The organism is Acinetobacter sp. YH12096 (assembly GCF_013419215.1).
GTDB classification, from domain to species: domain Bacteria; phylum Pseudomonadota; class Gammaproteobacteria; order Pseudomonadales; family Moraxellaceae; genus Acinetobacter; species Acinetobacter amyesii.
Map to the genome: position 1 here is coordinate 1 of NZ_VPAM01000019.1, position 57,671 is coordinate 57,671.

A 57,671-nucleotide genomic window follows, 5' to 3' on the forward strand; every position below is an offset into this window, starting at 1 on the left:
CCATACTGGCAGGGCTTTCAATACTATTGAACACTCTTCAGTTGTTGTCAGAGTATTCGTCTGATGAGCTGAATGCGATTGCTCAGATCGCATTCAATTTATAAAAAATGTGTAGATACCTATGCCCATAGGGGGAGGGAACATTCATTGTGACATCACTTAATTTAAATTATCTAATTTAAAAAATATAACAGCTAAATTTTACCCAAAATTCAATCAATAATGGAAATCCCCTCTCCTCCTAGGAGAGGGTTAGGGAGAGGTGCTTTTATAAAACCCCATTCTCCAACAACACTTCCAACCCTTTCACCTTTTCCATATATTTCAGCCGTTCCTTTTCCCACTTCACTTGTTCTTTCAGCACTGAGACATCGCCATCAATCACCTTATACACATCTTTCACCTGCATATTTTTCGGCTTTGGATTTTCACTCCAGTGGAAACTATCTGTGATGTCATCAATCTGACTGGCTAGCCGTTGGCTTTGAGCTTCTAAAGCCATTTTATAAAACTTTAAATGTTCATCAGTTAAGGCTTTAGGGCTTTTACCTTTATTGGTTTCAAGCTGTAATTGCAGTTTCAGTAAATAAAACAAATCCTGTGCTTCATGGGCTTGGTTCACCACTTGCAGCAGCTCAGTTTTTTCTGCTTTTTTCGATTCATCAGGCTCACGGTCAGGGTGAATCATGGCAGTGATTTTTAAATACACAGTTTTCAGTGATTGGTTCACTAACTTTTCAGCTTGCTCACGTTTTTGCGCTAAGCGTCTGCGCTGATGCTCTTCTTTCTCACGTTGATATTGATCGCTATCCCACGCTTCATAAGACTCATTTTGTTCTGTCGTTTCTTGTTCTATATCAACATAACCTTCTACTTTGCTCTGTTCAGTTTGGGCCAACTTGGCTTTTTTATTCAGCTTTTGATTATGTGCATGGTGCTGCTGATAAAAAGCATCTACTTCAGTGACTTTTTCAAGTTCGGCTGTATTTAAGTAATTGGATTTTTTCAACTGCTTTGCCAATTTGGTTAGTTTGGCATCAAGCTGTGCTAAATCGGCTTTGGCAAAGTCTTCTTGCTGTATGTGCTGCCAAAGTTGTGCAAGCTGGCGGTAGTACACCGCATGCAAATCACGATAAATCGGCACAAGTTTTAACTGAATATAACTCTGAATCTCACTTTTGGCATTTTGCCAAAGATCTAAATCCAGCTTTTGCTGTTCGATTTGCTCAATCAGTTTATTCAGCTTTTTATGCTGTGGGGATAAAGCTTCAACTCTCGGGAGTAAACTGACTTTTAACTCAAAAGACATAAGCAAATTTAACGCAAAAAGAAAATTATAGCCGATCTAAGCACTAAACTTATGAGCATGTTGTATAAATCAACAATGGACTTTTATCCATTAACGCTCAAACCGTTGTAAATATTGACTCAACTCTTCTCGAACAACCACCTCATGCCCTGCCAGTTCACTTAAAAATTCGCGGAGTTTTTCAGCTCGGGTGCTGTGTTCGTCATGCGGTAAAAGTGAATGTGTGGTGATTGCCCCCGAATTGATCATCGGGTTTTTCGGGGTATTGCTTTGTGGATCGAGCGCAATTTGATTAAACGCCTCTCCCGATGGCTCGACACCGACCTTTTGTAAAACGCTATCCAAGCCAAGATGACGAATCGCTAAGGCATAAGCAAAGGGTTTAGACATCGACTGTATGGTGAACTCGACTTCGTCATCACCTGTGGAATAAATCGTGCCATCTACGGTAGACAGTGCCAAAGCCAGTCTATTCGGATTGGCATGGGCTAACTCAGGAATATAATCTGCTAAATCTCCGTGCTGATTGGCATCGCAGGCATTAAAGACATGCTGTAAATAATCTGGAACAGGCGTTTTCATAAGGTCTATTTTTTGTTGTGTGCTTTTTTATTTATAACAAATTGAGCTGCATCTGTATAAGTCCTTATGGTGAAGACGCATTCTGAGCTAAAACTTGTATGTGCTGTAGGTTTAAATGGTGCATCATTTCTCGAATAAAAACGAAATAACTGAGTTGAATGATTGCCTGCTCACCAAATAGATTTTGATAATATTCGGTATGTTCAATCATTTCATTAAAGCCATGTTCTAGGCTTTGTCGGTCAATGTGGGTCGCATGTTCAAAAAAGCTCTGCGCCAATAGATGCAGCATCGCATCATTCGACTGAGCATAGCGCTGCGTCTGATAATCGAGCTGTAATCGTTCTAAAATTTCTTCAATTTCATAGATCAAATATTCAATCGCTAAAGCATCGAAGCGCTGATGTCGGACACATTTTTGCACCAAAGCGACTAAGCCATGATCAAAATGAATATTCTGTTGCTCGGTCTGAAAGTCGAGCTGCGCTAATCCGAGCTGAAATTGTAATTGCTGCATAACTATCGTTTAAATTATTTAATCTTCTGCCAATTTTAACTCACGAAAGCTGCGTACTTGGTTACGACCTTGTTGCTTTGCCATATACAGCGCTTGATCGGCCATACGCGTGACCATAGCAGACGGTGTCCCCTCGATCGCAGTTGCTACACCAAAACTTGCACTAATCTTCAACATATGTTGGTTGGCTATCATGGTTTCAGCGTCAGAAATGGCCAATCGACAACGTTCAGCGACCTCTATCGCCTGCTCTAAACTCTGATTTTTTAGAATTAAAATGAATTCTTCACCGCCATAACGCCCAACCACATCTTGTACACGAGTATTGTCATTTAAAATTTGAGCAACACGTTGTAAAACGGCATCTCCTGCATCATGTCCATATTGGTCATTGATCAATTTAAAATGGTCGAGATCAAGCAAAACCACTGCAAATTCAGGCCGTGTCTGTTTGCTGAGCGTATCAAGTTCATGACTGACATAACGACGGTTAAACACATTGGTCAGGCCATCAACACGGCTGAGGACTTCCATCTTTTGTTCACGGTGTCGCCACTGTAAAAGCAAAATCTGAAAAAATACTGCACTGACGATCAATATGGGCAAATACAACTCCGCCATACTCATGAGCCAAAAGGCGTTGTCGTAAAACTCACTCTGTTTTAAAGCTGGGCTGAAAATCGGTGCATATTCTAGATGGTCAATCGAAGTTTGATAGCAAATGTAGCCAATAAACAGTGTGATCGGAAATGTAATACTGAGCATAATCGCAGGACGATAAAAAACCAAACCGACCATCAGCAGATTGACCGTCCCCGCCATAGTGGCAGGACTATAGATCCCGATCATATAGCCACCATAGATCATGCCGATCCCAAACAGGACGGGCGCAAAATAGCTAAAAAACAGTCTAAAATTTAAATATTTTTTGAAATAAAGACTGAGTACTGCCAATACGCCATAACTGAGTAGGACTATACAAGCGACGATGATCCTGAACTTGAGTTCACTCGGATTAAACCAAATCCGATTGGTCGAATAATAAAAATTCATGATGCACCACTTCAACACGCTAACTTGACTCAGCATGCCAAAGATGAGAAGTAAACGCCCTTTATCGTAGTCAGACCAATTGATGATGAGATAGTCTGACTCAAACAAAAGATGCTTCAATTTACGCCATTGTACGCCCCATTTCGTACAGACAGCATTGCCCCAATTTTTCCCCATTAATCTACTTTTTTATTTTATTATTTCGCTAGTTATACAAGGTTTTAGCTTCAAAAAGAAAGTCTATTTTCACAGTTAAGCATGCAATCTTTGAAGCCTTTAAACTTCACTTGCACCACTATTCAAATTACTTTTCCGCTATTTTTTTAGCTCAATTGGTCACTTTTATATTTTTGGAATAGCACGGTTTTTATTCTAAACGCTCGGTGAATAAGATCCCATTCAGATGATCGACCTCATGTTGTACGATCCGTGCGGGAAAGCCATTCAAGGTTTTCTCTTTGACTTCACCTTGAAGGGTCAAATATCGCACGTGAATTTGCTCGGCTCTCGGGACTTGTCCTCGTGCATTCGGCACACTTAAGCAGCCTTCTTCACCCAAAACCGTGGTCGTAGATCGAGATGTAATCACTGGATTGACCATCACGATCGCCTCCATTTCAGGCGCATCGGGATAGCGTAAATTTGCACGTGAAGCCACGATAATTACCCGCTTAGAAACATAAATTTGCGGTGCGGCAATGCCTACGCCTTGACGCTCAAGCATAGTGGCATGAAGTGTTTCACTTAGTGCAGTTAACCATGCAGAACCTATTTCAGATGCTTGCACCTCTGCGGCAGTGAGCGTCAAAATTGCTTCACCACGTTGTGCAACAGCAGCAATATGACTCATGTATTTATCCTTTTTTAAGTCTAGCAAGCTTAAATTATTTAACTGATGTTACGCACGTAAAAGTAATTACGCATTTTTAAAATGATATTTAAGTTTATTCGACGAAGTCTTACATCTAGGATTTAAATAAAGGGGTTAGCCTTCGGCTGGAGGTACTCTTACGAAACAATGTTTCTCATTAGGCAAAATGAGAAGCAAAGCTTCGCAAGGAAACCATCTTGCGGTGCAATGCACCTCACCGACAAAACTCGTTCACTAGTATCAAATTATTCAAAGTATCGCAAAAACATTTTTGATTAGAAGGAGTCCTGTCTCAAACACTTGCGGATGACGTTACCGCTTATCATTCTTTCATTTGAATCAAATTACGCTTCTGATGTTACTGCGTAACATCAGTTATTTAAAAAAAAACAACCATGCAATATGCATTATTATCGGTTCTGAGTATAAAACAACGGCATGCTATGGCTTTGAATCTTTTATGGTTTATATAGAGCACAAAGTAAAATAGCAGATCACACCGCCCTATACTATTGATATTTATCATTTATATTCCAAGATTTAACGCCATCCATCACCAATCATTCTTTAAGTTAATGCGACTTTATCTATATTATTTTGTTCTTAATTCACGATATTTTCATAACTATAAGTTTTTAATAAGGCAACAAAGTTTGATTATTCAATAAAAATTTGAATCACTAAAATCCTCAAATGCTATTTGCTGCTGGAAAATATTTGCATGGAAGCTCAGCCACGCCTGACTCGTCAAGATAAACGTACCCTCGGACTGTCATCCCTCGGTGGCGCACTCGAGTTTTATGACTTTGTCATTTATGTGTTTTACGCCAAAATTATTTCGGAACTGTTTTTCCCCACTGGACTCAGTCCATTTTGGGCGATGCTGAATACTTACGGTATTTTTGCAGCCGGATATTTTTTCCGCCCGTTGGGTGGTGTGGTGATGGCGCATTTTGGCGATTTGATTGGTCGTAAGCGTTTATTTAGTTTGTCTATTTTACTCATGGCTCTACCTACACTGATGATCGGTGTGATGCCGACTTTTGAAAGTATTGGTTATGCAGCACCACTTTTGCTCCTACTGATGCGTGTGATTCAAGGCATCGCGATTGGTGGTGAAATCCCTGCGGCATGGACTTTTGTTTCAGAGCATGTGCCTGAGCAAAAAATTGGGATCGCCAATGGCTTACTCACTGCTGGCTTATCTTTAGGTATCCTATTGGGCGCACTGATGTCATTGTTTATTTCATTACAATTTACAGAGTCAGAAATCCATGATTGGGCATGGCGGATTCCATTCATTCTAGGCGGAATCTTTGGTTTTGTTGCGCTCTATCTCCGCAGTTATTTAAAAGAAACGCCTGTATTTAAAGCCATGCAAGAAAAGAAACAATTGGCTAAAGAGCTTCCTGTGAAACAAGTGCTGCAACAGCACAAAACAGGCGTTGTGATTGGTATGCTGTTTACATGGTTCTTAACTGGCTGCGTTGTTGTATTGATTTTAGCGATGCCAAATCTACTCACGGGCGCCTTTGGTTTTGAACGGGCCGATGCCTTTAAAATGCAAAGTGCCGCTATTGTGATGCAAATGGTCGGTTGTATCTTGGCAGGTCTTTTGGCAGATCGCTTCGGTGCGGGTAAAGTGATGCTATTCGGTTCCCTCCTTGTTGCGATAATTGCGGGCGTGTTCTATAACAGCCTGGGCCATGTGGCAGCATCGACCGTGTTTGCGCTCTATATGCTGCTCGGTTTGGCATCAGGCACGGTTGGTATGGTGTCTTATAGTATGGTGAAAATGTTCCCTGCACAGATTCGTTTCTCGGGCATTTCATTTTCATACAATTTGGCCTATGCCATCGCGGGTGGTATCACCTTGCCATTGGTTCAATGGTTGAGTTTATACAGCAACATTGGCGCCATGTATTATATTTGGACCGTCTGTTTGGTGACCTTCTTTACTGCGATGCTTTATCGTCAACGTTTTGAAAAAACTTCGCACTAAAAATAAAAAAGCGGTCAATGACCGCTTTTTTTAACTTGCTTTCAAATCAATTCAGGCTTTTAAATTTTTACGCAATTCATCTTCTACAATTTCAATCTCAAGCTGACTAAAACGACGAATTTCACCTTCTGCATGTTTTTCAAGTAATCCACCAATCAGTGGAACTTTGACTTTCACCGTCCAGTCCAAATTGAAACTCACTTGTGTTGCATCACCACTGACACTTCGTTTACAACTGGCTTCGAGCGGTAGGTTCGGATCTAGTTTGACGTCAGAGGTTAATGCCGCCAAATTACTAATATCCGTACGTTTCAGACGAAACGCATCTTTTAAAAACTTCTTGGCAATATCTGGAATATTTACATCCAGGTTATACGCACGTTTTAAGGTATACATATCACCTGTTTTTTTTGATTCTAAAATTTCTAGATTTTCACCCGGTATGCGTTTGCACACCGCTTCATGCAAGCTGATATCTGCGGCTAGTCGTTTAAAATCTTCAAGTGAAACGCCATGAATTGTGGCATTGACGGTAAATTGATGTGCCATTCTCGTAATCCTTCAGGTCAATATTGGTTTTATTGTTTTATTTCGCCCAGTCTACAGTTGCTAAAACTGTGCTTTGGATTAAATCGGAAAGCGCTGTGGCTGTCATTGACCTGAAACCAAACTGAAAAAACAGAATTGCCATACTGCAACTCATTGGACTCTGCCTTAAAGGACTTTTTGATAGATTTGCCCATGCTGATCTTTGAACTCGAGCTGAAATTCCCAGCCCGCATCAATTTTTAAATACATCTCCGCGTAGGACAACTTTGCGTACCAATGACCAAAGTCGAGGCTAAAAATATCAAAGCTGGCTTGTTCAGGAAGCTGTTGCATTGGTTTTGCATGTATTAAAGCGCTAGGTTCAAAAGACTTGCAGTGCGAGCCATAATGATGAAACAGTTCAAAACATAGCTGATTAAAAATTTCAAATGTTGAATCTTTGGGATCAAGTTGCGTCATTGCTTTAATAGCTTCCCATATCTTTTCATTTCTTCTTGCGCTTATTTTTATATTTCTATAACAAATCTTTGTGGTACTGCTTTTATAAATCTCAGTTTAATTTAAGTTGTTAATTTAACAGCATGCTATGCACTACACCATCCCGATCACGGTGTACCAATTTGATTACTTGTGAATAATCGATCAAGATGCTTTGGTGTTTATAACTGATTTGGATGCCGTATTCATCTGCACCATCATCCAAACCGCTGATGCTACATTGCGTGCCTTGTGGAAATGCATTGAGCCATTCAGCGTTATACACATCTGCTATTTGTTCAAACTGAAAAAAGCTCGCTTTTTGCTGCAATAGAAACCCAGCTTGTCGATCAAAACGCAGTTGCTGCTCAAGTTGAAAGTCGATAATCATGACTCTGCACGCTCTTTACTTATTCATCGGGTTCGGAATCGGCTATTAAAAGTAGCTTTGCCATCACCCAATGATCCTTATAAAGCTTTCATCGCCTGTTGCTGCTGTTTATTTTTGACTTGTGTCCATTGCCACCAACCAAATGCCGCCAAGCCCACAAAACCAGCATACAACGCCGCAGTGAGATACAGGTCTTTGTATATAAACATACCCACATAGATAATATCGACAAATACCCAAAGCACCCAAGTAGCAATATGTTTCCGGCTGGTCCAATACGTTGCGAGTAAGCTAAACGCGGCCAATTGTGCATCCAAAATCGGTACGGCTGCATCGGTAAAATAGTGCAAACTTAAACCAAAAATCAAACCGCCCACCGCTGCTAAGAGCATTTGAAAGATCACGAGTTTGGTCGCAATCGGTTCAATACGGATGTCATGATCTTGTTGTTTGCCCTTCAACCAGTGATAAAAACCGTAGAAGTTCACCACCACAAAGAAAAACTGCAAAATGGTTTCGCCATAAAGTTTGTAGGTATAAAACAAGTAGGCATACAGCAAAAAAGCTGCAAAGTTAAACCACCAACACCACATATTTCGCTTAATGGTTAAACTCACCCCGATTAAGCTAATAATAACTGCAAATATTTCTAAGTTCGACATGGTTGATTGGGCCTTAAAAAAGCTGCAGCTATTATGGAAAAAATCAGCCCAAAGGCAAGCTATATCACACACTATTTCATATCAACTCTGTAAATTTTAAATCAAACCACTCATCCACCAGACGATGATTTTGATGTTTTGAACGCATCAGTTTTGACAGTTTTCTAACAATCTTTTAAAAACTTAGCTATGCATAAAGAATAATTAGAAGGAATTATCCAAATGTCAGAACAACAAGGTCGTGTAAGTCGAGAAATTCGTGGTCATCTTTATTTAATCGGTTTGGACCGTGCAGATAAACGAAATGCGTTTGACAGTCATTTAATTCATGACCTTTCACTGGCGCTCACTGAATATGAAGATGATCCAAATTTACGCTGTGCGGTGATTTTTGCTCATGGCGATCATTTTACTGCGGGTCTAGATCTGGTCGAACTACAACCCAAACTTGGCAGCGGGCTGTTTAATTTTCCTGATCAGCAAATTAATCCGTGGGGAACCAACTCACGACAACGAAAAAAACCAGTTGTGGTCGCGGTACAAGGGTTCTGTTTTACAGCGGGTATTGAACTCATGCTGAATGCCGATATCGTGATCGCACAGCGTCACACGGAGTTTGCTCAAATGGAAGTGCAACGTGGCATTCTTCCTTTTGGTGGTGCAACAGTTCGTTTTGTGCAAGCAGCGGGTTGGAATAAAGCCATGCGCTATTTACTCACAGGTGAACGTTTCAATGCGCAAACGGCATATGACATGAACTTGGTGACTGAAATCACTGACCAAGCACCCTTATCTCGTGCCATTGAACTTGCGGAACAAATTGCGCAGGCTGCACCACTGGCGGTTCAGGCAACACTCGCTGCAGCACAGCAAGGTGTGCATTTGGGAGCCGATGCTGCCTTTGCTCAATTAGATCAGCACTTACAGCCATTACTAAAAACACAAGATGTACAAGAAGGCGTGATGGCCATGCTACAACGTCGCGCAGCCAATTTTCAGGGCAAGTAAGCCTTTATTTAAACTGAGTAAACCCTTTCCGTCCTGCCCATCCAGAGAAAAATTATGTCAACGGATTTAGAACCAGCAGCGCAAGAAATACATAGTACACCCGTGAGTTTCCCTGCAACCGATGGCTATACGCTTTCAGGCGTTGAATATCGGCCTAATTCTGCCGCTAAAGCCAATATTATTATTTCAAGTGCAACAGGCGTCCCTCAACAATTTTACCGTCGGTTTGCCGAGTATGCCGCAGGACTCGGTTATCAAGTACTGACTTTTGATTATCGTGGTATTGGACGTTCTGCACCGTCAAAACTTAAAGGCTTTAAGATATCCTACCTCGACTGGGGACGTTATGACCTTTCTGGTGCCATAGCTTATATGCAACAACACGGCCTGCAAACTTTTCTAGTGGGACACTCCTATGGCGGTCAAGCACTAGGCCTCACCTCAAATCATGATCAGATTCGTGCCATGTATTGTTTTGGCACGGGCGCAGGCTGGCATGGCTATATGCCATTTAAGGAAAAAATGAAGGTTCATGTGATGTGGAATATCGTTTTTCCGCCGATGGTTGCCGTCAAAGGGTATTTGCCTTGGAGCAAACTCAATATGGGCGCTGACCTCCCTGTCGATGTCTATAAGCAATGGCGTCGTTGGTGTAAAAACCCAACCTATTTCTTTGCCGACCCTGAGCTGAGTGAGCTATCTCAACAATATGCTGCAGTTCAAACGCCGATTTATGCGGTCGCTGCACTCGATGATGACTGGGCATTACCCAATTCACGACATGCTTTTATGCAACATTATGCGCAAGCGTCAATGCAATATATCAATATTGAAGCGCAAGATTATGGTCTAAAACATATTGGTCATATGGGATATTTCCGCAAAGGTGCTGAACCCTTATGGCAGGAAGTCATTGGAAGGTTTGACGAACTATTAGTCACCTAGACCGATTTACTTCATACACATCACATTGATTTATTCGGATAGAGAGATACATGCGTCCACGGAAAAACACCTCAGAACACCTATTGCTACAGTCAGCACACGCCTTTAAACGCTATGGCTATATGGGCTGCAGCATGGGGAAATTGGCTGAAGCCTGTGGACTTTCAAAAGCTGCTTTTTATTACGACTATCCGAATAAAGACGCTTTGCTGATGGAAATTTTAAACCTGACACACGTGAAGTTAAAGCACAGTATTTTTCAGCAATTACAGCAATCCACTGCATCACCTCAACAGACTTACCCGCACATCCATCAACTGGCCATCCAGTTTTTTAGCCAAGGTGGATTAGGTTGTTTAGTCGGGATATTAAGTATGGAACGTCAACATTTGCCTACCGAGATTTTTGCGAAATTACAGTCCATCTTTCACGAGTGGCAACTCGCCTTTGAAGTGTTTTTTCAGCGATGCATGAGCATCGAACATGCCGCGCAACTTGCCAAAATCAGCTTGGCGGATTATGAAGGCGCAATTTTAATGGCCCGAATAACCGATGATTTGAGTTATCTCGATTTAGTCCAAGATCGCATTTTGCTTCAACTTGCGGAGTCTTGATAGCGATATTCAATTTTATGTTCTTCGCCAAAACGGTCGACATGTGTATAAAACTCACCGTATCGGCCTAAATAATACTCGAGCGATTGATTGTAAAAACTCCAATAAATCGACCATTCATTCAGATCTAATTGGCGAATTTGAGTTTTACAATTGACTGGCATGCGACGTAAAAAAACTTCTTGTAACTGTTCGGCTGCCTGTAGCGAATCTAATTTGTATTGTTGTTGAAAGAAAATTTCCGCAATATCATCAAAAAGTTGCTGTTCATATTCATCTACTTCAATGACATGATCGACGTCACGAATAGCATCATCATTCGATGCTAAAGAGATACTTTTCGATTTTTTTGGTGCTTGGTAACGCGTATATTTTTGACGATATTTTTCTGTTTTTATTATTTTTTTGACCACGATTCCTGCTGCAGACAACGCAATCAGAATACACATCACAATGAGAAAATTAACCATAATAACAACCTACTGCCGATGACGCGCATGCACATCTTGAATCATCGAATATTTTTATGGACTAATATAACGCACAATAACGTTTAAAATTCATACAAAACTATTTTAAAGCTGAAATCTTGCCTATTTTCTTTGCTAATTTATTTCAAACTATTACACCTGCTGAAATCATTGAGTATGTATACATTTCTAAAAGATCTATTATTACTTTAAAAACAGTATAGTTAGATGCATTTATGTGGTTATTTATCCGTATTTAACGATTAACTTATAAATATACATTTGTAAATTTTGCAACAATTTTGAAATAAAAACCCAACCCAACGGCGCAATGGCTGCAAAAAAACATAAAACGCAACAATAAGCCTCTTTAAGCACAGGGCGATATCTTCTGAAATGGCAGGCTGTTGGAGTTTTTTATAAAAAGAAAAAATTATGATACGCGAAGCACAAATCCAGGACATACCCGAAATTATTCACGTGATTCACAACAGCATTCGTTCATGTATCCAGGACCATCAACGTAATGAAAGTGTGATTCAAACTTGGCTTGAGGAGGCAAATCAATCGAATATTTTAATGTGGATGCTTTATAACGATAGCTGGGTCTACGTTAGTGACAATCGAGTCGTCGGCTTTATTTTAGTCAGTGATCAGGGACAAATTTTACTGAATTATATCTGCCCTGAACGTCAGTACCAAGGCATTGGTAAGGCATTATTGTTGAACATGATGCACTGCGTCAGGAAAAAGAATATTACCGAAATCAGTCTAGAAAGTACCCATACGGCACTCGCCTTTTACCAAAAATATGGCTTTGTCGCACATCAGGATTTTGAGCCTACCGATATTCCGCTCAAACTGGTCAAACAATTGTGTTAATGGCAGATGTAAAATCAAACAGGATAAAATCAAAGTAGATGAATCGATATATGCATTTGCAATGGACATTAGCTATAGAACTTTACGCACCTGCAATACCGCTTAAGGTTTGAGTTGATCGCGTCCTGCCTGTTTGGCCATATATAAATAATGGTCTGCATGCTTCATTAAGGCTTCGATACTGTCGAAGTCATTTTGCTTATCCATCCATGCCATACCCAAACTCAGTGTGACGTAATTTTTATCATCACCCCGATTAACATGTTCAAGCTGTTCATTACGCATGGCTTCGAGTACCAATTGTAATTGCTCTTGGGCAATCGCATACGGAACATCATGCATCAATATGGCAAACTCCTCTCCCCCGTAGCGAGCCACATAGGCTGAACTTGGCAGAGTGTTTTGCATGGTTTTCACGATCTGCTGTAACACCTCATCGCCTTTGAGATGTCCATAGTGGTCATTATAATTTTTAAAATAATCGACATCTAACATGGCAAAGACCAATGTTCGATGGCTATGAAAACGGACCTCCGAATATAAGCGTTGAATTTCAGCATTCAGTGCACGGCGGTTGAATGCCCCCGTTAAGGCATCAATACGAATTTGTAGCTCTAATTTTTTATTCAGCTCATGGAGCTGTAAGGTGCGCTCTTTGACTTTCTGATCGAGTGAACTGTTTAGCTCAAGCAAACTATTATTCAACTGTTCCGTATGCATCGACTGCTGTGCATAATGGTGCGATTGCTGAAACATGATCAACAAGGCATACAAACTGGTTGAAATGAACGATAAATTGACTGAATCAATCAAATTCATCATCAGCAAAAAGTCGTTTAAAAAGGTAATGCACAGGAAAATAACCGCGATTAAATTTAATTTTGAATACGGTTCTTTCTTTTTCAGTGTTACGTAAAAACCATAAGCAAAATTACTTAGAACAACGATCACATAGGCAAAACTGTAAGTTGCCAAAGGTTGAAAAATTTCAGGCGTCGAAACAAAAGTCACTGAAATATTCAACGACAACAGCAAAATCGCGATCTGATAATTTAAGGTAAATAAATAGCGACGACTGAGCAAGTGGATATAACTTAAAAAGAAAATCGATGCCAAATAGGTAAATAAGTATTCTAATCGCGTGCCCCACAACCAATTGATATCGGTAAAAGTGGTATAGGCATAAGGTGCTGAAAATAAATTATGGAGTGCTAAAAAGACAATAAATAAGCCAAACACCAAGTTACTTCGGCTATTGCGACCGCGTAAACCTCGGAAAACAGAAAATAGGATCGTAAATAGTCCCACACCCAAGACGGCGCCCGACACCATCCCAATACTCATCATTTGTTGTTGGAATTGGCGGTTTACTGTCTTGGCGATACCAATACGCATTGGGTTTTCAAACCCGCCATGCATACTGTTAAAACTTGAAGCCTGAATGGTTAAAGTGAAATATTCATCTTGTGCCACAAAATAGGCAATTCGCGGTGCATTCTCCGTTTTTTGTTCTGCTTCAGTACGCCCCACCTCGCCCAAACGAACGATCACATCACCATTTAAAAATACCCGATACGCACCGTACTGATTTGGAATCAATACCGCGATACGTCGACCAATAAATTGTTTAGGGATTTGGAAATGTCCAGTAAATGTCCCAAAACCTTTACTGTCCCCTGTGATGTCTTTAAATGATGCAGGCAGATAGACCGTTTGACCGACTAGAACCGAACTCGGAGACGTTAAAAATTGATTTGGATAAAACAACCATTTGCCTTGTAAGAGGCTACTGGTGTCTTCCGTGAAGTAGATTTGGTTAACTTCGTTTTGATGTTTTAAATAAAACGATTTAGGAGCAGTTTCATACTGTGCTTGAGCAGTCGATACAGTGAGTGCCAATGTAAAAATAATAAAGGTAAGAACCCAGAACAATCTGGTGCAAGGCAACTGTAAAGACAACGGCTTTGATTCCTGCGTTTATACTCGAGCAATTATTCTAATCTACGGTAAAAGACAAAAATAACAACTACTATTTTATCCAATTGATCAATAACGTCCATGTCATTGATCTAAAACAGTCGCTGTATTAATCGCGCGTTTTTACATCATACAATTCAATCTCAAAAATAAGATTTGAATTGGCAGGAATTACATTACCCATTTTACGCTCACCATAAGCCAAATGTGATGGCACGATTAACTTACGTTTACCACCGACTTTCATCCCCATGATGCCCTGATCCCAACCTTTAATCACACGGCCTGTACCAATTACCGTTTCAAAATAATTACCACGATCCAGTGATGAATCGAATTTAGTGCCGTCTTCTAACCAGCCTGTATAGTGTGTTGTAATCAAAGCGCCTTTAACCGCTTCTTTACCTTCGCCTACCACTAAGTCAATAATTTCTAATTCTTTGCTCATGCTCTCAACCTCAAATGCCGCAATCAAAATAAAGCCCTATTATAAACAAAATCGTTCGTAACATGATGCCCTTGAACACTTTGAACTTTCATTGAATGAAGGAGTTTATACGGTAAGAACAACGCTATTTACATAGCTAATAAAGAGGATTCATCCATGGGCGTTACATAAGTTAGGGGCTAGAAATTTCCCGAATTAGATTTTTATTCTGGTTTTAGGTCAACTGATTTTTAAAACAACTATTGAATTAACAGAATCGTATTAGCTGAAAATAGTTATAGCGACAAGGATGCAAGCCTGAACTCACATCCATCTTGATGAGTTAAATCACATCATACGCTTATTGCAATTGTGTCCATTCAATCACAGCTTGAGCTTTATCACCAATCAAAGTCCATTCGCCGTCCATTACGTTTAATTGTAAAGACATGGTCCGTTCGCATAACTCTTGAATGGCAGCCGCACTCGCTTCAGATAATTGCCAAATTTCAACATTCTTCAGTGTTTTCAATTTGCTGTTGCGTTTATACCATTCGTCTACTGAAGAACCATAAGTAATCACAGCGACTTGTGGGCAACGAGCACTGGCTTTTTTGACTTTGTCTTCGTCAGGACAGCCAACTTCAATCCATTTCACCAATTGGCCTGTTAAATCTTTTTCCCACAGCGCTGGTTCGTCTGTTTCGAAAAGATCTTTGGTAAATTCTAAGGCTTCATCTGCATAGCGTGCATATGCCAAGACACGTACCATCAAACGTTCAATCGTTTCAGAAGGATGCAAAGCCATTGTCAATTGATAATCACCATATTGGTGTACATCCATATTGGCAATGTTCAAATCTGCTTTATAAATTGTAGCTTTTAGCGCCATGGTAAAGTCCTCAAATTTGGCGCTTAGCATATAAGATTTAGCAAGCTTTTGCTGCGTTGATTTACTTATTTCTCCGCTTTATCGGCATCGATACGACACTGCATTAAGCGATCTTCAAATTCGAGCCATTCACGTTCAGTTTGGTAAATAATTTCGACACGATTATCGATACTTTCCTCGCTCGACTGATAATTAAACTGATCAGGATTAAAGTTAAAGGTTTTCCAACCTTGGTCTGTCTGAAAAATACCTTTGATCCGTAGCCAATCTTGCTGCTCACAGAGTAAATCTAACAGCTCAAAAAAGTCGAAAATCCATCGTTTTGGGAGTTTCCAACCTGCGACACTATAGCCCTGAGCGGATTCAACATAATGATAAGGCAACTGTTTAATTTCTGTGGGTACATCGACCAACGTTTGCTTTTGCATCGCCAATAAAGGCTGAATTTTACGCGGACTTCCCACATAGGCGAGATCAATATTTGCCAGTTTTAATTCACCTTTGACGACATTGATCCATTGCTGCTGATACGGTAAATACGCTTGTTTGAGTCGTTCCAAACCAGCTTGATCGGCATCACTCATACAATCGACATGAGACACCACAACGATTTGTGCCACTTTGAGTTGATCGGCATACAGGTTTTGCGAAGTCCAATCTTGATCATGTAAGCGTGAGCCATCGACCACGGTCACCAATGCTCGCATGGCTAAATGCGGATGCCAATGTGGCTCAGTCAATTGCTCCAAAAGTTGTCCCGGATGCCCCAAACCTGTCGGCTCAATAAACAGTCGGTCGGGTTTCACCTCTGACAATAACCGTGACAACGCAATTTGCATCGGCAGTTGGCTGCTACAACATAGACATCCACCCAATAATTCCTTCACCGCAAAGCCCTGATCTTGCGGCAACATCTGTTGATCGACCCCAATTTGCCCAAACTCATTCATCAGTACGGCCCAAGTTTCGCCCGCTGGCTTTTGCTTTAATAACTGCTGTAAAACTGTGGTTTTACCCGCACCTAAAAAGCCAGAAATAATATGAACCGGAATCGCACCGTGGGTAGAAACTAATTTCAAAAGTGAGTCACTCAAATAAATAGCCAATGATTGATGGCCTTTACCATAATGATTTCAAAAAAATGCTGCAAGCCTAGTCTTCATTTCTCCGTCTTCATTTTCCTAAAGCATAGATCAGCCTAGTATCCGAGGCATTGAATGATGATCTGGCTGTTAAACAGCCTATTTATTCCATTTGCATGAATGCATGACATATCTGGTCACATTTTATTGGCAAAGTTAACTCTTATATTTAAAAAAATAGCCATATCGAAAAGAATCCTTACATTTGGATTTTAGTGAAAATTCTGGATTCAGCTTAATTACGACTTCGATGTAATCATCATGTAAACAATGAATGAATCATGAAGTCGATTTGGTCATTTTTTCTTGCAAAGTTAAATGAAGATTCCGATATTTTTTTACATTTAAAACACAGGATGGACGGTTATGTATTCATCCAGTTAACCAGTCTGTTTCACTTTGTTGCTCGCATTGATCACTCGGTTTTCTCAATTTAGCATGAGTTCTCTCCTGATGGACGTGATGATCTTTTCAGGACTTACTAAAATATATAAGGATGCTCAAAATGAAATTAACTCAAATTTTACTTGCTTCTACTCTAGCTGCTGCAGCTGCAACAAGTTTTGCTGCCAGCAAAGATAAACAAGAAGCACCTGAACAAGAAAAAGTAGTGGTTAGCACTCAAGAACAGCCAGCGACTGAAACAACTGCTGCTGAAGGTACTGCTGCTCAACCTGCTTCAGAAGCAAATGCTGAAGGTTCTGCACCAGCTCAACCTGCTCAGTAATAGACGGATAGCGTACTCCACACGCTAAATTCATTTAGTCTGCTGCTCAACATTTATCCCTCATTAATAGAATGTTGTGCTAAATGAATTAAAGTCACCGGATCATTGAAAAATGGTTCGGCTTTTTTATGCTCAAAGCCACTGATTAATAGATTTTAATGATCGATAAATCATTCAAAATGATTGATGATTTTCATATAAATAAATATATATCATTCACTTAAAATAAAACCCTGCAAAAAACACGACAATTCGATTCATCGTTTCGACTTATGCCTAGCTTGTTGAAAGCCTCGGTTTAGAACTTAATAGTGGCATATGTGAAGTGATTGGATGTTTACGCATGAGCAATAAAGCAAATTACACAACGGAAGTTGCCATTCTGGGCGCAGGTCCTGTCGGCTTAACCATTGCAAACTACTTAAGTAAGCAAGGTGTCAAAGTCACTGTGATTGAACAACTGGACAGCCTGATTGACTACCCACGTGCGATTGGTATTGATGATGAATCATTACGTACCATCCAATCATTAGGTTTAGTGGACCAAGTGTTACCGCATACGACACCGAACCACGCGATGCGTTTCTTAACCCCTAAAGGCCGTTGTTTCGCAGACATTCAACCGCTCACTCGTGAATTTGGTTTCTCACGTCGTAATGCCTTTATTCAACCGCAAGTCGATAATGTACTACTACAAGGTTTAAAACAGTACGAAACCACAAATGTTTTATTCTCTCGTCAATTGTCTGATTTTAGCCAGGATGCCAATGGTGTAACGCTAAATATTCAAAATAAAGACGGTGAAGCTGAAAAAATTCAAGCGCAGTATTTGATTGCTTGTGATGGTGGTAACTCAGTGGTACGTCGTACCCTCAACATCGGCTTCGATGGTAAAACTGCACCGAACCAATGGATCGTGATCGACATCAATAATGACCCACTTGCAACGCCACACATTTACCTATGCTGTGACCCTGTGCGTCCTTATGTATCTGCTGCTCTTCCACACGGTATTCGTCGTTTCGAATTTATGGTGATGCCTGGTGAAACTCAAGAAGAATTAAGCAAACCTGAAAACATTGCAAAACTTTTGTCGAAAGTACTTCCAACGACCGATGGTATTGAAGTGATTCGTCAGCGTGTTTATACCCACAATGCCCGTATTGCAGATAAATTCCGTGTAGACCGTATTTTACTTGCAGGTGATGCTGCGCACATCATGCCAGTATGGCAAGGTCAAGGCTATAACAGTGGTATGCGTGATGCGTTCAACCTTGCGTGGAAAGTTGCAATGGTTGTACAAGGCAAAGCTGGCCCAGCGCTTTTAGATACATACCAAGTTGAACGTAAAGATCATGCCAAAGCGATGATTGATCTTTCTGTAATGGCGGGTCATGTCCTTGCGCCACCAAAAAAATGGCAAGGTTTCGTGCGTGATGGTATCGCCTATGCACTCAATTACATCAAACCGATCAAACAATATCTATTGGAAATGCGCTTCAAGCCAATGCCGAAGTACAACGATGGTGCATTGATCAATAACGGTGTTAAAGATTCACCTGTGGGTAAAATGTTCATTCAACCACATGTTCAACTTGAATCTGGTGAAAAAGTCCTACTTGATGAAGTCATCGGTAACGACTTTGCAATCATTGCTTGGGGCGTCGATCCAAAATGGGGTCTGTCAGATGCGACCATGAAAAAATGGCAAAAATTGGGCGTTAAATTTATCCAAGTATTGCCTGCTGTTCAACTTAGCAATGAAAATCGCACCAAGTACGACAATGTGATCACGATTGGTGATATTGGTACCGATATTCGTGGTTGGTTTGGTAAAACCACTGAATCTATTACGATTCTTCGCCCAGACCGTTTTGTTGCAGCGATTGCAATTCCACAAACTTTAGACAGCGTGAGCCAACAATTGTTTGCAAAATTGCATGCTTAATAATCCAAATAGATCTGCAAGAATTAAAAATCACCATGCATAAAGCATGGTGATTTTTTTCTATAATCACTATAAACATCGCATGCTATAATCGTTCAATACATAATTATAAGCTTCGCAAAATGCAAAAAAGATTTCAGAAATTATTCATTTATAGTTTGTTGGGCTTTATTTTTATCTGTTCACTCATTTTCGTAGAGATACATCATTTTCATGCCAATAGTTGGTTAGCTATTTTCGTTTTTTGCCTCTGTTTTCTTATTTCTTTGAATTGCTATTTATTACGCTTAGAAAAAGATGTGAACAAAAACGAAGAATCTAATTTTTTGTCCTTCCATTTATACATTTCATTTTTTTATGCAGTCATTGCCAGCTTTTTTCTCACCACAGTGATTCTTGCTTTATTTGCATTACAAACTCAATATTTTGGTCAAGATAAAAATATCATTCTAAAAGGCCAAGTCTATTCACCCACATTTACACTAGAAAAGAAGCCCTGCCGAACTCGCCTTAAATTTCCCGAAAGTGGTTGGTCTACCTTCGCCTATCTCTGTCTAGATACCAAGAAACACAACTTTTATGGTTATTACAAACTCCATTTGAAAACCAGTTTCGCAGGGGCTGCGGTTCAAGATTATGATTGGATTGATGATCAATTAACATATCAGCAGCATCGTGCCTTAGATATGGACCCACATCAAAAAAGACTGCTTGAAATATATGCCAAACTTGAAAGAGATTTAGGCCCACCTCTATCTGATGATGAAGCCCATGATTTTTTAAATAGAACCAACAATGATTGAGTCTATTTAATTTAGCTCAACATTTGCCATACATTATCTAGGCAACAATTAAAATCGCTTTAGTATCTTATGATTGATATTTAAAACTCTTTCTTTGTAGTTCTCAAAGAAAGAGCTATATGATTAGACATATAGCAACGCCACGTTCAGCCAATAATCAAATAAGCATCCAAGTTAAATCGACTGAAACCAATGCACATCTTTTACCGATTCACGTTGCTGAATCTGCTGAATAAAAGGTTTAAATTCATCTAAATATGGCAATATTTTGAATGAAATTGCATACACCATCCAATAAGCTAAATACAAATCTGCTGCGCTAATTTTATCCCCCAACAGATATGGCTGGGCCTGCGCAAGCCCTGTTTTAATAAAATCTAAAAGTATTTTTTCATTACCAAAACTCAAACTGCCACGTTTTTCATCCATCAACTCTGTGCTAATGCCGACATTTTTCATGTCCATATATTCAGTCAGCGGACCATGACAAAAAAACATCCATTTCAAATATTCACCACGTTTTGGATTATCCAAGGCGGGTGCTAAACCTTTGTCACTGAATTTATCGGCTAAATAACTAAAGATGGCTGCAGTTTCACTGATCACGGCAGTACCATCGACCAAGCAAGGAACTTTGCCCATGGGGTTAATCTTGAGATATGCCGCTTGATGCATCTCTTCATATGGCACTTCAATAATGTCAACTTCTGACTCGATGTCTAATTCTTTTAATAAAGGCAGAATGGTATTACTGCGTGAGCGTGGATTGCTGTAGAGTTTCATTGCTGGGTTCATTGTAGATATCCTTATTTTCATCCTTGTTGTTCTGTCTATTACTATACGCGGCTTTATGTAGAATTATGTTGCGTTCATCCGTGCTTTAAACACTTTCCGATACAATACGCCCGACTAATAATTACGCTAAATTTGAATTTATATTTAAAGCAAAAAGTATTTACTCCGACTTTCTGATAATCAAACAATTGAGCTCTACATCGATGAAAAATAAATATTTAATTGCCATGTTTACGGTGATTTTAATTTCAGGCTGTTCCAAGAAAACCGAAGAAATGGCAACTGAAGCCAGCGCAGATGCACAACCTGCTCAAGTCAGTACACAGCAAGATCAAGCAGCGGAAAGCACTTCCAATGAGCCGTCTACCACGCCTGCAACAACACAAAAACCTGAAACTATTTTAAATGAGCAGGTCAACCCAGCCGAAGCCTCACGTAAAATGGTACGAGAAGCCAATGTCAGTTTTGAGTCGAAAGATGTCGTTAAAACGGCCTTAGAAATTGAAAAACTGACGCTAAGTTTAGGCGGCTTTATTGAACAGAAAAATATCGACTTTATGGTGCAAGAGAGTCAATCCTACCCGATTGCTGACGGCAAAATTAAAATCTTCGAAAAAGTAAATCCGCAAGCGGAAATGATCATTCGTGTGCCAAGTGAAAAAGCTGCACATTTCGTCAATCAACTGTTGCCGCTTATGCATTTTTTGAACCGTCAGCAATATTCGGCAAAACGCTATGAGCTAAAACTACTCGAAGAAAAAATGTCACAAACACAGGTCGTGCCCGTCCATGTTGCAACTGCGCAAGTCAATGAAATCTCACGACTGACCCGCTTAGAAGTTCAAGATCGTGTCCGCTATAGCACGATTGTGATTGGATTTATTCAACCTGCCACTGTCCGTGAACATATCGATATTAACCTTGATGCTGTAGCGCAATTAAATGGCGATAGTTTCTGGCAAAGAGCATGGTACGGTATACAAAAAGGGTGGCAATTTGTGTTGAGCCTGTTGGTTGTTCTCATTACGATTTGGCCACTCTATCTGATTATACTCATCGGTTTGATTGCCTACCGCGTGATGAAACCCTATTTACAAAAATGGTTTAAATAAATCAGAGTGACAAAGGCTATGTATCATTGAGTCTTTGATTAAAAATACGATAAATAAAAAAATCCCGAAGCGCTTAATTCAGGATTTTTTTATTTAAATCTTAGGGCAATATGTAAAAGCTTAGAAAAAGCCCATATAGAACTGCTCTTTTAAGACTTTTAAAATCAATTCGATTGCATCATTTTTACGATCTTTTCGATAGCTCGCATACAAACCAATGGTCGGCAAAGGTTCAACCGTACTTTTAACCAATATTTTATCACCGAGCAATGGAATGACATAAGACGGTACCAAACTCCACCCCACTCCCATACCGACCAAATTGACATTTAACAAAATATTGGTCGAATGCTGTACCAAGTTCACATTCAGTTTATTTTGCTTAAAGAAATCTTGAATAATTCGGTATAGCTCAGGTGATGAGTGTTCATCGCTAATAATAAAATCCTGATTATTCATGTTTTTAATGCTGATATGCCGCTGTTCTGCAACAGGCGAATTTTTCGGTACAATCAACGCCAAAGGCTCAGTAAAAATCTGAACAGATTCTATATCAGGGCTTTCTTCGACATAACGAGTAAAGGCAATATCAATCTCCCCTTTACGTACTGCACTGATCTGATCGACATCCATTAAGCTATGAAAATGAATTTTTAACTCAGGAAACTGAGCACGAATATTTGGCATGATATATGGAAAGACTTTCATTTCAGCCACAGGAACAAAGCCGATATTCAGTTGTTCTTTACTGAGCTTCGCAATTTGACGCGCATCAATCATAGCTTTTTCTGCATGTTCTAAACTCAAACGCGCTTCTTTTAAAAAGGCCTGACCTTCTGCAGTCAACTCAACTTTTCGGTTGGTTCGCATCAATAATTGCACCCCAACTTCCTGTTCTAAGTCTTTAATTTGCTGACTTAAAGAAGGTTGCACAGTACACATTCGCTGCGCAGCCTTGGTAAAATTTAGCTCTTCGGCAACCGCAACAAAATATCGTAGATGTCGTAATTCCATTATTCAGCTCCTAAAGCACTGCGTTTAAATTGGTTTGCCACGAATAAACGATACATCCACAAAGTGAACAGCACCATCACCGCACAAAATAAATAGGTTGCCTGAAATCCAAAGTATGCAATCAGCACACCCATAATGACCGAACCGACAGCAAGGCCAATATCAAACAAGGCAAAAAAGGTGGATATCGCATGTCCCATTCGGGCTTTTTCTACCGTTTGAATCGCGACCGTTTGCAGGCATGGGAAAACTGAACCGTAGCCGATGCCCATAAAAACGGCCGATATCCAAAGCACCCATTGATTCGTGAGAAAACTCACAATCACCAAACCAATGGCAAAGCAAATAAAGGATGGATAGATGACTGCACTCGGGCCTTTGCGATCATAGACTTTGCCAACCCAAGGACGGACGACCAACATCGACACAGCAAAGACAATAAAAAAGATACTGGTATAAGCGAGTAAATGCTTCAACTCTGCATAAGCGGTGATAAAGCTCATCACACTTGAATATGCAAACGCAGTGAGTAGCGCCACAAAACTGATGGCAAGTACCCGTGTTTCGATCACATCACGCCATTGGATGGCAGCGGATTTGCTCGCTTGATCACTTGATTTAAGCTGTACGTGTTCTTGTATTTGAACTAACCACGTAAAAACATAGCCCACTGCAACCAAGAAGGCTAATACTGCAAATAAGGTACTAAAACTGCTGAATTGAATCATGCTCAGCGCTAAAAATGGCCCGATCACCACGCCTAAGTTGGTCGACATGACAAAGTAACCCATGCCTTCGCCTTTTCGGTGATCTGGGATGTAATCATTTACGATGGGAACATTGACCGTGGTTAATATACTGAACCAAAAACCATGTAAAAAACGAATGACCAACAACGACCACATGCTGTCAATCCACAAATAACTCAGCGCAAAAACAACAAAAATAAAGCCTGAAATACGTAGAGAATTGGCTTTACCAAAACGCTCAATGATCATGCCGGAAAAGGGGCGAATCGCAATGGATGACACCAAAAACAGCGTCAAAGCCATACCCGCTTGCTGAATCGAACCACCCAATTCTTTCATAATATAAATGGGTAATATGGTCAGCAGCGCAAAGTAATAGCTAAATAAAAACAAGTTATTACACAGACAAAAAACAAAAGACTTGTTCCATAACGATGCCTGATGTTGAGTAGTCATGAGGTCATTGCCTCGCTGCTACGCGTGGCTTGGTGCTCCGTAAAAATCGGGTTTAGCGCCAACTGCACCAGTCGCTTGATATAGTCTTCATCTGGCTGGGTATTAAAGAAAATGATCTGATAATGAATCGGGCCATACAACATATCCAACATGAGTTCGAAAGGATAATCCGCGCGAATTTCGCCTCGTTGAATGGCCAATTGGATCAGCTCACGTGTCGCTTCTCGTCGAGGTAACAAATACTGTTTAAAAAACTCACCTGCTGCTTCACGATGCTCTGCCAAAACCACGAGCAATGCTCGACCCACGTGCTGATTTAAAGCCCGTGATAATTTGAGCAATTGTTGATTGAGATTGAACTCTAAACTTTGTGATAAATCGAGTTCAAACACCGAGGCGGTGTGCGCTTTAAAAGCATCGAAAACCAGATCGGACTTATGCTTCCACCAACGGTAAATCGTCGATTTTCCAACGCCTGCGCGAGCGGCAATATCTTCAATGGTCATGCTTCGATAATCACTTTCCGCCAAAGCATCTGTGACCGCTTGTAAGATACATTGCTTACGCCGAGAAGTTTTTTCAGTTTCACTCATAATTTAAAAACGAAACGCTACGTATCGTTTTATATTAAACAGTATTGGACTGAATGACTATCATTAACTGAGCTGTGAAGAATAAACTTTAGTCGCACACTCGGAATTCAAATCCCAACTGCACTCTCCAGACGAATTTCAGAATAAAAAAAAGATCGCTTAAGCGATCTTTTCAAATATTCAGCCACCAAAGCGATTAGCTTTGTGTCGACTTTTTATAAATACTGCAAGAAGGATGATGATTTTCCTGTAAACGCGCCACTTTACGATGTTCCGCAGCTTCGAAGCGACAACGTTTCCAGTCATTATCTAGATTTAATGCCGGAATTTGTTTTGGTTTACCTTGATCATCAACAGCGACCATTGTGAAATAGCAACTATTGGTATGACGCACTGTACGTTTTTGAATGTTCTGCGCTTCAACACGAATACCAATTTCCATAGAAGTACGACCTACATGGTTCACACTTGCAAGGAAAGTCACTAACTCACCCACGTGAATTGGTTCTTTAAAATTTACTTTATCGACTGATAGTGTCACCACGTAGCTACCAGAATAGCGACTTGCACAAGCATACGCGACTTGGTCTAACAATTTTAGAATCGTTCCACCATGCACATTACCCGAAAAATTCGCCATGTCAGGAGTCATTAAAACTGACATCGATAATTCTGACTGGTCGTCTAGTGCATTCGCAATTTGATCTAATGGGGACATCTTGTTTCTCTAGACTCGTGATATAACAATGATTAATGTGATTATTATATAGATTTTAATCAAAATTAAATGTTCAAATCGGCAAAAAAACCATCATTATTATTTATAGTGATCATACCATCATTCAGTAAAATATATATTGATAACGATATACACCCGATAAACAAGTAGTTATCGCGCTATCTATCAATTTTTTAATCCAAGCTATGCTGTGTTTTATATTTAAAACATATTCATTAAAACGCGTTGCTCCATCGATTCAACATAGCACGGCATTAAACTTAATCTTCTAAGACTTTTAACATCTCGAAAGATACGTTGTCATAGCTAGTTTTTTGTCCACCATCATTGGTACTTTCTAGCGTGTAGGAATTATCTACATGCACATGAGTGACAATAAACACGCTCTCTTCCATCATCGCAAGCTTTACTTTTTGTCCTACATCAAGCGTTTTCATCTACAGCCACCTTTAAAATATTTATTGGTTTTAAGTATTAATAACCTGATGATATTCTAAACACTTAAACAGTATTGGTAAACGTAAGCACATGAATAAAAACGCTAATATAGGTATATACTCTTAAAATCTACGTAAAACCAATTAATATGATTTTCTTAATTAATTTCAAATAATTAACTGTATATTTTCTTATTATTACGATTTTTATATTTGGCAAATCTTTTGATTAAGACCTAAAACCAATCAACATCCAATATATTAATGATTACTAGATACTATTGAGCATGGGAAGAGCTGAGAGCAAAAATTAAAATGCTTAGCTGAAATAAAAATGCACCCTGCTAGGTGAACAGGATGCATGTCAATTTACGGATCGTACCAACCTAGTCTTTGGCTGCTAAATAAGGAATATGATGTCCCTTGCTATATTGATGTTCAGCATAAACCCGAGAAATCTCTCCAAGTTTTTCTAAGGTTGCCTCTTCACCTGCAAGCATCGTCGCTTCACGACCTTTTACATCAAATATATGTGCTTTTTCACGTAAATCAGGTTGAATCACAATGTCTGCTCGCTTGAGTTCTTCTTGAGCTAAACGATTTTGCATAATATTGATATTTTGGTTAAACAAGCCCCAAACATTCGACGTTTCGGTATGAATCGGTCGTGCCAAAATATCCACCGCAATAATAATATCCGCCCCTAAATCGCGTGCAACGTCCACAGGAACAGGGCTGACCAAGCCACCATCGACATATTCTGTGTCTTCAATAATCGTTGGAATAAACATGCTCGGAATCGACACCGAAGCACGAACAGCCTGCCCCGTATTGCCATAGTTGAACACGACTTTTTTGCCATCCTTTAACTCGGTTGCCACAACATACATTGGGGTTTTTAGCAACTCTAAAGGCACGTCATCAACTTGCTCATTGATATAATCTTCAACTTTTTTACCGTCAAAAAAGCCTTTTTTGTCCAAACGTATTTCTCGAACATCATTGGCTTTCATATTCAAAGCGATATCTCTTAACTCATTGGCACTTTTACCTGATGCATAGATTGAACCCACAATACTGCCCGCACTGGTTCCGACAATAAAATCAGGGTGTATTCCCTGCTGTTCAAGTATCTGAATGGCGCCAATGTGCGCATAACCACGTGCCCCACCACTCCCTAAAACCAAAGCAACAATCGGACGCTTTTCCTGCTTTTTCACTTTTTTAAAGTCAATGCGGTTATTCGCCACTTGAGCAGGTGCTGCGGTATAAGTCCGAATTTGTGAGGTTGTTTCAGCGCTGACCGTTTTTGAGCCCACACTTTGACAACCTACAAGGCTGATTGCGAATGCAGTCATCAAAACAGTTATGCTTTTCATTGAGAGATATTCCAAATGCAACTCGAGATTTGAAGAGAAAAAGTAGTCTAATCAGTCCACATTCACGTCACTGTTATTATTCGTTAATGCCTCTGACCGATGCACATTATATTGACATACAACCTAGAAAGTCATTGGCTGTCAAAATTTCAGTGTCTAGCAGAATTTCCACCTCAAGATCCAAAACATTGTCTAGCAAAAAAAGCCCCGACAACGGAGCTTTTTAAAGTTAATTTTTGACTTTACCAAATATCGGAATTAACACGATCCTTATATTTTGGATGTTCATCCATTTTAAACACGGGCTCTTTTACACCACGTTTTAACTGTGAGGTGTAGTCTTTCATCAACATCAATAAAAATGGAGTCAGCAATAAAATTGCAAAGAGGTTAATACTCGCCATCACGCCCATGAAGAGATCCGCTAAGTTCCAAATCAGAGGCACACTCATGATTGAACCAAAGTACACCATCATCAGGACGAATACACGGAATACAAACATGACCTTAGGATTGTTATTGATAAACTGCACATTACCTTCAGCATAAGCATAGTTACCGATTACTGAAGAATAAGCGAATAAGAACAAGATAATAGCAAGGAAGTCATCTCCCCATGCGCCAATCTGGCTTTCAAGCGCCATTTGCGTCAAAGCAACGCCTTCAAAGCCTGCATTTTCATACAAGCCAGATGCCAAAATAATGATCGCCGTACAGGTACACACGACAAATGTATCGACAAAGACACCGAGCATCTGAACTAGGCCTTGATTGACAGGGTGTTTAACATCTGATGCTGCCGCAGCATTGGGTGCAGAGCCCATACCCGCTTCATTCGAGAATAAACCACGTTTAATCCCCTGCATCATTGCCATAGAAACCATGGCACCGAAAAAACCACCTGCCGCAGCATCAAATTCAAAGGCTTTACTGAAAATTAACTGGAAAATATCTGGGAGCATCGCAAAGTTAGCAAATGCAACATAGAAAGCAACTGCGAGATAAAGCAACGCCATAAAGGGTACAAATCTTTCTGCAACTTTGGCGATTCGTTTAATCCCGCCAAAAATAATCAGCGCAGTAATGAACACCAAGAACAAGCCCACCCAAGAGATTTCGAAACCGAAACCACCTAAGTCTAAAATGATATTGGCTTTATCCCAGCCCCACGCATGTGAGGTCGCACCTGTAATCGCATTGGCTTGCACCGCATTAAAGACAAAACCGTAAGTTGAAATCAGCGCGATGGCAAAAACCACACCCAACCACTTTTGCTTCAAGCCTTGCGTGATGTAGTACGCTGGACCACCACGAAATTGCTGATTTTGCGTATCACGCACTTTGAAGAGCTGTGCAAGTGAAGATTCCACAAATGCTGAACTCATCCCTAAAAATGCCGTCATCCACATCCAAAACACCGCACCCGGCCCACCAATCGCAATTGCAATTGCAACACCGGCCACATTACCCACACCGACACGACTTGCTAGACCAGTTACAAAAGCTTGGAATGGTGTAATCCCATGTTCATCATCACCTTCTTTACGGCTAGATTTCATCACTTGAATACTATGAAAAAATAGACGAATCTGAACTGCGCCAGTGATTAAGGTATAGAAAATACCAACAGCCACTAAAAATACGACTAAGAAATCCCAAAGTGGATCATTAAAAACTTTGACCCAGCCCATGAGAGTTGCATTTAATTGTTCATCCATAATCAATACCTAAAATGCGAATACAAAAACAAAGGCTCTAAATTAGAGCCTTTGTAGAATTAAGCGAAAAATTTGAGAATTAATTGAATAACCGTCGCATTAATTAAGTCAACAAAGAATGCACCACATAGCGGCACAATTAAGAATGCCTTATGTGAAGGGCCATACATATTGGTAATGGCTTGCATATTTGCCACAGCCGTCGGGGTTGCACCCATACCAAAACCACAGTGACCTGCTGATAAAACAGCAGCATCGTAGTTTTTACCCATGACACGGAAAGTCACAAAAGCAGCATACAAAGCCATCGTCAGCGTTTGTGCACCCAAAATGACTACAAGTGGGCCAGCGAGATCGGACAATTGCCATAACTTTAATGACAACAATGCCATCGCCAAATACAAAGATAGAGATGCATTACCAAATACATCGATAGCGCGGTCAAAAATTTGTACACGGAAAATACCCTCCAGTACATTTCGCAAAATTACACCACCAGCCAGTGCCCAAACAAATGTCGGTAATTCAAATACAGTACCTTTACTAAAATCGGTCATGAAGTCCGCAAATGCTAAACACCCTGCAAATAAACCTAATGTGGTAATCGCATTATCTGCTGTAATGAGACGAACTCGATGCGGATATTCAAACGGCACATATTCTGTTGAATTAATATCTGCTAGAGGAGTGTTATCACTTTTTTCAATTTGTTCATGAGTACGAGGCGTTGCAAGTTGATAGCGGTTAATTAATAGCTTAGCCAGTGGACCACCGATAATACCGCCAATAATCAAACCAAATGTCGCACTTGCCATACCTAAGGCTAATGCACCTTGAATGCCATGTTGAACTTCTAAAATTTCACCCCATGCGCCTGCAGTACCATGACCACCGGTAAGGGTAATAGAACCTGCAATCAAACCAATAAGAGGGTCAATACCTAGCACCGTCGCAAGACTGATACCTACGAGGTTCTGCACCATGATGAATGAAGCAACAGCGACGATAAAGATGACCAAGCCGATTCCGCCCTCTTTTAATTTGGCAAAGTTTGCACTTAAGCCAATAGAAGCGAAGAAAATCAGCATGAAACTCGTTTGTAATTCACTACTCGTTGTAATGCTATAGCCCCAAAGACTGTGTACCACCAAAGAAATAATCGCGGCAACTAAACCACCGGCAACAGGCTCTGGAATGTTGTATCGACCTAAAAATCCAATACGATTAACAAGAAATCGTCCCAACAAAAGCACAATTACCGCTGCGATTAAGGTATAAAATGCGTTAAAGCTAAATTCCATAATAATTTGTCCAAAATGGTTAGAATATTTATTAGTCCAATTAATAGAAATTAGTAGCGTTTATTAATTAAAATACAATTCCAATTTGTAAATTTAACCAATAAATCAGGCTACCAGCTATTCATTGCCAATCATAAATATTCATCATCTGATTCAAATATGTACGCCTGAGTTAAAAGAAGTGAAAACTCAATTCGACAAAACAAATCCATAAAAGCAGTTCATGCTTACTAAACCAACACTTACTACAATATTCACATCATAGATGAAATACATAAAATCAAATGCTGATTAGAAAAGTCGCACATTATGCGTGGAGAACAGAGAAATTTCATTAATTTTAATTACAAAAAGTTTTATTTGCTATAATTTAAAGTTATATCTATTTGTTTTTACTAAAATGTATTCGCATTTTTTATCTATATAAAATATTAAAGATTTGAACATAATGCATTATAGGACGTGGTTCAACGCCTGCCTTAACCAGTACGACATCATGACTCAGGCGATTTAGTGAATCCATCTACTTAGTACTGTGAGTTCATTTGCGTTGAAACATCCACCTTTTAAACAAAAAAAGCCTGAACTGAGTCAGACTTTTTTGATCGATTCTTTTCGATGATTTAGCTTAGAAGCTATATTTAGCCATTAAGCCAACGCGGTTATCTTTATATGTTTTCCCTGTAAACGCTTCACGTTTACCATTCACATATTCAACACCTAAATCAATTGGTTTCACTGGTGTATAAATCACATTTAACCAAGCTTGCTGTACTTCTTTGTTTGCAGAGTTATTTCCAACATCTTTAAATGCTTTTGCATAATCTGTATCTTCATCAGCAAATAATGCACCATAAGCTAAAGTTGAACGCAACTTTTCATTAAACTTATAGGTTGCACCGATTTGTACTGCGGTAAATTTATTCTGCTCAATATCCCCATTAGCATCAACAACATATGCGGTATTTGAGCCATATAAATAGTTGCTGTTCCCTTCTACATAAGATACATCACCATTAATTTTTAGCTGTTTCGTCACATCAAACGTTGTACCAGCTGCCAAACCCCACCCTAATTCATCATCATTACCGCCTTGAACTTTATGATGTTCCACAAGCGCACGTGCAGATGCATTCCCCTTACCATCCGCATAACCTTGAGTCAGTTTAGCTGTTAAAGCTGGAAGACTATATTTTACTAAAGAGTCAGTAACAGAATCATCCGTAATCCCTTTAGATGCTTTACTGTCGCCTTCTTCTGCAGCAACAAATAATTGTGTTTGCGGTGCAAGTTTTACGTTGTAACGCACTTGTGGCAAACGAGTTGTACCACCACCCACGTTAGTAGCAAAATCAATCATTTCTGGTGCATGGCTAGACAAGAAGTTTGATGTGGTCTGACCAAATAACCAGTTGTTAAAGGTTAAATAACCATGACGTAGACGAATAGTTTCGCCACTTCCATTGAAATCGACCTCGATTTTACCGCCCACTTTATCATCACCACCGACCGGTGCTGTAAAATCTAAACCAAAACGTGTGGTTTTTGCTGTCGCACGTAATTTATCTTTTGTATTTCCATCTGTAGACGCAATTTTGTTGAAGTCATCATCAGCACCTTCAATGATGTAGTTCGCATCACCACGAACAAAACCGTAAAGGCTTACATCTGCACCTGTTTTAGATTTTAAGCTTGCAGCTGGAGTAGCTGGTTGCGGTGGTGGTGCAACAGGACGCGCTTTAACTTGCTGAATCTCTGTTTGTTGCTGTTGTTGAACTTGCTGCTGCGCTTTAATCAAACTTTTCAGTTCTGCAACTTCTGCACGTAATTGTTCAATTTCAGAAGTATTGCTGCCTGCATGAGTCATTGAGACCGTTGCCAAACTCATGGCAACAACAAGGGTTTTCATTGGGTGGAATACAGTTTGAGTTTTCATCCTAAGCTCTCTATTGTCCTGTCATTGTTGTATGCCCTAACTCTGGGCGCTTTGTTATTCGCCTATTTGAGCGGACAAATTTCAAGCTGCCTATCTGTGCTTTAGTCGCATTAAAGCCCCAACTTGCAGCTCCCAAGAACGAAATACTTGAAAGCAAAAAGCAAAAACGCTGAATCCATCACTGAAAATAGACTGAAATATTTAGTTAAAATTCAGACTTAGCCGATTCAGATGGCAAAAAAGCCCAACACTCATACCTTAAAGGTAAAAATTCATACCTTATAGGTATGTCATAAAAACGATAAAATCCGACATATTGCCGATAGAGACATTCAATATGGATTTATCTAGCATAAAGCACTGTGTTTAATGCAAATAATACTTATTTATCAGTTGCTCTATTTCATTAGAGTTAGACAACAGTGATCCACAGTTTCACTGCTTATTTCCAAGTTAGTGATTGTTTATATAAGTTCCAAGGAAATAGATACTGACCTCACAATGGGAAAATAGCGCCCCTATTCATAGTTATAGATTTTGAACATTTATCATGAGTGACGCGCATGTTTCATAAAAAATACCCGCAAATTGATGACTGACGTTTAAGTCAAACCAGCTAAACGTCTTCACCCTCATTCAGTTCACCCCATGGATGAAGCTTTTAAACTACGCATGGTGAACATTGCAATAACCACAAACAGCAACATAATCAGGGCCATATTGATGAGCGCTGACCATACTAAAAAGTTCAAAAACACTCCAGCCATTAGACCACAGGCAAATTGCATACTTCCCATAATGGCACTGGCTGTGCCAGCTCGTGAGCCTTGTTCAGACATCGCCAATGCCATGGCATTTGGCCCAGTGAAGCCGATTGAAGCAACACATAAGAACATGCCAAACATTACAACAATGATAGAGGAAAGATTAAATAATCCTGCCGCCAATAAGATCAGCACACCACACAATTGGAGTGCATTACCCAATTGCAAACGATGGCGAACATCCAGTCGATTTGCAAGTTTCTTATTGAGGGTTGAAAACACCATAATCCCTAAAGCATTCGCCCCAAATACATAAGCAAATTGCTGTTGGCTCAGACCATAACCATCCATTAAAATGGCAGATGAGCCACTGATATAGCAAAATAAAATTGCGCCAGAAAAACAGCCTGTGAGCATCGGTTTACGGAAAGTTTCGTCCTGTAAAATCGCACCATATAAACCTAAGACTTGTTTCAAACTTAATTTTAAGCGTCGCTCAACAGGCAGGGTTTCTTGAAAGAAAAAATGTACGCAGAAAAGACAAAAAATACCGACAAGTACCAATACCGCAAATATGTATTGCCATTCAAACACCTGTAATACCCATGCGCCTAAAGTAGGTGCAATGATCGGTGCAATTGTTGTCACGATCATCATACTGGCAAAGGCTTGAGCAGAAGCTTGCATACTTAAGCGATCACGAATTGCTGCACGGGCAATCACCACACCAACACAGCCACCCAAGGCTTGCAAAACGCGAGCCGCGATCAAGCTCCATTCACTTTTGGCAAAGACACACAGAAAACTGGCACAAATATATAAAACCAAACCGAAATATAGCGGTGTTTTACGCCCAATGCGGTCGCTGACCGGCCCGTAAATTAACTGTCCAATCGCCAAACCCAAGAAATACGCTGGAAGACTATTGGCCACTTGTTGCGTTGTCACACCAAAATCGTCGGCCATTTGAGGTAAAGCCGGCAAATACATATCGATTGAAAGTGGCCCCAAAGCAGTGAGCAACGCCAATAAGACAATCCAGCGTTGAGAAAATTCCTTTTGTGATTCGGCGCTTTTCATAAGAATAATTCATTTATCGCAAGCAAGTTTTGCAGACAAGTTTACACTGCACATAGTATTATTTCTTGGCTTCAATGTGAAAATTCACACGATACACATTGCTTACTGCCCCATCGCTTTAGCAAAGGAAAAATTTTGAACGCCTGGCTCGCACGACTGAAACAAGCAACCTATAACACGACCTTTATGTATAACTTGCGCATGGTCATTGCCTTCGCAGGAACAGCCTTTGTCCCATATTTTTTAGATCAGCAATTGATGACCATTCCCCTCACCTTGGGTGTGGTTGCCGCAGGTCTAAGTGATATCGACGACCGCTTTTCAGTCCGTGTGCTCAATCAAATTTATACCTATATCGGGTTCTTTGTTACTGCGGTATCCATTTATCTGTTGTTCCCGCATCCGATCTTATTTGCATTGGGCCTGATTGTGTCTTGTATCGGTTGGATTCTTTTGGGTTCATTGGGTCGTCGCTATGCCACCATTTCTTATGGCTGTTTGGTGATCTCCGTGTATTCCATGCTTGGGGTCGAACTTTTTGAAAATTGGTATACACAAGCAGGTTTATTGGTCATCGGTGCGATGTGGTACGGACTGCTTTCGACTTTGAGCTTTCTACTATTTCCAGTGCGTCAAGTTCAGGACAAATTGGCGCAAAGCTATTCGTCCCTTGGTGACTTCTTATTTGCAAAATCTAACTTGTTCGATGTCGATATGACGCCGGAAAGTTATCAGCAAAGTTTGATTGAGCTATCGCTAGAAAATGGCAAATTAATTGGCATTTTCAACGATATGAAAACAGCCTTATTAACGCGTTTAAAAGGCGACCGTGGACAAAAAGATACGCGTCGTAGCCTGCAATATTATTTTGTCGCGCAAGACATTCATGAACGTGCCGATTCCGCGCATATTGATTATCAAAAATTGACCCGTATTTTTGAACATAGTGATATTTTATTTCGCTTTCAACGTGTGCTTTCAATTCAAGGAAAAGCCTGTAAAGATTTGAGTATCAGTATCTTACAGCGAAAGCCATATCATCATAATCAACGTTTTAAACATGCGTTCCATAATCTAAAACTGTCACTCGAAAAGCTGCGTGAGGAGCAAAAATACGATGAAGTTTGGATCAATTCTTTATTTGCTTTGTACCAGAACCTAAAAGGCATCGATGCGCAATTACGCAACGTCGAAACCGAGCGTTATATTGACCAACAAGCCCTGATTGAAAATCGTTTAAAAGATGATGATTTAAAAGGTTGGGACGACATCGTCATTCGATTCAAACAACATTTGAGCCCTGAGTCGGTGCTGTTCCGTCATGCTGTGCGTTTATCGACCGTGTTATTTATTGGTTATATTTTTGTCCAAGTGACCAATATCAGTTATGGCTATTGGATTTTATTGACTGCCCTGTTTGTCAGCCAGCCGAACTTTAACGCCACCAAGCGCCGCCTCTATTTACGTATCATTGGCACCTTGATCGGGATTATTTTAGGTTATGCAATTTTATATTTTGTCCCTTCTGTCGAAGGTCAGTTATTACTGCTCATTTTAAGTGGCGTGCTGTTTTTTGAATTACGTAGTAAGCAATATGCACAAGCCACTGCATTTATTACCATTTTGGCGCTGATCAACTTTAACTTAGATGGAATGGGTTTTGCTGCAGCTATGCCGCGTATGATTGATACACTGATTGGTTGTGCCTTGGCATGGTTTGGTGTGAGTTTCATTTTCCCAGACTGGAAATTCCGTCGCCTGCCTCGAACCATCAGCCGTTCGATTCAAGCCCAGTGTGATTATTTGGCCGAAGTGGTTGAACAATATAAATCTGGTCGTAATAACGGGTTGAATTATCGTGTGGTCCGTCGTGCAGCCCATAATACCGATGCAGAAGTGGCTTCACTGATTTCCACTTTAGCCACCGAACCCGATACCGATCCGACTCAAAAAGCTTTGGCCTTTGAGTTTTTGTGTCTCAATCATACCTTTATTAGTTATATCGCAGCCTTAGGTGCGCATCGTGAAAAAATTCAAGACCAACAGGTCTTAACCTTATTGGATAAAGCCACAGATGACATTCAAGGTGCATTACTACGTGACGAAGTACCTGACTTAACGGCACAAAATATGTTGCAAGAAATCCGTCAGCGTTTGTCACAAAATAGTGAGGAAGATCAGAAATCCTTGATCGTGCTACAACAGCTTTCCTTGATGTTTAATGTGTTGAACCAATTTAGCCAATTGAAACAAAATCTAAGTCATGAGCATGATCAGGCATCGACTGAACTGGCTTCGCTATAATTTGGATGATTTTGGAACAATATACTCACTGAATTGGTATAAATAATGCTAAACTTTTTACAGTTTTAAATCTGTTACTTTCACTATGACCGCAAAAAATTTATATGCCTACACGCTAGAGCCAGTGGCTTATGAAATTTCTGAAGAAGAACAACGTTATGCTCAACTTGTTCTGTCTCGCAGTAACTTCAAAATTGGCAAAAAAGCATGGCTAATTATGGGTGCAATTCTTGCACTGGCACTCTTGGGCCTTATCTTTATTAAGAACTATTCAACAGTATTTTGCTGGGTAGCTATTGTCTGTGTTGTGATTTACTTCCTTGTGCGTAAATTCGGTATCGAGTGGTATGCGAAACGCAAACTGAACGAAGTCCCTGTACAAGAAATTAAAGGCATTCGTATGGGTGTTCAGCCGCATGGGATCTCAATGCAGCAACGTATGGGCGCAAACATGGGTACGATGACTGTCGGTTGGAAAGACATTCATGAATGGTATGACACCAAAGACTTCATCCTTTTAAACTTTAAAGTGAAGGGTCAAGACGGTGCATACATCTTGCCTAAACGTATGGATAGCAAGAAGTTTCCATTTTCGACCATTCGTAAACATTTAAATGAAACTGTAGGCCCTGCTAAACCAATTTAAGCCTAACAGACATTTGTTTATAAAAAGCCTCCTCTCTTTGGAGGTTTTTTTATGTGTTTAATTTTTGATTAATTATTGATAATTACAATAATGAGAATGAATATTACTTACTTTTTCCACATTCTCTACTACATCATCGTTTATAATTTGTCGCAATTCAGCAACCTTTTATCAATATTAAATTCATCATGTTTAAGAAAACCCTTTTCCAGATTCACTGGTTCTTGGGGATTAGTGCCGGCTTAATACTCTCGCTCATGGGGGTTACAGGTGCCATTTATTCCTATGAACAGCAAATACTTAAAGCAATCAATCAGGACAGTTATGTGGTTCAGGCTCAACAGCAGCCTAAACTAACCCCTGCTGAGCTTTATCAGCACTTTAGTCAGTCTGATCCTGACATGAAAATTAATAGCATCTCTATTGCCTCAGATGCTACCGCCTCAAGTACCGTGAATATTGTCAAAGAAGGTGCTCGTCGTGGCTATAACATGATGGTTAACCCCTATACAGCCGAAGTTTTACCTGAAATCAAAGGTCAAAAGTTCTTCCAGTTTGTACAGCAGCTACACCGTAATTTAACTGTTGGCCCTGTTGGTAAACAAATTACCGGCGCATGTACACTGATGCTGATTTATTTTGTATTGAGTGGTTTGTATCTACGTTGGCCAAAAAGACATTCTGTAAAACAATGGCTTGCAGTTAAACCAAAGCTCAAAGGACGTAATTTCCTATGGGATTTACATGCAGTCGTCGGCACATGGGTGATTGTTTTTTATCTCATTTTGGCATGTACAGGTTTGTATTGGTCTTATGACTGGTGGCGTAATGGCATGTTTAAGGTCATGGGCGTTGAACGTCCACAGCCGCAATTACAAGAAGGTCCAAAACCGAATGGGCAACCTGCTGAACAGGCGGGTGAAAAGCAAAGTGGTGAAAAACAAGCCACTGAAGCAGGACAAGCTCGAGGTGAACACCAAGCACGTTCCGAAAGAAATCCTGCAACGTCAGGCCAATCTGAACACGGCGCTCAAGAAAATAAATATGGTGCTGAAGGTCGCGGAGAAAAACGTGGTCTAAAACCTGAACAAGTGAATATTGCCCTAACGCAAAGTTGGAACGGCTTTAATCAAAATATTGGTCGTGAATACTCAAGTGTCACTTTTAATATTCCGAAAAAAGCCAATGGTGAATTAGAAATTAACTTTGTGGATGCCGTCCCTCAACATGAGCGTGCGCGCAACAAAGCGACTTATAACTACCAAACGGCTGCACTCACCGATATCGAGTTATACGAAGATAAAAAGCTAAATGAAAAAATCATGACCAGCATGTTGCCTGTACATCGCGGTAGTTTCTTCGGACCGATTTATCAGTTCTTTGTGGTTATTGCATCCCTCATGATGCCGCTGTTCTTTGTCACAGGATGGATGCTCTATCTCAAACGTCGTAAACAGAAAAAACTGACACAGCAAGCCCGTCAAAGCTTAGCACCAGTTACCATCGACCCAAATGCACAGCCTTGGTTAATTTGCTATGCATCACAAACAGGTCAGTCTGAACAATTGGCATGGCGTACAGCAACAAGCTTACAAGAGGCTCGTCAGCCTGTAACAGTGAAAGCTGTTCAGCAACTTTCAGCAGATGACTTAACGCAAGCCGCTCAGGTTTTATTTGTTGCAAGTACCTATGGCACTGGCGAAGCACCTGACCTTGCTTCAAGCTTTGAACGTAAACTGATGACACAAAGCCTCGATTTGAGTCATGTTCAGTTTGCCGTATTAGCTTTAGGTTCTGAAGAATATCCGGATACTTTCTGTAGCTTTGGTCATGCGATTCATCGTTGGATGCAGAGTAATGCTGCGAAGCACCTGTTTGACACAATTGAAGTCAATAATGGCGACACCCAAGCCATTCAAGCATGGAATAGCGCTTTAGCCAAAGCGACTAAACTTGAACTTCAGCACATGCAAATTGAAAAAACTTTTGATGCATGGACATTGACCAAACGTGATCTGCTCAACCCGAACAGTTTAGGTGCACCTGCATTTAATATTGAGTTAAAACCGCAACATGAAGCCAACTGGCAAGCGGGTGATATTGCAGAGATTCAGCCGGGTAATAGTGCTGAACGTATTGCAAACTTCATGCAAAAGTACCAAATTCAAAGTCAGCAAGTGGTTGATTCTACTCAGCAACGCATTGAAGATGCATTATGGGATCGTAACCTAAATACGGATGTTGAACCATTTGCCAATCTTGATCATTTGCTCGAACAGCTTCCACCGCTTCCAACTCGCGAATACTCCATTGCCAGTATTCCAAGTCAGCAAGTATTACGCTTAGTGGTACGTCAGCAGTCCAATGCGGATGGTGAGCTTGGTTTAGGCTCTGGTTGGTTAACACAACATGCAGCGATCAACAGCACACTACAACTGCGTATTCGTACCAATGAATCATTCCATCTAATTGCAGATAATCGTCCTGTGATTTGTATTGGTAACGGTACAGGTATTGCTGGTTTACTCAGCCTGTTACATGCACGAGTTCGTCAAGACTATACGCAAAACTGGCTGATTTTTGGTGAGCGCCAACGCGCACATGATTTTTTTTATCAAGACATCATTGAAGCATGGCAAAACACCGGTTTAGTACAACGCATAGACCTCACCTTCTCTCGTGATCAAACGGAGAAACGCTATGTGCATCATGAGCTACGTGACCATGCGACCTTATTAAAATCATGGGTAGAACAAGGTGCCGTGATCTACGTTTGCGGTAGTATCAACGGTATGGCAACGGACGTTGACCACGCACTGATTGATATACTAGGTGAAGATGTCGTGGCTGAACTGCGTCAAGCTGGGCGTTACCGTCGTGATGTTTACTAATAAGATGTTTACTCATAAATAGTCCCAACTAAAAACCAGACCTCGTGTCTGGTTTTTTTCACGCTATACTTAGGCCAAATACGAATACTGCTTTAATTTTTTGCATGAAAAGAATACTACTGCTTTGTGTAGGCTTGCTGCTCTGCGTAGATGCCATTTGGTTACTTACATTAGATAAAATTCATTTAGGCATCCTTTTACCCTTAGTCATTGGGTGTATTTTTATTTTATCCGGACTATTTTCAACCCAAATCCACAATATTTTAGATCAATACCCTAAACTCAAAAGGCTCTGGTGTGCGGCATGGTGGTTGTTTTGGCTTTGGCTATTGAGCCTTTTACTGTTTTTTGCGTATTTACACTTCAATAGCCAGCAATCCAAGCCATTTACTTCCGTCCAAGCCATCATCGTTTTAGGTAGCGGTATTGAAAATGGTCAACCCTCTCCGACCTTAAAGGCGCGTCTCGATGCCGCAGCACCGTATGCCTTGCAACAGCCCAATGCCATCATGATCATGACCGGTGGTTTAGGCTTTAATGAAAAAATGACCGAATCTTCTGTCATGAAGCGCTATTTACTTCAACACTATGACATTTCAGCCGCACGCATATATGAAGAAAGCAGAAGTACCAGCACAGAACTCAATCTGATCAACAGTAAAATAATTTTAAAACGACATCAGATTTCTCTTGATGCCCCCATTGCAATTGCCAGTAGTGACTTTCATCTACCACGTGCAAAAGCAATTGCACGAAAGTTAGGCTATACACAGGTGTATACCATTGCAGCGCCTACACCGCTGTACATCCGCTACAACTCTTGGCTACGTGAATATTTTGCTTTTTTGAGCGGTTTTGTACTTAACGAATATTAAAAAAAGCCCTTGTTTGATCAGTAAACAAGGGCTTTTTTATGCTGTAAATAAACAATTAATTTAAACGAATGCTACGTGGCAAAGGAATTTTAAGGTTTTCAAAGATTTCTGGGCGCTGTTGATAGACTTGATATAAATAATTTTTAATATCTAACAGCATCTTTTCAGGCGCAACCAAAATATTTTGCCCTTCTGGGGTTAAATCTAAAGATACCGTAGTGCTCTCGCTGCGTAAAAACGGAATGACTTTTTCGATAAAGTCTTTTAATGAAATTTCCTGAATTTCATAATTGGACCAATTGTCTTTAATTAATAAACGTGCCAAACCACGATTTTGCCAAATGGCGAAGGAACGCTGACCTGTAGGTGTCGCACAAAGTGCCCAACCATCTTGATATAACGCAATCACGCCACCTTGAGCGACCATATTTTCAATAAATTGTTTATAGGTTTGTTGAGGATTGTAATTTGTAGTTTGAGTTTTAGACGCTGCCTTGCGCTGATATGGATTTCTCATAGATCACATACAATATTAAAATTATTATAGAGCGGATTCTATGTAAATCAGAAAATTTAGGCAAGCTTTTGGATAAATAAGTTTCTATAGAAGAATATGGTGGGCGCTGACGGGATCGAACCGCCGACATTCTGCTTGTAAGGCAGACGCTCTACCAACTGAGCTAAGCGCCCTGAGCGAAGAGTAACAAAGCGAAGCCTTGTCTGAGCGCAAGAGAAAAATCCAAGATTTTTCTAAAGGCATTCTCTTGAACAGAGATTTTTAAGATAAATGGCGCAGCGGACGGGACTCGAACCCGCGACCCCCGGCGTGACAGGCCGGTATTCTAACCAACTGAACTACCGCTGCATCACGTAGTTTCTTTCGAAACACAACCTATATCTTAAAAGATATGGTGGGCGCTGACGGGATCGAACCGCCGACATTCTGCTTGTAAGGCAGACGCTCTACCAACTGAGCTAAGCGCCCTTAAAGGGTACAACAATTATATTCTTTGAAATGGCGCAGCGGACGGGACTCGAACCCGCGACCCCCGGCGTGACAGGCCGGTATTCTAACCAACTGAACTACCGCTGCATCGCAAAAAATATGGTGGGCGCTGACGGGATCGAACCGCCGACATTCTGCTTGTAAGGCAGACGCTCTACCAACTGAGCTAAGCGCCCTCAAAAGATCTATCATGTAAATGGCGCAGCGGACGGGACTCGAACCCGCGACCCCCGGCGTGACAGGCCGGTATTCTAACCAACTGAACTACCGCTGCACTTACACAATGTCGCTATTGTGGTTCAAACGAATTAAGATTTAAAGTGGCGCAGCGGACGGGACTCGAACCCGCGACCCCCGGCGTGACAGGCCGGTATTCTAACCAACTGAACTACCGCTGCACTCTAAATATCTTAACGCTGAAAAGGTTTGGTGGGCGCTGACGGGATCGAACCGCCGACATTCTGCTTGTAAGGCAGACGCTCTACCAACTGAGCTAAGCGCCCTTTTCAAAACATGTTCATCGTTTGATGAGGTGCATTATAGAGAATCCTCACGGTCTGTCAAACGCTTTTCTAACTCTTTTCCACTTTTTCTGTTTGAGTGATTAAAAAATAAGTTATATTGCGGAAAAATCAGTATTTTTGAACATTTTTTAGCTATAAACCTGTAAATTTATTACTAAAAATATGACTTATATTCTGCATCATTCACATAAAAACAGTTTTTCGCGTGGACTCATAGCTAATCGTTCAGCGAACCGACGATTAATTCACCACACACACTGCATTCTAAAACACCCTAGTGTACAAAATACATTCAAACACGACTTTCTGTTGGTTTGCGAGCATTAGTCCTGACAAAAGTCCTGACAAAAAAACGCCTTTCAAACTCACTTTAATTTTTCAAATCTTTGTTTTGATGCCATGAACTTCGGTTTTCATGGCTTGTGCTTTTAACGACGTGTTCAATGTTCAGTGATGTAAACCAGCGCATTTAATGGAATCAATTGATAAAGTTCTACAACATCGCTGTTTCGCATGCGAATACAACCATGTGACATAGGTATACCCATTGGTTCAGTATCTGGTGTGCCATGAATATAAATATAACGCTGATAAGTATCACAGCCCTCACCCACATTAAAGCCGGGTTCCAAACCACTGAGCCACAATATTCGAGATAAAATCCAATCCCGCTCAGGATGTAATGCGGCAAGTTGCTCGTCGTAAACCTCACCTGTCCACTGACGTGCTTTAAAAACTGCATTTTGAGGTTGTTGTCCACCAAACTTTTCCGCAATTTGATGCCAACCACGTGGAGTCTTACCACTATTTTCTTGTTCACCAATGCCATTTTTACCCGATGAAATTAGATAAAACTTATTGAGCTTCGGCAAAGTTAAAGTTTGATCTTTCAAGTTAATCAGGATATCGGCTTGATCTTGGGTATATTCAGACATGCTCTTGCTCTTTCTGCTTATCTTTATCTACTGGTTGTGTCTGCGGCGATGTTTCAATAGTCCGTATCTGATTTGGCTCAGGTCGTGTCCATAACCAAATGCCAACAATCAACATGGTTAAGTCAGTGAAAATCTTGACGGCAATCGGTGCTGATGTAAAAAGCATAATCAGACCACTCACAAACATCATGATCGATGCAAACCATTTTGCTTTGCGTGGGACTGTGCCATTTTCGCGCCAAGCGCGTAAGGTTGGCCCATATTTAGGATGATTCAACAACCACGCATCCATTTGAGGCCAACCTTTTGAAGCCGCCCATGCCGCTAATATTAAGAAGACTGTCGTGGGCATTCCCGGCAATAAAGCCCCTATAAAGCCTAAAATGACAAAGACAACCACTAAGCTTCGCCAAAACAACGTCTTCATACCGCTACCCTGAACTTTCAATTCAGGTAGTATAAGATGTTTTTAACAATTATCCGTTGTTATTCTGCATTATTCAAAAGGTTTCAATATGGCTGTAGCCCCGACAACGTCGTCTTATTTTGAGCCATGGTTGCAATTTAAACAGCCCTTAGTTCGCCAATTGGCTTTCTGTATTGCTAGCCCAAATATTCTGCAGCAAATTCCCAATGAACTCGAAATCCGCTATCCCTTTCATTTTCATCCAAGCGAGCTTTGGCAAAAACATTTTGAAGCCTACCTTCCCCGTTTAAAACAACTCGAACAACACCCAAGTGCATTAGTAGAATTTTTACAAAAATTAAAAAGTACTCGCCTTGGTTTACGTTTCGAAATGTTTATATGGTTTTGGCTTCTCGATCACCCATACCATCCCTACCAGTTACTCGGACATAGCATTCAAAAAATTGACGGCCCTCGTACAGTAGGTGAACTCGATTTTGTTTTAAAAAATACCGAAAGTGGTGAAGTTGAACACTGGGAAGTGGCTTTAAAATATTATCTAGCCGAGCGTGATTTTCAATTACCCTATTGGTATGGCTTAAATCGTAGTGATACTTTGGCTCGTAAGCTTAATCATTTCACCCAAAAACAATTCCAATTTGATGAAGCACTTGGGCAGCAAATTCAACAGCGCTATTGTGTTTTAAAAGGTCAATTATATTTACCTATTCAGCGTACCAACACATTGCCAAACTGGGTCAATCCTGCGCGCAGAATAGGTCAATGGGGACACGCTATTCCATCCACAAGTCAAGGCTATTATCGCTTACAACGACATGAATGGATCTGCGTGCAGCAGCAACCCACAAGTGAAACCGCTCATTGGTGGACAGATGGCCTGTATAAAAAAAGCAGTGATGAAAGCTATTATATGTATAGACAACCACGCTTGGTTTTACCGCAAATCACTTAAAATAACGGAAGACGAAATTTGTAGTTTAGTAGAAATTACATTAATTTACTTAATCACCATAAAAACCACCTACTGTTTAATACGGCCATTTTTTAATCTAAATCTCACATCAGAATAATTTATTCCTCTAAAAATTATTCTTTCATAATGGAGAATACAGTCAATGAAAAAAATTCTAGCTGCATCACTTATGGTCGCTTTTATACTGACAGGTTGTAATACAGTAAAGGGTATGGGTCAAGACGTATCTAAAGCTGGAGATGCGGTAACCAATACTGCAGAGAAAACTTCAGAAGAAATTCGCCGCAATTAATTTATTTCCCAAGATTTTATAAAAGAGCCCTATTTTTTTAATAGGGTTTTTTACGTCTAAATTTCCCTTCGCTTGTTGATTCGCCTATTATATTGCGACATTTTTGACTTCTGTATTTAGCATGACCTCAACAGCAACTCTTGATCTCAGCCTAGAACTACTTCGCCAACCGTCGGTGACACCGATTGACCATACCTGCCAGAACATTATGGCGGATCGTTTAGCCAAAATTGGCTTTAACATTGAAAATATGCGTTTTGATGATGTAGATAATCTTTGGGCACGTAAAGGGACTGAAGCACCAGTATTTTGCTTTGCAGGTCATACGGATGTAGTACCTACGGGTAACTTGGATGCATGGGGTTCTGACCCATTTCTTCCTGAAATTCGCGACGGTAAACTGTATGGTCGTGGCAGCGCAGATATGAAAACCGCGTTGGCAGCTATGGTTGTTGCTTCAGAACGTTTTGTTGCAAAGCATCCAAATCATAAAGGTTCGATTGCATTTCTTATTACCTCTGACGAAGAGGGTCCTTCGATCAACGGGACTGTCAAAGTTGTTGAAACTTTAGAAGCGCGTAATGAAAAAATGACTTGGTGTTTGGTGGGTGAACCATCTAGCACCAACACACTTGGCGATATTGTTAAAAATGGTCGTCGTGGTTCGCTAAATGCCAATTTAACGGTTAAGGGTAAACAAGGGCACGTTGCTTACCCACATCTAGCGGTCAATCCAATCCATACAGCATCAAAGGCACTGGCTGAACTTTGCGATACCGTGTGGGATAATGGCAACGAATACTTCCCCGCAACATCTTTTCAAATTTCCAATATCAATGCCGGTACAGGCGCAACCAACGTTGTTCCGGGCACGATGAATTTACTCTTTAACTTCCGCTATTCAACAGAAGTGACGGCGGACGAACTCAAAGCACGCACCTTGGAAATTCTAGATCGTCATGGCGTTGAATATGATATCTCTTGGACCTTATCTGGTCTTCCATTCCTCACCCCTGTCGGTGAGTTAGTGAATGCCGCACGTGATGCCATTCGTGATGTTACAGGGACAGAAACTGAACTTTCGACCAGTGGTGGTACTTCTGATGGTCGATTCATTGCGCCTACAGGTGCGCAGGTGCTTGAGTTAGGTGTTTTAAATGCCACGATTCACCAAATCAATGAACACGTCAATGTGGCAGAACTGGAGCCACTTTCTGAAATTTACGAAAAGATTTTAGAAAACCTGTTGGCTTAAGTATTCCCTGCATAGTCAAAAAAAGGAACTCCATTGAGTTCCTTTTTTATATCTCGTTTTTGCAAATATTAAGCCGCTTGAAGCCCGATGCTGTTTTGAATATTGGCTAAATTTGGAATATGAAATACCTGATCGGCCATGCGTACATATTGGAAAATATTTGCGTCTTTCACGGCTTTTTCTTCATCAACCACTTCAGAAATACGCAGACGAATGGTTTTCGGCATTTCATTACACATCAGTGCAAAACGCTGTCCAACATCATCGCCTTCAATCACCAAAGCCACGCCCTGATTTTTGGCAGGATCATTGACCGAGAAAACTGGCAATTTCAATTCATGCCATTCAACAAAAGGAACCTTGGTTGCACTATCGAGCGCTGAAAGCACAATATTTTGTGGCAACAACATTGGCTCTTTACCATGACAATCAATGATATACGCATCGATAAAACCGGTAGAAACCGTAATGAGATGTTGCAGTTCCTGCTGATCAATTTTATCGCTGACAACCTGAGAAACAGTATTTTGGCTCATAGATTACCCCTGCTTTTCTGCAATTAAAGCTTCAATATTGGCAAGCAATTCAGCTTCTTGGAATGGTTTACCCATATAGTGAGTCACACCTAAGCTAAATGCACGCTCACGATGTTTTTCACCTGTACGCGATGTAATCATAATGATTGGCAAGTCACGGTGAATGTCGTGGTGACGAACTAAGTTGGTCACTTCGAAACCATCCATACGTGGCATTTCAATATCGAGTAACATCAAGTCTGGACGAACATTTTCAAGCTGTTCAATCGCATCAACACCATCTTTCGCAGTCACGATGTCATAACCTTGACGTTCAAGTAAGCGCGAAGTCACCTTACGTACAGTTACCGAGTCATCGACAATCATCACTAAACGACGCGCATTGGCTTGACGGCCCAAATCACGCTGCTCAGCTGAATGTTTAACACGCTGCGTGGTTTGAATTTGACGTGCAATATTTTGTCCATCCAAAATCAAACATACATGACCATCACCCAGAATCGTGGCACCTGCAATCGCGCCCACACTGGTAAATTGTTGACCAATTGGTTTCACCACGATTTGAGAACGTGAACCCACCAGCTGATCGACCAATAAAGCAATAGTTTGACCACTGTTGCCTTTAATTAGTAGTACAGGCAGTGAATGACCGACATTATTTAAACGTGGAATTGGCTGATTACCCACAAACTCTGATAAGTAACGCAGTTTGTAATTGGTGTTGTCAATTTTAAACACGTCATCCTTACTATTGAAGTAAGTTTCGAGTGCCGTAGGTGCAATACGGACAATACGTTCAATTTGCGCTAATGAAATCGCATATTGCTGATCGCCAGCTTTCACCATCAAGGCATCGCTGACCGCTACCGTCGTTGGTACACGAATGGTAAAGGTTGTCCCTTTACCTAACTCAGACTCAACGGAAACATGGCCACCCAAGGCTTTAATTTCACTTTGCACCACATCCAGACCAACACCACGACCTGAAATTTGCGTTACCGCTTGTGCCGTTGAGAAACCTGGATGAAAGATCAATTGCAAAATTTCTTGTTTATCGAGGAACTGATCCGCTTTGATTAAACCAAGTTTTAAAGCTTTGTCTTTAATCTTGGCTTCATCAATCCCTTTACCATCATCACTGAAAGACACCAGTACATCAGTACCCTGACGACTAATATTCAAGACAATGCTACCCACTTCTGGCTTTTTCAAAGCCAAACGGTCAGCAGGATCTTCTAAACCATGGTCGACCGCATTACGCAGCATATGTTCAAATGGTGTCACCAAACGCTCTAAGATCGTACGGTCCAATTCACCTTCTGTATTTTGAACAATCAATTCTGCAGGACGGTTCAAGGTCGAAGAGGTTTGACGCACAATACGTTGTAAACGTGGTAACAAACGATCAAATGGCACCAAACGGGTACGCATCAGACTTTCTTGAATTTCTGACTGAATACGTGATTGTTGTAATAACAGACCTTCCGCATCACGGATTTTTTCTGCCAAGGTGCTCTTGAAGTCGACCAAATCCGACGCAGATTCAGCTAAAGATTTTGACAATTGGTTAATCGATGAATATTGGTCCATCTCCAATGGGTCGAAATCCGCATAGCGTGAATTTTCAGAACCATGTTTGGCAATAATTTGTGACTCAAGCTCACCATCCATTCGACGTAACTGGTCAGCAAGTCGCTTAATCGCCAACTCCATTTCATTCAATGTATTGCCTAGCTGACCTAAGTCCATCTCAATACGTGAACGGTTAATCGAGTTTTCGCCTGACAAGTCAATCATCTTCTCGACGAGATCAGCCGAGATACGAATCATCTCATTACTGTTATCAGACGAATTGGCTTCTGACCACTCACCCAACATCGATGGCGGTTCAACACCATCACCTTGAATAAATTCAAAGCCTTTACTGACAATACCTTGTTCTAATTCTGCAACACGGTTTGGTAATTGAACCGTAACATCCACATATTGAATGGACTCTAAGCTCAATTTGATACTGTCAAAATTACTATAGTCATGGTTAAAGATCGCTTCTTTTAACCATGCCAAGGTCGTTTTGAGTAAGCCGTCATATGCATTTGAGTTGAAATGATGAACCGCGAAATGCTCAAAAGTCGTCTCTAGTTGATACGCAATTGCGGCAACAGGTTCATTTTCAACCATACGTGCACCACCTTTAATACTGTGGGCAGCACGTTGTAATTGAAGTAATACGTTACGGTCACTACGTTGCTCAGTCCATTGATTTAATAATTGAACGGCTTGTTCAAGAATTTCCTCAGACTCTTCAAGGAAGGTTTCTTCCATGACAGAACGTAGATCGTCATCTGGATGCTCAACATGTTCAGCAACCGCATGTTCAAGATGTTCAACAGCAGACTCAGTGTGAGCAGTGGTGTGAGCTTCAACCACTGCGTCTGCTGTGTCTTCAGCAATATTCATCGGCTCTGACACCGACACATCTGGCTCTACTGTAGCCTGTTCAGTTTCAGTTGAAATAGGAGCTGTAGCCAATGCAGCAGGTTCTGAACGCTCTCCTGCCACAATTGACTGAATATTCTTGAGAATATCGATGACATTATTCGCAGGGTAGTCGATCCCTTGATCACGAATGGTTTGAATACGATCTGAAATATCATCCTGCACCAAGCGAATAATCTGAATCAACGCAGGCGTAATCGAAATTTGCTGACGAATAATGCGCTCATAAATCGATTCTAATTCATGCGAAATTAAACCCACATGAGATGCGGCAATCATATTTGCACCACCTTTTAGGGTATGCAAATAACGCATTAAATTATTCAAAGCTGAAGTATTGGTCTGATCACGTGTCCAAGTACTGAGGTCTTGGTCAATCCCCACCAATAATTCTTCTGCCTCTTCAATAAAGATCCCTAAAAGATCTTCATCAAAGTCATTATTCGCATCCGCCGCTTGCATCTGTTGATGATCAAGTTGAATACGCTGACTTAATTGTGCAAAGTCTACTGCTGTTGTATTTGGAACAGCGGCTTTATCTTCTACAGTGGCAACAGGTTCAGCAACTACATGGGCTTCTGGTGTTGTCGTCGCTGCAACTGCTTCAATGTCTTGTTGAACAAATGCAGTCAGCTCATTTAAGAAACGCTGAACCTCTTCACTTAACACCACACGCTGACCCGCAGCTAAAGTGTCAAATAAGTGAATAAACTCTTGATGTGCTTGCGCAAATAACTCATAGCCATAATCAGCATGGAGTAATTCACGCTTTTCAACTAAAGACTGATATGCTGCACGCAGTTGAGTTGTGAAATCATGGATTCCAACAGACGCACGATTATCCGTATGTTCAATCAACTCTAAAGCTTGTTGACTGAGCTGTTGAATATAGTCTGGGAATTCAGCAAGGGCACGTTTATCAAACTCAAATTCAGCATCCAATAACTGATCAATATTTAATTCGATTAGTTTAGAAACCAAACCTTGTGGATTATCTTCAGGCGCCAATTGATCTTGGCTAGCAAAACCATAATCATCCCAAGCGGCTTTGAAGGTTTCATAAATAGATGCAAGATTTGCCTTATCTCCTGAACGCAGCACGTGTAAATAATCACGAACAAATTCAGCATATTGAATCAATAAAGCAGTTTCTTTCGAGCTCGATACGATTTCGTCTTGCAATAAGGTTTTGAATAAATTTTCAACTTTTGAACTGGCTTCAAAAATCTCTTCGATTTGTGCCATCGACGAACTACCACGTAAGGTGTGTAGCGCGCGAATCAAGCCATTATAGTCTTGTGATTTACTATCATCAGATTGGAGGAACTGATCAATCGTTTGTAGATGTTCTTCAGCTTCTTCAATAAAAATGCTCACAGTCTCTTCGACCAGTGATGCATCTGCATCCACTTGCTCAAGAGTTGTTTCTGATTCGGCCACTGCATCGATCGTGCTTTCAACTACTTCCACATGTTCTGTAGTTTCAACTTCAGTCAGCTCTAAACCAGTGACAGCATCTTCAGATTTTAATTGATCTGCCAGTTTTAATAATTCTTCGAGTGCAGGCTCAAGGCTAATATTTTGTTGTAATTGTTGCCCCATTAAAACCAATGGACGTAAGTCAACATCCAATTCGGCAACATTTTTAAACCGTGGATAGAGCTTATATTGATAAACATTTAAAACTGTTTGTGCAAACTTTTGAACGGTTGGCGTTAACTGTACTGAACCTGCAATAACACGATTCAGCGTATCTTCCACTGCCCATGCAGTTTCACCCGCCGATTTTGCCCCGACCATACGACCTGAACCTTTCAGGGTATGGAAATGACGACGAATCGTCGTTAAAGTGTCTTTATCTTGTGGATTTTCCAACCAAGTTGTAAATAAACCCGCCAGCTCTTCAAAGATCTCTTCTATTTCTTCAACAAAAATCTCTAAAATTTCTGCATCTTGATCAAGATAACTATCTTCAGGAAGCGTAGTTGTTTCAACTAAATTTTTTAATATTTCTTTCATAGCTAAGGCTTCTTATGTTTTGCCACCAAGAAGGTTGCTCAAACTTAATTGTAACCATCACCTAAGACTTAACTGTGACGTTAAGTTCACCTTATCGATGTGTTATCTGTAATCGGTGCAGTACCCTAACCGTAGCTAAGGTACTGCAGGTTTGCGCCTGACTTACTCTGGGAGTTTAAAGTCAGATACAGATTCACGTAATGATTCAGCCATGTTCGCCAATTCAGATACCGAACGTGCAGTATCAAATGTTGCACTGGTGGTTTGCGAGGTAATTTCTTGTACAACGTTCATCGTTGTCGCAATATGACCTGCTGAAGCAGACTGAAGTTTTGCAGCATCCGAAATGTTTGCAATCAGTTTCGCCAAGTTACCCGATACAGACTGAATTTCATCCAGTGCTACGCCGGCATCCTTAGACAAGTTCGCACCACGTACAACTTCCGAAGTCGTTTGTTCCATTGAAATTACGGCTTCGTTAGTATCCGTTTGAATGGTTTTTACCAAGCCTTCAATCTGTTTGGTTGCAGACGCTGAACGTTCCGCAAGACGCTGTACCTCATCCGCTACCACGGCGAAACCACGACCTGCTTCACCCGCCATCGACGCCTGAATTGCTGCGTTTAATGCCAAGATGTTCGTTTGGTCGGCAATATCGTTAATCAGTGCGACAATGTTACCAATCTCTTGAGAAGACTCACCCAAACGTTTAATACGTTTTGAAGTTTCTTGAATCTGCTCACGAATCGTGTCCATACCTTCAATTGAACGGTTTACAACATCTGCACCGTTTGCAGCAATTTGTACTGAACGTTCTGCTACGACAGCTGATTCTTCAGCGTTCGAAGATACTTGGTCAATCGACATTGCCATTTCGTTAATCGCGGCAGATGCACCAGCAATCTCTTGCGCCTGATGCTCAGATGCTTCGGCAAGCTGGTTGGTAATACCCTGCGTATTCGCCGTATATTGTGCAACTTCTTGAGAAGTTTCTGTAATACGCGATACAAGGTCACGTAATTGGTCGATTGCGAAGTTAATCGAGTCGGCAATCGCACCCGTAAAGTCTTCAGATACCGTCGCATACGAACGTAAGTCACCGTCTGCAAGATCGGCAATTTCATCGAGTAAACGTAAAATCGCGTTCTGGTTACGGTCATATTCTTCTTGAAGACGGGTTACACGGAATTTATCCGATTGACCACGTAAAGAAAGAAGTTTGAACACACAGATCAAGAAGGCTGTTAAAGCAAGAATCAACAGTACCGCAGGTAAAATGGTTTTCAAGCCTGTGCTAGAAGACAATTGATTTAAGTTGTCCAACAATTTGTCTGACTCAGCAAAAATTTGTGAAGATGCTTTACGTACGTTCACAATTTGCGTTGAGTTTTTCAAAATTGTCGCAGCCGCTGATTTTAATACATCGTCATATTCAGCTTTAATGCCTTCAAGTGACTCACGTAATTCAGGGCTTTCAATACGTTGTACACCAAGCTCTGTACTACCATCCAATTGGGCATTTAAGTACAAACCGAAGGTTTCAGTATCGGCACTGAAGTCATCCGCAGACTCACGTGAGCTATCAGAACCTGAAAGTACCGAACTGATCGAACGTAAAATACGTTCTGCAATGAATACTTGGTTTTTCGCAATAACCACCTGGTTCGAAGGCATGTCTTGACGTGCCATTTGGTCGACCATCAAGTTATATTCCGCCTGAATCCCCGGAATGGTTTCACCAATCGCGATGTTCGTGTCATATAACTTGTTAATGATTTTTTGTTGCGAAGTAATCAAGTCAATACTTTTTGAAACCTCAGCCCACTGCGTATCTACAGATTTCAGCGCATCTGTATTTGCATGAATGTCTTTTACAGTTTCTAAGTTTTCTTTGAACGAATCTTGAGAGGCAATTAATTTTTTCATTGCATCTTCAGTACCTGAAGCAGTTGCCTCAGTTGCTTGACGCGAAATTGTTTGCGAAAGAAGACGGAGTTCACCCAAACTTTGCGTTAATTGGTTACCGCGAGGAACGCTATAGAATAGGTATAATAAAATAATCGTTGCCAGTACTAATGAACCAATCGCACCATAAATAAATGGTTTGGATTTTTCACTATCACCAAAAACTCGAGATAATTGATCTGTCTGTGATTGCAGTTTTGCCAGAAAAGCATTACCGCCTTTACGACCACTGGTGCTTTCACCCGTATTTTTCTTTTTAAGTTTAAAGCCCATTCAGCTTCTCCCCGATTACGCCTTCTTTCGTTCGTGCGCGACAATTAATTTATAAATTTTATAGATGCGTTCATGTATTTTGGATTTTGCAGTAAACGACTGAAGAGAAATACATTCCACTGCTGGTTATGCTGGTGGAAATACCCCTGACAATATTCCTGTAAATTTCGATCCAACTCATTATGTTTAGAAAAATAACTTTTCTTATTAAAGTGTTGAATACCCAAAACTTGATCGACTACCAAACCGACATAATGGTCATTATGACTAATACATAAAACTTTTTGAGTGGGTGAAAAACTACTTCGATGACCGGTTATATATTGTGCTAGGTCAGACAAAGAAAGTAAGCGTCCCCGAATATTGGCTAATCCCATCACCCAAGGTTGGGTGTTGGGAACTGGCGTATATTTTGGTGGGTAGATCACTTCAGCTACTTCACCTAAAGGAGCAACGTAATATTGCCCCATCATCTCAAAAGCAATGCCTGACCATCGGTTTACTTCATTTTCAGTGGAAACGTAGTTTTTGTTTCCTCGTTTTGCGATTCGAAGTAATTCGATAAATCCATTTGCTGCCATAGAGCTTTATCCTGCATTGAGGTGTTGCTTAATCACATCAATTAATTGTTTTTCGTCTACAGGTTTAGTTAGATAATCAGAAGCACCTTGGCGTTTACCCCAAACACGGTCAGTTGCCTGATCTTTGGTACTTACAATGACAATCGGGATATGTTTGGTGGTCGCACCACGTGCAATTTGACGTGTTGCTTGGAATCCATTCACACCCGGCATTACCACATCCATTAAGACCAAATCAGGTAACTCAGCTTGAGCCATTGTCACCCCATCTGCCCCATTTGAAGCTTCAATCACTTCAAAACCGTGTTTACCTAAAATTTCTTTAAAACGGAATGTTTCTGTTGGTGAATCATCAACGATTAGGATACGTGCCATGCTTTTTCCCCAAAAAATAAAAAATCTAATTAAGCTGTAACGTGATTACGGATTGCATTCAGCAATTCATCTTTACTGAATGGCTTAGTCAAGTATTCATCCGAACCTACAACACGACCCTTCGCCTGATCAAATAAACCATCTTTACTTGAAAGCATAATCACAGGAATATTTTGATAATTTTGAGAGTTTTTAATCAGGGCACAAGTTTGATAGCCATCTAGACGTGGCATCATTATATCGACAAATACGATATCTGGATTCGCATCTGCAATTTTTGAAAGTGCTTCAAAACCATCTACAGCAGTGACTACTTCACATCCTTCACGCTGAAGCAGCGTTTCGGCCGTACGACGAATGGTTTTTGAATCATCAATTACCATGACTTTTAGATTTTGGAATTTATCGTCCATTTATTGACCCTACCCATTGAGGATGTACAAACAATTAAGTTAGCAGCATTATTATTTACAAGTTGTGAACATTTTTAACATATCTTTACTTGCGTTTTCAATGAACATTTTCTGCGCAAACACACAAGATTTCTTGTTTTTATTAACTGCTTCACACTTTCCGATGACCAACGATTTTTTTTTAACTTGGAATAGTATTTAATTGTCTTAATTAAGCATATTATAGCAAGATTATTACTTTAAAATAAGTAATTTAGTCAACTTTAAACTGGGGAGTACAAGGTTGAGTCCGCTTACAAAAAAAATTCACTTGATTGGCCTTAAACATTTCTCAAAAAAAGTCATCCTGACGACTTGTTTACTGGCTTATACCCCGCTTTTATTTGCTGCACCAACCAATACGCAGCAACCACAAAAGGCGACTTGGTATCGTTACTATGACAGTAAAGGTGTAGCAAACATCAGTACCAATGTGACACCAAATCACATCCGCTATGGTTATGAAGCACTTGATCAAAATATGCAAGTGATTAAACGTAACCGCCCCTACAATGCTGAAGCGGACGTTAGACAAGCTCCTCAGCGTGCTGCCCAAGCACGTCAGCAAGCTTCAGATATCAAACTTAAAAAAGCCTATACCAATAGCCGAACTGCGGCCATTAAAAAGCGTGATGCACTGACTGGTATACGTAAACAGATCGTGTTTGAACAAGAACAATTAAAACAATTACAAAATGATCGTGTATTATTTGTTCGCCAAGAACGTGAACATTTTCGAAAAGGTGAAACCGTTCCGGCAAAATTAAAAACAATGTTGGATAATAATCAAAAAAATATGGTAGCGAAAAAAGAATACATTCAATCGTTACAAACTCGCTATCGAAATACAGAAGCTGAATACGACAGAATTATTACGCGTTTAAAAGCGATGGAATAAACTTGTTATTCAATTGCTTTTGTAGACCGCTGATATAAGGACCATTATGCAATCTGCACAGCAATCATCCCCATTTTTAAAGCTTAGCCTGCTTTGCATAAGCCTGACTTTGGCTGCATGTCAAAAAGAAGATTCGCAGCAAAGTGTAAAACCAGAAAATAAGATTGAATTGATTCAACAAGATCTGGTCACGATCGAACAAGGCAACGCAATTTCAAAAACGGCCTTTACAGGCACCATTCGGGCGGTCAATCAGAGCAGTATTCAAGCCCAAGTCACTGCGACTGCAACCAATGTTAATGCAGAGGTCGGACAACGTGTCAGCAAAGGCCAAGTATTGGTGCATTTAAATAATCAAGACAACGCAGCACGTCTTGCTCAATCTCAAGCGAACCTCGCATCCACGCAAGCTCAAGCCAATCAAGCCAAACTAATGATGGAGCGCAAACAGCGTTTGCTGAATCAAGGCTTTATTTCCAAAGTAGAGTTTGAACAAAGTCGTGTCGATTACCAAGCTCAAATGGAAAATGTTCGTGCCCAACAAGCCAATGTCGATATTGCACGTAAAGCCAATCAAGACGGCACCATTTATAGTCCTATCCAAGGCGTGATTACCAAACGTGATGTTGAACCGGGACAAACGGTTGCTGCCGGACAAACCCTTTTTGAAATCGTCAATCCAGACCAATTAGAAATTCAAGCCAAATTACCAAGTGATCAGCAGGCAGCGCTGAAAATTGGACAAAAGATTGAATATAACATCCAAGGCAATAGCAATTTACTCACAGCACAAATCAGCCGAATTTCACCGATTGCCGATCAAGCCAGTCGTCAAATTGAATTTTTTGCAGCCCCAAATGAAACCATTACATCATTAAGTATTGGTGCTTTTGTCGAAGGTCACATCTTAGGTACAGATAACATTTCAGGCCAAAAAATTCCACTCGACACCATTCAAAGTTTAAAAGACCAACCTTATGTCTGGGTCATACGTCAAAATAAAATTGCCAAAGTACCTGTACAAATTTTGAATCAGAGTTATAGCAATAACACCGCGATTGTTCAGGGCTTACAAAATAGTGATCTGATCAGCCGAATTAAATTTAATGATTCAGATATCAAACAAGATGTAAGTATCAGCCAAAATTAAAAGAATAAGGCAGGACAGTTGTTATGTGGTTAACCCGAATTAGTGTGAAATATCCTGTTTTCACCATCATGATGATGTTCTGTCTGATGGTACTAGGACTCGCATCTTGGCAACGTATGGGTGTTGAAGAGTTTCCTGATGTCGACTTCCCTTTTGTTGTTGTCTACACCAACTATCCGGGTGCTTCTCCTGAGTCTGTCGAATCTGAAATCACCAAGAAACTTGAAGATCAGATCAATACCATTTCAGGCCTCAAGCAAGTCATTTCTCAATCCAGTGAAGGTTTATCCACGGTCATTGTCGAATTTAATCTAGACGTCTCATCCTCTGTAGCTGCACAGGATATTCGAGATAAAATTGCACCGGTAACCGCACAATTTCGTGATGAAATTGATGACCCCATTGTAGAACGCTACGACCCTACTGCCAGTGCGATTATGTCGATTGTTTTTGAATCAAAGGACATGTCTTTAC

52 protein-coding genes, 8 tRNA genes and 1 pseudogene (1 of these 61 running past the window's edge) are annotated in these 57,671 nt (G+C 40.5%); 19 read left to right on the top strand and 42 right to left on the bottom strand.

Going from position 1 to position 57,671, the window contains the following annotated elements; all coding sequences use genetic code 11:
- Nucleotides 1-268: 268 nt before the first annotated feature.
- The 5 genes and pseudogenes from FTU36_RS09340 to def form a co-directional block, all read right to left on the bottom strand.
- Nucleotides 269-1,309: a molecular chaperone DnaJ gene (locus FTU36_RS09340; protein ID WP_180117590.1), complete on the bottom strand. Its 1,041-nt coding sequence runs from the start codon at nucleotides 1,307-1,309 to the stop codon at nucleotides 269-271.
- Nucleotides 1,310-1,429: 120 nt separating this feature from the next.
- Nucleotides 1,430-1,891 (bottom strand): annotated as a pseudogene (locus FTU36_RS09345) (glutaminase); the annotation flags it as partial.
- Nucleotides 1,892-1,955: 64 nt separating this feature from the next.
- Entirely contained in the window at nucleotides 1,956-2,408 is a 453-nt protein-coding gene (locus FTU36_RS09350; RefSeq protein WP_180005323.1) for a hypothetical protein, read from the bottom strand.
- A gap of 18 nt (nucleotides 2,409-2,426) precedes the next feature.
- Nucleotides 2,427-3,638, bottom strand: coding sequence for a GGDEF domain-containing protein (locus tag FTU36_RS09355; protein ID WP_180089132.1), 1,212 nt, complete (start codon nucleotides 3,636-3,638; stop codon nucleotides 2,427-2,429).
- Between the two features lie 190 nt (nucleotides 3,639-3,828).
- Entirely contained in the window at nucleotides 3,829-4,311 is a 483-nt protein-coding gene (gene def / locus FTU36_RS09360) for a peptide deformylase (RefSeq protein WP_180025816.1), read from the bottom strand.
- A 742-nt stretch (nucleotides 4,312-5,053) separates the two neighbouring features.
- Here def and FTU36_RS09365 point away from each other — a divergent pair.
- Nucleotides 5,054-6,334 carry an MFS transporter gene (locus FTU36_RS09365; protein ID WP_180055499.1) on the top strand — a complete coding sequence of 427 codons (1,281 nt, stop codon included), beginning with the start codon at nucleotides 5,054-5,056 and terminating at the stop codon, nucleotides 6,332-6,334.
- 51 nt (nucleotides 6,335-6,385) lie between these two features.
- On the opposite strand, the gene FTU36_RS09370 is transcribed toward FTU36_RS09365, so the two are convergent.
- The 4 genes from FTU36_RS09370 to pnuC form a co-directional block, all read right to left on the bottom strand.
- On the bottom strand, nucleotides 6,386-6,883 hold the full coding sequence (locus FTU36_RS09370; protein WP_078192225.1) for a DUF2505 family protein: 498 nt from the start codon (nucleotides 6,881-6,883) through the stop codon (nucleotides 6,386-6,388).
- Nucleotides 6,884-7,048: 165 nt separating this feature from the next.
- On the bottom strand, nucleotides 7,049-7,342 hold the full coding sequence (locus tag FTU36_RS09375) for a hypothetical protein (protein ID WP_180109071.1): 294 nt from the start codon (nucleotides 7,340-7,342) through the stop codon (nucleotides 7,049-7,051).
- 109 nt (nucleotides 7,343-7,451) lie between these two features.
- Complete coding sequence (locus tag FTU36_RS09380; RefSeq protein WP_180005316.1) at nucleotides 7,452-7,751, bottom strand: hypothetical protein; 300 nt, start codon at nucleotides 7,749-7,751, stop codon at nucleotides 7,452-7,454.
- A 77-nt stretch (nucleotides 7,752-7,828) separates the two neighbouring features.
- Nucleotides 7,829-8,413, bottom strand: coding sequence for a nicotinamide riboside transporter PnuC (gene pnuC, locus FTU36_RS09385; protein WP_180005315.1), 585 nt, complete (start codon nucleotides 8,411-8,413; stop codon nucleotides 7,829-7,831).
- A gap of 222 nt (nucleotides 8,414-8,635) precedes the next feature.
- Between pnuC and FTU36_RS09390 the strand changes: the two genes are divergently transcribed.
- The 3 genes from FTU36_RS09390 to FTU36_RS09400 are packed head-to-tail and all read left to right on the top strand — an operon-like array spanning nucleotide 8,636 to nucleotide 10,980.
- The gene (locus FTU36_RS09390; protein ID WP_180007551.1) at nucleotides 8,636-9,421 is read left to right on the top strand and encodes a crotonase/enoyl-CoA hydratase family protein; all 786 of its coding nucleotides are present in this window, start codon (nucleotides 8,636-8,638) and stop codon (nucleotides 9,419-9,421) included.
- Between the two features lie 54 nt (nucleotides 9,422-9,475).
- Nucleotides 9,476-10,366 (top strand): alpha/beta fold hydrolase, encoded by an 891-nt coding sequence (locus FTU36_RS09395; RefSeq protein ID WP_180117592.1) that lies wholly within the window; start codon nucleotides 9,476-9,478, stop codon nucleotides 10,364-10,366.
- A 50-nt stretch (nucleotides 10,367-10,416) separates the two neighbouring features.
- Nucleotides 10,417-10,980 carry a TetR/AcrR family transcriptional regulator gene (locus FTU36_RS09400; protein ID WP_180007549.1) on the top strand — a complete coding sequence of 188 codons (564 nt, stop codon included), beginning with the start codon at nucleotides 10,417-10,419 and terminating at the stop codon, nucleotides 10,978-10,980.
- Here FTU36_RS09400 and FTU36_RS09405 read toward each other — a convergent pair.
- Nucleotides 10,962-11,450, bottom strand: a complete 489-nt coding sequence (locus FTU36_RS09405; RefSeq protein ID WP_180117594.1) for a hypothetical protein — start codon at nucleotides 11,448-11,450, stop codon at nucleotides 10,962-10,964. The genes FTU36_RS09400 and FTU36_RS09405 overlap by 19 nt on opposite strands.
- A 435-nt stretch (nucleotides 11,451-11,885) precedes the next feature.
- Here FTU36_RS09405 and FTU36_RS09410 point away from each other — a divergent pair, with 435 nt between their 5' ends.
- Entirely contained in the window at nucleotides 11,886-12,332 is a 447-nt protein-coding gene (locus tag FTU36_RS09410; protein WP_180106548.1) for a GNAT family N-acetyltransferase, read from the top strand.
- 102 nt (nucleotides 12,333-12,434) lie between these two features.
- Here the strand turns inward: FTU36_RS09410 and FTU36_RS09415 are convergent, their stop codons facing one another.
- From FTU36_RS09415 to FTU36_RS09430, 4 genes are all read right to left on the bottom strand, one after another.
- Entirely contained in the window at nucleotides 12,435-14,231 is a 1,797-nt protein-coding gene (locus FTU36_RS09415) for a diguanylate cyclase domain-containing protein (protein WP_180021461.1), read from the bottom strand.
- A gap of 187 nt (nucleotides 14,232-14,418) precedes the next feature.
- Nucleotides 14,419-14,757, bottom strand: a complete 339-nt coding sequence (locus FTU36_RS09420; protein WP_180005310.1) for an FKBP-type peptidyl-prolyl cis-trans isomerase — start codon at nucleotides 14,755-14,757, stop codon at nucleotides 14,419-14,421.
- Nucleotides 14,758-15,097: 340 nt separating this feature from the next.
- Entirely contained in the window at nucleotides 15,098-15,628 is a 531-nt protein-coding gene (locus FTU36_RS09425; protein ID WP_180011468.1) for a YaeQ family protein, read from the bottom strand.
- Between the two features lie 65 nt (nucleotides 15,629-15,693).
- Nucleotides 15,694-16,707 carry a GTP-binding protein gene (locus tag FTU36_RS09430; RefSeq protein WP_168379278.1) on the bottom strand — a complete coding sequence of 338 codons (1,014 nt, stop codon included), beginning with the start codon at nucleotides 16,705-16,707 and terminating at the stop codon, nucleotides 15,694-15,696.
- A 568-nt stretch (nucleotides 16,708-17,275) separates the two neighbouring features.
- On the opposite strand from FTU36_RS09430, the gene FTU36_RS09435 reads away from it, so the two are divergent.
- The 3 genes from FTU36_RS09435 (at nucleotide 17,276) to FTU36_RS09445 (ending at nucleotide 20,248) form a co-directional block, all read left to right on the top strand.
- Nucleotides 17,276-17,497: a hypothetical protein gene (locus FTU36_RS09435; protein ID WP_078191424.1), complete on the top strand. Its 222-nt coding sequence runs from the start codon at nucleotides 17,276-17,278 to the stop codon at nucleotides 17,495-17,497.
- A gap of 343 nt (nucleotides 17,498-17,840) precedes the next feature.
- Nucleotides 17,841-19,445, top strand: a complete 1,605-nt coding sequence (locus FTU36_RS09440; RefSeq protein WP_180117596.1) for a bifunctional 3-(3-hydroxy-phenyl)propionate/3-hydroxycinnamic acid hydroxylase — start codon at nucleotides 17,841-17,843, stop codon at nucleotides 19,443-19,445.
- Nucleotides 19,446-19,567: 122 nt separating this feature from the next.
- Complete coding sequence (locus FTU36_RS09445) at nucleotides 19,568-20,248, top strand: hypothetical protein (protein WP_180117598.1); 681 nt, start codon at nucleotides 19,568-19,570, stop codon at nucleotides 20,246-20,248.
- Between the two features lie 174 nt (nucleotides 20,249-20,422).
- Here FTU36_RS09445 and FTU36_RS09450 read toward each other — a convergent pair whose 3' ends face one another.
- Nucleotides 20,423-21,031, bottom strand: a complete 609-nt coding sequence (locus FTU36_RS09450; RefSeq protein WP_180117628.1) for a glutathione S-transferase family protein — start codon at nucleotides 21,029-21,031, stop codon at nucleotides 20,423-20,425.
- A 215-nt stretch (nucleotides 21,032-21,246) separates the two neighbouring features.
- Here FTU36_RS09450 and FTU36_RS09455 point away from each other — a divergent pair, with 215 nt between their 5' ends.
- Nucleotides 21,247-22,155 (top strand): DUF4349 domain-containing protein, encoded by a 909-nt coding sequence (locus FTU36_RS09455; RefSeq protein ID WP_180117600.1) that lies wholly within the window; start codon nucleotides 21,247-21,249, stop codon nucleotides 22,153-22,155.
- A 120-nt stretch (nucleotides 22,156-22,275) separates the two neighbouring features.
- On the opposite strand, the gene FTU36_RS09460 is transcribed toward FTU36_RS09455, so the two are convergent.
- The 10 genes from FTU36_RS09460 to FTU36_RS09505 all read right to left on the bottom strand — a co-directional run bounded on the left by FTU36_RS09460 (nucleotide 22,276) and on the right by FTU36_RS09505 (nucleotide 34,321).
- Nucleotides 22,276-23,169 carry a LysR substrate-binding domain-containing protein gene (locus FTU36_RS09460; RefSeq protein WP_078192238.1) on the bottom strand — a complete coding sequence of 298 codons (894 nt, stop codon included), beginning with the start codon at nucleotides 23,167-23,169 and terminating at the stop codon, nucleotides 22,276-22,278.
- Complete coding sequence (locus tag FTU36_RS09465) at nucleotides 23,169-24,374, bottom strand: MFS transporter (RefSeq protein WP_180117602.1); 1,206 nt, start codon at nucleotides 24,372-24,374, stop codon at nucleotides 23,169-23,171. The genes FTU36_RS09460 and FTU36_RS09465 overlap by 1 nt, the downstream gene beginning before the upstream one ends.
- Nucleotides 24,371-24,967, bottom strand: a complete 597-nt coding sequence (locus FTU36_RS09470) for a TetR/AcrR family transcriptional regulator (protein ID WP_168379283.1) — start codon at nucleotides 24,965-24,967, stop codon at nucleotides 24,371-24,373. The genes FTU36_RS09465 and FTU36_RS09470 overlap by 4 nt, the downstream gene beginning before the upstream one ends.
- A 196-nt stretch (nucleotides 24,968-25,163) precedes the next feature.
- The gene (locus tag FTU36_RS09475) at nucleotides 25,164-25,685 is read right to left on the bottom strand and encodes an acyl-CoA thioesterase (RefSeq protein WP_078191431.1); all 522 of its coding nucleotides are present in this window, start codon (nucleotides 25,683-25,685) and stop codon (nucleotides 25,164-25,166) included.
- A 281-nt stretch (nucleotides 25,686-25,966) separates the two neighbouring features.
- Entirely contained in the window at nucleotides 25,967-26,143 is a 177-nt protein-coding gene (locus FTU36_RS09480) for a hypothetical protein (protein WP_171262670.1), read from the bottom strand.
- A 386-nt stretch (nucleotides 26,144-26,529) separates the two neighbouring features.
- A complete protein-coding gene (locus FTU36_RS09485) occupies nucleotides 26,530-27,522 on the bottom strand; it encodes a patatin-like phospholipase family protein (protein ID WP_180055511.1) in 993 nt (330 codons plus the stop codon).
- A gap of 242 nt (nucleotides 27,523-27,764) precedes the next feature.
- Nucleotides 27,765-29,240, bottom strand: coding sequence for a sodium:alanine symporter family protein (locus FTU36_RS09490; protein ID WP_180117604.1), 1,476 nt, complete (start codon nucleotides 29,238-29,240; stop codon nucleotides 27,765-27,767).
- Nucleotides 29,241-29,299: 59 nt separating this feature from the next.
- Nucleotides 29,300-30,541 (bottom strand): sodium/glutamate symporter, encoded by a 1,242-nt coding sequence (gene gltS / locus FTU36_RS09495; protein ID WP_168379287.1) that lies wholly within the window; start codon nucleotides 30,539-30,541, stop codon nucleotides 29,300-29,302.
- A gap of 628 nt (nucleotides 30,542-31,169) precedes the next feature.
- The gene (locus FTU36_RS09500; RefSeq protein WP_180117605.1) at nucleotides 31,170-32,477 is read right to left on the bottom strand and encodes a DcaP family trimeric outer membrane transporter; all 1,308 of its coding nucleotides are present in this window, start codon (nucleotides 32,475-32,477) and stop codon (nucleotides 31,170-31,172) included.
- 641 nt (nucleotides 32,478-33,118) lie between these two features.
- Nucleotides 33,119-34,321, bottom strand: coding sequence for a multidrug effflux MFS transporter (locus FTU36_RS09505; protein WP_180117607.1), 1,203 nt, complete (start codon nucleotides 34,319-34,321; stop codon nucleotides 33,119-33,121).
- A gap of 135 nt (nucleotides 34,322-34,456) precedes the next feature.
- Between FTU36_RS09505 and yccS the strand changes: the two genes are divergently transcribed.
- The 4 genes from yccS (at nucleotide 34,457) to FTU36_RS09525 (ending at nucleotide 41,037) form a co-directional block, all read left to right on the top strand.
- Nucleotides 34,457-36,625 carry a YccS family putative transporter gene (gene yccS / locus FTU36_RS09510; RefSeq protein ID WP_180117609.1) on the top strand — a complete coding sequence of 723 codons (2,169 nt, stop codon included), beginning with the start codon at nucleotides 34,457-34,459 and terminating at the stop codon, nucleotides 36,623-36,625.
- Nucleotides 36,626-36,710: 85 nt separating this feature from the next.
- A complete protein-coding gene (locus FTU36_RS09515; protein WP_180004995.1) occupies nucleotides 36,711-37,271 on the top strand; it encodes a YcxB family protein in 561 nt (186 codons plus the stop codon).
- A 188-nt stretch (nucleotides 37,272-37,459) separates the two neighbouring features.
- A complete protein-coding gene (locus FTU36_RS09520; protein WP_180117611.1) occupies nucleotides 37,460-40,162 on the top strand; it encodes a sulfite reductase flavoprotein subunit alpha in 2,703 nt (900 codons plus the stop codon).
- A 104-nt stretch (nucleotides 40,163-40,266) separates the two neighbouring features.
- Nucleotides 40,267-41,037 (top strand): YdcF family protein, encoded by a 771-nt coding sequence (locus tag FTU36_RS09525; RefSeq protein WP_180117613.1) that lies wholly within the window; start codon nucleotides 40,267-40,269, stop codon nucleotides 41,035-41,037.
- A gap of 55 nt (nucleotides 41,038-41,092) precedes the next feature.
- On the opposite strand, the gene FTU36_RS09530 is transcribed toward FTU36_RS09525, so the two are convergent.
- The 11 genes from FTU36_RS09530 to FTU36_RS09580 form a co-directional block, all read right to left on the bottom strand.
- Nucleotides 41,093-41,554 carry a DUF2750 domain-containing protein gene (locus tag FTU36_RS09530; protein ID WP_180055520.1) on the bottom strand — a complete coding sequence of 154 codons (462 nt, stop codon included), beginning with the start codon at nucleotides 41,552-41,554 and terminating at the stop codon, nucleotides 41,093-41,095.
- Nucleotides 41,555-41,651: 97 nt separating this feature from the next.
- Nucleotides 41,652-41,727 (bottom strand) — tRNA-Val (locus FTU36_RS09535).
- A gap of 98 nt (nucleotides 41,728-41,825) precedes the next feature.
- A tRNA-Asp gene (locus FTU36_RS09540) sits at nucleotides 41,826-41,902 on the bottom strand.
- A 44-nt stretch (nucleotides 41,903-41,946) separates the two neighbouring features.
- Nucleotides 41,947-42,022: transfer RNA gene (locus FTU36_RS09545), tRNA-Val, on the bottom strand.
- 31 nt (nucleotides 42,023-42,053) lie between these two features.
- Nucleotides 42,054-42,130, bottom strand: a tRNA-Asp gene (locus FTU36_RS09550).
- 13 nt (nucleotides 42,131-42,143) lie between these two features.
- Nucleotides 42,144-42,219, bottom strand: a tRNA-Val gene (locus FTU36_RS09555).
- 21 nt (nucleotides 42,220-42,240) lie between these two features.
- Nucleotides 42,241-42,317, bottom strand: a tRNA-Asp gene (locus tag FTU36_RS09560).
- 47 nt (nucleotides 42,318-42,364) lie between these two features.
- Nucleotides 42,365-42,441: transfer RNA gene (locus tag FTU36_RS09565), tRNA-Asp, on the bottom strand.
- Between the two features lie 29 nt (nucleotides 42,442-42,470).
- Nucleotides 42,471-42,546: transfer RNA gene (locus FTU36_RS09570), tRNA-Val, on the bottom strand.
- 461 nt (nucleotides 42,547-43,007) lie between these two features.
- Entirely contained in the window at nucleotides 43,008-43,502 is a 495-nt protein-coding gene (gene elsL, locus FTU36_RS09575; protein WP_180007533.1) for a cell wall-recycling L,D-carboxypeptidase ElsL, read from the bottom strand.
- Entirely contained in the window at nucleotides 43,495-43,929 is a 435-nt protein-coding gene (locus FTU36_RS09580) for a YbaN family protein (RefSeq protein WP_168379293.1), read from the bottom strand. The genes elsL and FTU36_RS09580 overlap by 8 nt, the downstream gene beginning before the upstream one ends.
- 88 nt (nucleotides 43,930-44,017) lie before the next feature.
- Between FTU36_RS09580 and FTU36_RS09585 the strand changes: the two genes are divergently transcribed.
- The 3 genes from FTU36_RS09585 (at nucleotide 44,018) to dapE (ending at nucleotide 46,449) form a co-directional block, all read left to right on the top strand.
- Entirely contained in the window at nucleotides 44,018-44,881 is an 864-nt protein-coding gene (locus FTU36_RS09585) for a DUF1853 family protein (RefSeq protein WP_180117615.1), read from the top strand.
- Nucleotides 44,882-45,044: 163 nt separating this feature from the next.
- Nucleotides 45,045-45,194: an entericidin A/B family lipoprotein gene (locus FTU36_RS09590; RefSeq protein ID WP_180004989.1), complete on the top strand. Its 150-nt coding sequence runs from the start codon at nucleotides 45,045-45,047 to the stop codon at nucleotides 45,192-45,194.
- A 121-nt stretch (nucleotides 45,195-45,315) separates the two neighbouring features.
- The gene (dapE, locus tag FTU36_RS09595) at nucleotides 45,316-46,449 is read left to right on the top strand and encodes a succinyl-diaminopimelate desuccinylase (RefSeq protein ID WP_180039703.1); all 1,134 of its coding nucleotides are present in this window, start codon (nucleotides 45,316-45,318) and stop codon (nucleotides 46,447-46,449) included.
- Nucleotides 46,450-46,517: 68 nt separating this feature from the next.
- Here the strand turns inward: dapE and FTU36_RS09600 are convergent, their stop codons facing one another.
- From FTU36_RS09600 to pilG, 6 genes are all read right to left on the bottom strand, one after another.
- A complete protein-coding gene (locus tag FTU36_RS09600; protein ID WP_078191055.1) occupies nucleotides 46,518-46,985 on the bottom strand; it encodes a hypothetical protein in 468 nt (155 codons plus the stop codon).
- Nucleotides 46,986-46,988: 3 nt separating this feature from the next.
- Entirely contained in the window at nucleotides 46,989-51,503 is a 4,515-nt protein-coding gene (locus tag FTU36_RS09605; protein WP_180117617.1) for an Hpt domain-containing protein, read from the bottom strand.
- Between the two features lie 162 nt (nucleotides 51,504-51,665).
- Nucleotides 51,666-53,741, bottom strand: a complete 2,076-nt coding sequence (locus tag FTU36_RS09610) for a methyl-accepting chemotaxis protein (RefSeq protein WP_078192256.1) — start codon at nucleotides 53,739-53,741, stop codon at nucleotides 51,666-51,668.
- A 44-nt stretch (nucleotides 53,742-53,785) separates the two neighbouring features.
- The gene (locus FTU36_RS09615; RefSeq protein WP_078191058.1) at nucleotides 53,786-54,322 is read right to left on the bottom strand and encodes a chemotaxis protein CheW; all 537 of its coding nucleotides are present in this window, start codon (nucleotides 54,320-54,322) and stop codon (nucleotides 53,786-53,788) included.
- A gap of 6 nt (nucleotides 54,323-54,328) precedes the next feature.
- Nucleotides 54,329-54,697: a response regulator gene (locus FTU36_RS09620; RefSeq protein ID WP_078191059.1), complete on the bottom strand. Its 369-nt coding sequence runs from the start codon at nucleotides 54,695-54,697 to the stop codon at nucleotides 54,329-54,331.
- Nucleotides 54,698-54,726: 29 nt separating this feature from the next.
- Nucleotides 54,727-55,110 carry a twitching motility response regulator PilG gene (pilG, locus tag FTU36_RS09625; protein ID WP_078191060.1) on the bottom strand — a complete coding sequence of 128 codons (384 nt, stop codon included), beginning with the start codon at nucleotides 55,108-55,110 and terminating at the stop codon, nucleotides 54,727-54,729.
- Between the two features lie 343 nt (nucleotides 55,111-55,453).
- Here pilG and FTU36_RS09630 point away from each other — a divergent pair, with 343 nt between their 5' ends.
- The 3 genes in view from FTU36_RS09630 to FTU36_RS09640 are tightly spaced (at most 46 nt apart) and all read left to right on the top strand, a layout consistent with a single transcriptional unit that may run on beyond the window.
- Nucleotides 55,454-56,047: a hypothetical protein gene (locus FTU36_RS09630; protein ID WP_373684136.1), complete on the top strand. Its 594-nt coding sequence runs from the start codon at nucleotides 55,454-55,456 to the stop codon at nucleotides 56,045-56,047.
- 46 nt (nucleotides 56,048-56,093) lie between these two features.
- Complete coding sequence (locus FTU36_RS09635) at nucleotides 56,094-57,197, top strand: efflux RND transporter periplasmic adaptor subunit (RefSeq protein ID WP_180117619.1); 1,104 nt, start codon at nucleotides 56,094-56,096, stop codon at nucleotides 57,195-57,197.
- A 23-nt stretch (nucleotides 57,198-57,220) separates the two neighbouring features.
- On the top strand, nucleotides 57,221-57,671 hold the beginning of the coding sequence (locus FTU36_RS09640) for an efflux RND transporter permease subunit (protein ID WP_180117621.1). The gene runs 2,654 nt beyond the window's last position; the window shows 451 of its 3,105 coding nt (coding positions 1-451); the start codon lies at nucleotides 57,221-57,223; its stop codon lies beyond the right edge, outside the window.

What these genes read in the sequence shown, in the direction of transcription:
- FTU36_RS09340 (WP_180117590.1), bottom strand. Translation starts at nt 1,309, where the DNA reads ATGTCTTTTGAGTTAAAAGTCAGTTTACTCCCGAGAGTTGAAGCTTTA.
- FTU36_RS09350 (WP_180005323.1), bottom strand. Translation starts at nt 2,408, where the DNA reads ATGCAGCAATTACAATTTCAGCTCGGATTAGCGCAGCTCGACTTTCAG.
- FTU36_RS09355 (WP_180089132.1), bottom strand. Translation starts at nt 3,638, where the DNA reads ATGGGGAAAAATTGGGGCAATGCTGTCTGTACGAAATGGGGCGTACAA.
- def (WP_180025816.1), bottom strand. Translation starts at nt 4,311, where the DNA reads ATGAGTCATATTGCTGCTGTTGCACAACGTGGTGAAGCAATTTTGACG.
- FTU36_RS09365 (WP_180055499.1), top strand. Translation starts at nt 5,054, where the DNA reads ATGGAAGCTCAGCCACGCCTGACTCGTCAAGATAAACGTACCCTCGGA.
- FTU36_RS09370 (WP_078192225.1), bottom strand. Translation starts at nt 6,883, where the DNA reads ATGGCACATCAATTTACCGTCAATGCCACAATTCATGGCGTTTCACTT.
- FTU36_RS09375 (WP_180109071.1), bottom strand. Translation starts at nt 7,342, where the DNA reads ATGACGCAACTTGATCCCAAAGATTCAACATTTGAAATTTTTAATCAG.
- FTU36_RS09380 (WP_180005316.1), bottom strand. Translation starts at nt 7,751, where the DNA reads ATGATTATCGACTTTCAACTTGAGCAGCAACTGCGTTTTGATCGACAA.
- pnuC (WP_180005315.1), bottom strand. Translation starts at nt 8,413, where the DNA reads ATGTCGAACTTAGAAATATTTGCAGTTATTATTAGCTTAATCGGGGTG.
- FTU36_RS09390 (WP_180007551.1), top strand. Translation starts at nt 8,636, where the DNA reads ATGTCAGAACAACAAGGTCGTGTAAGTCGAGAAATTCGTGGTCATCTT.
- FTU36_RS09395 (WP_180117592.1), top strand. Translation starts at nt 9,476, where the DNA reads ATGTCAACGGATTTAGAACCAGCAGCGCAAGAAATACATAGTACACCC.
- FTU36_RS09400 (WP_180007549.1), top strand. Translation starts at nt 10,417, where the DNA reads ATGCGTCCACGGAAAAACACCTCAGAACACCTATTGCTACAGTCAGCA.
- FTU36_RS09405 (WP_180117594.1), bottom strand. Translation starts at nt 11,450, where the DNA reads ATGGTTAATTTTCTCATTGTGATGTGTATTCTGATTGCGTTGTCTGCA.
- FTU36_RS09410 (WP_180106548.1), top strand. Translation starts at nt 11,886, where the DNA reads ATGATACGCGAAGCACAAATCCAGGACATACCCGAAATTATTCACGTG.
- FTU36_RS09420 (WP_180005310.1), bottom strand. Translation starts at nt 14,757, where the DNA reads ATGAGCAAAGAATTAGAAATTATTGACTTAGTGGTAGGCGAAGGTAAA.
- FTU36_RS09425 (WP_180011468.1), bottom strand. Translation starts at nt 15,628, where the DNA reads ATGGCGCTAAAAGCTACAATTTATAAAGCAGATTTGAACATTGCCAAT.
- FTU36_RS09435 (WP_078191424.1), top strand. Translation starts at nt 17,276, where the DNA reads ATGAAATTAACTCAAATTTTACTTGCTTCTACTCTAGCTGCTGCAGCT.
- FTU36_RS09440 (WP_180117596.1), top strand. Translation starts at nt 17,841, where the DNA reads ATGAGCAATAAAGCAAATTACACAACGGAAGTTGCCATTCTGGGCGCA.
- FTU36_RS09445 (WP_180117598.1), top strand. Translation starts at nt 19,568, where the DNA reads ATGCAAAAAAGATTTCAGAAATTATTCATTTATAGTTTGTTGGGCTTT.
- FTU36_RS09450 (WP_180117628.1), bottom strand. Translation starts at nt 21,031, where the DNA reads ATGAAACTCTACAGCAATCCACGCTCACGCAGTAATACCATTCTGCCT.
- FTU36_RS09455 (WP_180117600.1), top strand. Translation starts at nt 21,247, where the DNA reads ATGAAAAATAAATATTTAATTGCCATGTTTACGGTGATTTTAATTTCA.
- FTU36_RS09460 (WP_078192238.1), bottom strand. Translation starts at nt 23,169, where the DNA reads ATGGAATTACGACATCTACGATATTTTGTTGCGGTTGCCGAAGAGCTA.
- FTU36_RS09465 (WP_180117602.1), bottom strand. Translation starts at nt 24,374, where the DNA reads ATGACTACTCAACATCAGGCATCGTTATGGAACAAGTCTTTTGTTTTT.
- FTU36_RS09470 (WP_168379283.1), bottom strand. Translation starts at nt 24,967, where the DNA reads ATGAGTGAAACTGAAAAAACTTCTCGGCGTAAGCAATGTATCTTACAA.
- FTU36_RS09475 (WP_078191431.1), bottom strand. Translation starts at nt 25,685, where the DNA reads ATGTCCCCATTAGATCAAATTGCGAATGCACTAGACGACCAGTCAGAA.
- FTU36_RS09480 (WP_171262670.1), bottom strand. Translation starts at nt 26,143, where the DNA reads ATGAAAACGCTTGATGTAGGACAAAAAGTAAAGCTTGCGATGATGGAA.
- FTU36_RS09485 (WP_180055511.1), bottom strand. Translation starts at nt 27,522, where the DNA reads ATGAAAAGCATAACTGTTTTGATGACTGCATTCGCAATCAGCCTTGTA.
- FTU36_RS09490 (WP_180117604.1), bottom strand. Translation starts at nt 29,240, where the DNA reads ATGGATGAACAATTAAATGCAACTCTCATGGGCTGGGTCAAAGTTTTT.
- gltS (WP_168379287.1), bottom strand. Translation starts at nt 30,541, where the DNA reads ATGGAATTTAGCTTTAACGCATTTTATACCTTAATCGCAGCGGTAATT.
- FTU36_RS09500 (WP_180117605.1), bottom strand. Translation starts at nt 32,477, where the DNA reads ATGAAAACTCAAACTGTATTCCACCCAATGAAAACCCTTGTTGTTGCC.
- FTU36_RS09505 (WP_180117607.1), bottom strand. Translation starts at nt 34,321, where the DNA reads ATGAAAAGCGCCGAATCACAAAAGGAATTTTCTCAACGCTGGATTGTC.
- FTU36_RS09515 (WP_180004995.1), top strand. Translation starts at nt 36,711, where the DNA reads ATGACCGCAAAAAATTTATATGCCTACACGCTAGAGCCAGTGGCTTAT.
- FTU36_RS09520 (WP_180117611.1), top strand. Translation starts at nt 37,460, where the DNA reads ATGTTTAAGAAAACCCTTTTCCAGATTCACTGGTTCTTGGGGATTAGT.
- FTU36_RS09525 (WP_180117613.1), top strand. Translation starts at nt 40,267, where the DNA reads ATGAAAAGAATACTACTGCTTTGTGTAGGCTTGCTGCTCTGCGTAGAT.
- FTU36_RS09530 (WP_180055520.1), bottom strand. Translation starts at nt 41,554, where the DNA reads ATGAGAAATCCATATCAGCGCAAGGCAGCGTCTAAAACTCAAACTACA.
- elsL (WP_180007533.1), bottom strand. Translation starts at nt 43,502, where the DNA reads ATGTCTGAATATACCCAAGATCAAGCCGATATCCTGATTAACTTGAAA.
- FTU36_RS09580 (WP_168379293.1), bottom strand. Translation starts at nt 43,929, where the DNA reads ATGAAGACGTTGTTTTGGCGAAGCTTAGTGGTTGTCTTTGTCATTTTA.
- FTU36_RS09585 (WP_180117615.1), top strand. Translation starts at nt 44,018, where the DNA reads ATGGCTGTAGCCCCGACAACGTCGTCTTATTTTGAGCCATGGTTGCAA.
- FTU36_RS09590 (WP_180004989.1), top strand. Translation starts at nt 45,045, where the DNA reads ATGAAAAAAATTCTAGCTGCATCACTTATGGTCGCTTTTATACTGACA.
- dapE (WP_180039703.1), top strand. Translation starts at nt 45,316, where the DNA reads ATGACCTCAACAGCAACTCTTGATCTCAGCCTAGAACTACTTCGCCAA.
- FTU36_RS09600 (WP_078191055.1), bottom strand. Translation starts at nt 46,985, where the DNA reads ATGAGCCAAAATACTGTTTCTCAGGTTGTCAGCGATAAAATTGATCAG.
- FTU36_RS09605 (WP_180117617.1), bottom strand. Translation starts at nt 51,503, where the DNA reads ATGAAAGAAATATTAAAAAATTTAGTTGAAACAACTACGCTTCCTGAA.
- FTU36_RS09610 (WP_078192256.1), bottom strand. Translation starts at nt 53,741, where the DNA reads ATGGGCTTTAAACTTAAAAAGAAAAATACGGGTGAAAGCACCAGTGGT.
- FTU36_RS09615 (WP_078191058.1), bottom strand. Translation starts at nt 54,322, where the DNA reads ATGGCAGCAAATGGATTTATCGAATTACTTCGAATCGCAAAACGAGGA.
- FTU36_RS09620 (WP_078191059.1), bottom strand. Translation starts at nt 54,697, where the DNA reads ATGGCACGTATCCTAATCGTTGATGATTCACCAACAGAAACATTCCGT.
- pilG (WP_078191060.1), bottom strand. Translation starts at nt 55,110, where the DNA reads ATGGACGATAAATTCCAAAATCTAAAAGTCATGGTAATTGATGATTCA.
- FTU36_RS09635 (WP_180117619.1), top strand. Translation starts at nt 56,094, where the DNA reads ATGCAATCTGCACAGCAATCATCCCCATTTTTAAAGCTTAGCCTGCTT.